Raw genomic sequence first — 57,671 nt, forward strand, 5'->3', positions numbered from 1 at the left:
GTTGGGGTATCGCCAAGCGGTAAGGCACCGGATTCTGATTCCGGCATTCCGAGGTTCGAATCCTCGTACCCCAGCCACATTAAAAAAGCTCGCTTCGGCGAGCTTTTTGCTTTTCTGCGTATATTCAATGTCGAATGCGATGTTGACACGTCTTATTCTTCAAAGTCGGATGCGACGCTGATGCGTCTTATCCGACCTACAGTTGGCATGCATCCGGCAATGTTGTAAGGCTACAACCCTAACGCATATTTCAGCGCCTGCCGTTTCAATACGCCAGCACGCTCCGCCGCCATTAACCCGAGATTACGCACAAAACGCAGTGGCGGCAGATTATTGCTGAATCCAGCATAAAACAGGTCCATACCGCTTTGCATAATGAAGTTATCCGCCATGCGCCGCATCTGGTAACGCTTGAGGATCGGATAACTGGCCCACGCTTCGCCATAGCTGCGAGCGTTGACCAGAACGTCAATCAGGGCATCGACATCACGATAACCAAGATTCACCCCCTGCCCCGCCAGCGGATGAATGGTGTGCGCCGCATCGCCCACCAGCGCAAGCCCTGGCTGCACATACTGCAACGCATGGCGGCGCGTAAGCGGAAACGCACCAGCAGCAAGCGGCGTTACATAACCCAGACGTGACGGGAAATGCTTCGCGATTTCCGCCTGGAGCTGCGCCATATTCATATTCTGCAACTGGCGAATACGCGCCGGAGAGTCATACCACACCAGCGATGCCCAGTTATCAAACAGCGGCAGAAACGCACGAGGTCCATCCGGGGTAAATTGCTGCCAGGTGCTGTCGCCGGGATCGTTCTCACACTGTACGCTAATCAACATACACGACTGTGCATACTGCCAGGCATGAACGCCAATTCCCGCCATCTGCCGCACCTGCGAATTTGCACCGTCAGCGCCAATCACCAGCTTCGCCTGGATCACTTCGCCCCCCTTCAGTTCCAGTTCCTGAAGATCATTATGGCGATGCAGAGCAATCAGTGAGGTTGGCACACGTAACGTTACTTTCGGATGCGCTTCCAGCGCCTGCCACAGCGCCTGTTGCAGGATAGTGTTTTCCACCATATAGCCAAGCAACGGCAGCTTCAATTCGGCTGCATCAAACACCACATGCGCCGTTTCCCACTCCCACGTTTCCAGTCTGCGATAAGGATGGCAACGCATGGCCTGTACCGCGTCCCAGACGCCTAAACCTTTAAGCAATGATACCGAAGCCGCACTAATCGCCGAGATCCGCACGTCAGGCTGGCTGTCAGCGACAAACGGTGCAGGTTGGGCATGTTCGATAACCGTTACCGAAAATCCGTGCTGAGCCAGTCCCAGCGCCAGTGCACCGCCGACCATTCCTCCGCCGACAATGGCAATTTCCGTTGGTTGATTTGTCATGGTCAATCATCCTGTTAGCAATATGCTTTAAGTTTACAGGATTTTTACCCCCAAGGGCTGATAACGCTCATACTGGTCACAACGGCAGCAAAGCATTACACTATGCGCCCTGCATTCCTGGCTACTATTTCGCAAGAGCAAGTCGATGACCAAAAAACTCCATATTAAAACCTGGGGCTGTCAGATGAACGAGTACGATTCATCGAAGATGGCCGATCTGCTGGATGCCACCCACGGCTATCAACTGACCGACGTGGCGGAAGAAGCGGATGTGCTGCTGCTGAACACCTGCTCAATCCGCGAGAAGGCTCAGGAAAAAGTCTTCCATCAGTTGGGTCGCTGGAAACTGTTAAAAGAGAAGAATCCAGACCTGATTATCGGCGTCGGCGGCTGCGTGGCATCGCAAGAAGGCGAGCACATTCGCCAGCGCGCCCACTATGTTGATATTATTTTTGGGCCGCAAACGCTGCACCGTCTGCCGGAGATGATCAACTCCGTACGCGGCGACCGCAGCCCGGTTGTAGATATCAGCTTCCCGGAAATCGAGAAGTTTGACCGTCTGCCGGAACCGCGTGCCGAAGGACCAACCGCGTTTGTCTCCATCATGGAAGGCTGCAATAAATATTGCACCTACTGTGTGGTGCCTTACACCCGTGGTGAAGAGGTAAGCCGTCCTTCCGACGATATTCTGTTTGAGATTGCCCAGCTTGCGGCTCAGGGCGTGCGTGAAGTCAACCTGCTCGGTCAGAACGTGAACGCCTGGCGTGGTGAGAACTACGACGGCACCACCGGATCGTTTGCCGATCTGCTGCGTCTGGTTGCGGCGATCGACGGGATCGATCGTATTCGCTTTACCACCAGCCATCCGATCGAATTCACCGACGATATCATCGAAGTGTACCGCGACACGCCGGAGCTGGTGAGCTTCCTGCATCTGCCGGTTCAGAGCGGTTCCGATCGCATTCTAAACCTGATGGGACGTACCCACACGGCGCTGGAGTACAAAGCGATCATCCGTAAATTGCGTACGGCGCGTCCTGATATTCAGATCAGTTCTGACTTCATCGTTGGCTTCCCGGGCGAAACCACCGAAGACTTCGAAAAAACGATGAAGCTGATTGCCGACGTCAATTTCGACATGAGCTACAGCTTTATCTTCTCCGCTCGTCCAGGAACGCCTGCCGCCGATATGGTTGATGATGTTCCGGAAGAAGAGAAGAAGCAGCGTCTGTATATTCTGCAAGAGCGCATTAATCAGCAAGCGATGGCATGGAGCCGCCGTATGCTCGGCACCACCCAGCGTATTCTGGTAGAAGGTACATCGCGTAAGAGCATCATGGAGCTTTCCGGTCGTACTGAAAATAACCGCGTGGTTAACTTCGAAGGCACGCCGGATATGATCGGTAAATTCGTCGATGTAGAAATTACCGACGTCTACCCGAACTCTCTGCGCGGTAAAGTGGTGCGTACTGAAGATGAAATGGGTCTGCGCGTGGCAGAAACACCGGAATCGGTGATTGCCCGTACCCGCAAAGAAAATGACCTTGGCGTGGGTTATTATCAGCCGTAATTCTCAGGCCCGCCGTTCCGGTGGGCCTTGTTTTTTCTCTCTTTATCCCCATCTTTATCGCAATGCTTGCGCCTTTTTCCTGTGGCGTGAATAATTTCCTTATAGGCCGGTGAATGTTCAGCTTCCGGCGGCATACAGATAAGAGGAACGGTTTGAACATAGACACTCGCGAAATCACTCTGGAGCCAGCAGACAACGCACGTCTGTTGAGCCTGTGCGGCCCGTTTGATGACAACATCAAACAACTCGAACGCCGTCTCGGCATCGAAATCAATCGCCGCGATAATCATTTTAAACTGACCGGCCGTCCGATTTGCGTCACCGCTGCGGCAGACATTCTGCGTAGCCTGTATGTCGATACTGCCCCGATGCGCGGTCAGATTCAGGATATCGAGCCGGAACAGATCCACCTTGCGATTAAAGAAGCGCGCGTGCTGGAACAAAGTGCGGAGAGCGTGCCGGAGTATGGCAAAGCGGTCAATATCAAGACCAAACGCGGTGTAATTAAACCGCGCACGCCAAACCAGGCGCAGTACATCGCCAATATTCTCGACCATGACATTACCTTCGGCGTTGGCCCGGCGGGTACGGGTAAAACCTACCTGGCAGTGGCTGCGGCAGTTGATGCCCTGGAGCGTCAGGAAATTCGCCGTATTCTGCTGACTCGTCCGGCGGTAGAAGCCGGTGAGAAACTGGGCTTCCTGCCTGGCGATTTAAGCCAGAAAGTGGACCCGTATCTGCGCCCGCTGTATGACGCGCTGTTTGAAATGTTGGGCTTTGAGAAAGTCGAGAAGCTGATTGAGCGCAACGTTATTGAAGTCGCGCCACTGGCCTATATGCGTGGCCGTACGCTGAACGACGCGTTTATCATTCTTGATGAGAGCCAGAACACCACCATCGAACAGATGAAGATGTTCCTGACTCGTATCGGTTTTAACTCAAAAGCGGTTATTACCGGCGATGTCACGCAGATCGACTTACCGCGTAATACTAAATCAGGTTTACGTCACGCTATCGAAGTGTTAGCCGATGTCGAAGAGATCAGCTTTAACTTCTTCCACAGCGAAGACGTGGTTCGTCACCCGGTGGTAGCGCGTATCGTTAACGCTTATGAAGCCTGGGAAGAAGCCGAACAAAAACGAAAAGCGGCGCTGGCAGCAGAACGCAAGCGCGAAGAACAGGAACAAAAATGAGTCAGGTGATCCTCGATTTACAACTGGCATGTGAAGATAATTCCGGGTTACCGGAAGAGAGCCAGTTTCAGACATGGCTGAATGCGGTGATCCCGCAGTTTCAGGAAGAATCGGAAGTGACTATTCGCGTGGTCGATACCGCCGAAAGCCACAGTCTCAATCTGACCTATCGCGGTAAGGATAAGCCGACCAACGTGCTCTCCTTCCCGTTTGAAGTACCGCCTGGCATGGAGATGTCGCTGCTGGGCGATCTGGTTATCTGCCGTCAGGTGGTTGAGAAAGAAGCACAGGAGCAAGGCAAACCACTGGAAGCGCACTGGGCGCATATGGTGGTGCACGGCAGTCTGCATTTGTTAGGTTACGATCACATCGAAGACGACGAAGCAGAAGAAATGGAAGCCCTCGAAACAGAGATTATGCTTGCTCTGGGCTATGAGGATCCGTACATTGCCGAGAAAGAATAATTTGCCAGGCATTTGACTGGCAGACGTCCCCGCCGTTGGTGATTAACGACGGCGTTTTGATTAACTAACATGAGAACCCATACGACGCCATGAGCGACGACAATTCACACAGTAGTGACACGATAAGCAACAAGAAGGGATTTTTCTCCCTGTTACTCAGCCAACTTTTCCACGGTGAACCGAAAAACCGTGACGAACTGCTGGCGCTGATCCGTGATTCCGGGCAGAACGACCTTATCGACGAAGATACGCGCGATATGCTCGAAGGGGTGATGGACATCGCAGACCAACGCGTTCGCGACATCATGATCCCCCGCTCCCAGATGATTACCCTGAAACGCAACCAGACGCTGGACGAATGCCTTGATGTCATCATCGAGTCCGCCCACTCACGTTTCCCGGTGATTAGCGAAGACAAAGATCACATTGAAGGGATTCTGATGGCGAAAGACTTGCTGCCGTTTATGCGCAGCGATGCAGAAGCCTTCAGCATGGACAAAGTGTTACGTCAGGCGGTTGTCGTTCCTGAAAGTAAGCGCGTAGACCGGATGCTGAAAGAGTTTCGCTCTCAGCGTTACCACATGGCGATCGTCATTGACGAATTCGGTGGGGTTTCCGGTCTGGTGACCATTGAAGATATCCTGGAACTGATTGTTGGTGAGATTGAAGACGAGTATGACGAAGAAGATGATATCGACTTCCGTCAGCTGAGTCGTCATACCTGGACCGTGCGCGCACTGGCTTCCATCGAAGATTTCAACGAAGCCTTCGGCACCCACTTTAGCGATGAAGAGGTCGACACTATCGGTGGTCTGGTGATGCAAGCGTTTGGGCATCTTCCGGCACGTGGCGAAACCATCGACATCGACGGTTACCAGTTCAAAGTGGCGATGGCCGACAGTCGGCGTATTATTCAGGTTCATGTCAAAATCCCGGATGACTCACCCCAGCCAAAGCTGGATGAATAAAACCGAAACTGGATAGATAACTACATGGCTTTTGCCTCATTAATTGAACGCCAGCGCATTCGCCTGCTGCTGGCGTTATTATTCGGTGCCTGCGGAACGCTGGCCTTCTCTCCTTACGATGTCTGGCCTGCGGCGATTATTTCGCTGATGGGGCTTCAGGCGCTGACCTTTAACCGCCGTCCACTCCAGTCTGCCGCTATTGGCTTTTGCTGGGGATTTGGCCTGTTTGGCAGCGGTATTAACTGGGTCTATGTCAGCATCGCGACCTTTGGCGGAATGCCTGGCCCGGTTAACATCTTCCTGGTGGTGCTGCTGGCGGCGTATTTGTCGCTGTATACCGGACTGTTTGCTGGCGTACTGTCGCGTCTGTGGCCGAAAACCACCTGGCTGCGCGTGGCGATTGCCGCCCCTGCTCTCTGGCAAGTGACCGAGTTTCTGCGCGGTTGGGTGCTGACTGGCTTCCCGTGGTTGCAGTTCGGCTATAGCCAGATTGACGGTCCGTTAAAAGGACTGGCACCGATAATGGGCGTGGAAGCCATTAACTTCCTGCTGATGATGGTAAGCGGCCTGCTGGCACTGGCGTTGGTCAAACGCAACTGGCGTCCGCTGGTGGTGGCCGTCGTGCTGTTTGCCCTTCCCTTCCCGCTACGTTACATCCAGTGGTTTACCCCGCAACCGGAGAAAACCATTCAGGTTTCGATGGTTCAGGGCGACATTCCGCAATCGCTGAAGTGGGATGAAGGCCAGCTTCTCAATACGCTGAAGATTTACTACAACGCAACGGCACCGCTGATGGGCAAATCATCGCTGATTATCTGGCCGGAGTCGGCGATAACCGATCTGGAAATTAATCAGCAACCGTTCCTCAAAGCTCTGGACGGTGAGTTGCGCGATAAAGGTAGCTCGCTGGTAACCGGGATTGTCGACGCGCGTCTCAATAAGCAGAACCGCTACGATACCTACAACACCATCATCACGCTGGGTAAAGGTGCACCGTACAGCTATGAATCGACCGATCGCTATAACAAAAACCATTTGGTGCCGTTTGGCGAGTTTGTCCCGCTGGAGTCGATTCTGCGTCCGTTAGCACCGTTCTTTGATCTGCCGATGTCGTCGTTCAGCCGTGGACCATATATCCAACCACCGCTGTCGGTAAATGGTATTGAGCTTACTGCGGCTATTTGCTACGAGATCATTCTCGGCGAGCAAGTGCGCGATAACTTCCGCCCGGATACCGACTATCTGCTGACTATCTCCAACGATGCGTGGTTTGGTAAGTCTATTGGCCCATGGCAGCACTTTCAGATGGCGCGAATGCGTGCGCTGGAGCTGGCGCGCCCGCTGCTGCGTAGCACCAACAACGGCATTACGGCGGTGATTGGCCCGCAGGGTGAGATTCAGGCGATGATCCCGCAATTCACCCGCGAAGTGTTAACCACTAATGTGACGCCGACCACCGGACTCACACCGTACGCACGTACCGGCAACTGGCCGCTGTGGGTGCTGACGGCACTGTTTGGTTTTGCCGCTGTGTTGATGAGTCTGCGTCAACGACGTAAATAATCCCTTCTTATCGTGCCGGAATACATCCCGTATTTCGGCACGCTCGCCGGATGTGGTATCAGTGCGTTATCCGGATGACAAAATTCCCCTATCCAACTTTGGCACATCTATTGCTTTGTTATACAAGGCAAAGCTTGAACCCGCGTCAGTACAACCCGGTTGCACCACAGCAATCCACCGGTAGCACCAAAAGAGTGCATTTTAAGAATTTTGCTTCGGAATGGTGCGGCGCATCTCGCAAAAACAAACAATAAAACATCAATATCTTTACATTTAGCCAAACTAAATGTTACCTAACAAACACAACACTGCACAATAAAGTTGCAGATGATAACAACACAAACACTCACAACGGGTATCCATGCGTTCTTAACGCAGAAGATAAAGGAGTTGGATATGCAATTACGTAAACCTGCCACAGCAATCCTGGCCCTGGCGCTTTCCGCAGGACTGGCACAGGCAGATGACGCCGCCCCGGCAGCAGGCAGTACGCTGGACAAAATCGCCAAAAACGGTGTGATTGTCGTCGGTCACCGTGAATCTTCAGTACCTTTCTCTTATTACGACAATCAGCAAAAAGTGGTGGGTTACTCGCAGGATTACTCCAACGCCATTGTTGAAGCAGTGAAAAAGAAACTCAACAAACCGGACTTGCAGGTGAAACTGATTCCGATCACCTCACAAAACCGTATTCCTCTGCTGCAAAACGGCACTTTCGATTTTGAATGTGGTTCAACCACCAACAACGTCGAACGCCAGAAACAGGCGGCTTTCTCTGACACTATTTTCGTGGTCGGTACGCGCCTGCTGACCAAAAAGGGCGGCGATATCAAAGATTTTGCCGACCTGAAAGGCAAAGCCGTAGTCGTTACTTCCGGCACTACCTCTGAAGTTTTGCTCAACAAACTGAATGAAGAGCAAAAAATGAATATGCGCATCATCAGCGCCAAAGATCACGGTGACTCTTTCCGCACCCTGGAAAGCGGTCGTGCCGTTGCCTTTATGATGGATGACGCTCTGTTAGCCGGTGAGCGAGCGAAAGCGAAGAAACCAGACAACTGGGAAATCGTCGGCAAGCCGCAGTCTCAGGAAGCCTACGGTTGCATGTTGCGTAAAGACGATCCGCAGTTCAAAAAGCTGATGGATGACACTATCGCTCAGGTGCAGACCTCCGGTGAAGCGGAAAAATGGTTTGATAAGTGGTTCAAAAATCCAATTCCGCCGAAAAACCTGAACATGAATTTCGAACTGTCGGACGAAATGAAAGCACTGTTCAAAGAACCGAATGACAAGGCACTGAACTAATTACAAGAACCAGGGGCGGAAATTCCAGCCCTCTCGATTGTTACGTAGCACGGACAGACTATACGCCTGATGGTCGTTCCCCATCGGGCCTGAAAACCGCAATACGCTGGGTAACAATCTTCGAGGGTAGCAGTTAACGCTGCTACCCTCTTTTTTCTGGAGTAGATTTATGTCTATAGACTGGAACTGGGGTATTTTTTTACAACAAGCCCCGTTCGGCAACACCACCTATCTTGGTTGGATCTGGAGTGGTTTTCAGGTGACGATTGCTTTGTCGATCTGCGCCTGGATTATCGCTTTCCTCGTCGGTTCATTTTTCGGCATTTTACGTACCGTTCCAAACCGTTTTCTCTCCGGTCTGGGTACGTTGTATGTCGAACTGTTCCGCAACGTGCCGTTGATTGTGCAATTCTTTACCTGGTATCTGGTTATCCCTGAACTGTTGCCGGAAAAAATCGGCATGTGGTTTAAGGCAGAACTAGACCCCAATATTCAGTTTTTCCTCTCCTCCATGCTCTGTCTGGGACTGTTTACTGCAGCTCGTGTTTGCGAACAAGTACGCGCCGCGATTCAGTCGCTGCCGCGTGGGCAAAAAAATGCCGCGCTGGCGATGGGTCTGACGCTACCGCAGGCTTACCGCTACGTACTGTTGCCTAACGCTTATCGCGTTATCGTCCCGCCAATGACCTCTGAGATGATGAACCTGGTGAAAAACTCCGCCATCGCCTCGACCATCGGTCTGGTGGATATGGCGGCGCAGGCCGGTAAATTGCTCGATTACTCGGCCCACGCCTGGGAGTCATTTACCGCCATTACGTTGGCGTATGTGTTGATTAACGCTTTTATCATGCTGGTGATGACGCTGGTTGAACGTAAAGTTCGCCTGCCCGGCAACATGGGGGGCAAATAATGTACGAGTTTGACTGGAGTTCCATTGTTCCTTCCCTGCCATATCTGCTCGACGGGCTGGTGATCACCCTGAAAATCACCATCACGGCGGTGGTCATTGGTATTTTGTGGGGTACGATGCTGGCAGTGATGCGCTTGTCCAGCTTTGCGCCGATTGCCTGGTTTGCCAAAGCCTACGTTAACGTGTTCCGTTCGATCCCGTTAGTCATGGTTTTGCTATGGTTTTACCTGATTGTGCCGGGTTTTCTGCAAAACGTGCTGGGATTATCGCCAAAAAATGATATCCGTTTAATTTCGGCGATGGTGGCGTTTTCGATGTTTGAAGCGGCCTACTATTCAGAGATTATCCGTGCCGGTATTCAAAGTATTTCCCGTGGGCAGTCGAGCGCCGCGCTGGCGTTGGGGATGACTCACTGGCAGTCGATGAAACTGATTATTCTGCCGCAGGCGTTCCGCGCGATGGTGCCGCTGCTGCTCACTCAGGGCATCGTACTGTTCCAGGATACCTCGCTGGTGTATGTGTTATCTCTGGCCGATTTCTTCCGTACCGCCTCAACCATTGGTGAGCGTGATGGTACACAGGTCGAAATGATTCTGTTTGCCGGGTTTGTTTATTTCGTTATTAGCCTTAGCGCATCGTTGTTGGTCAGCTACTTGAAAAGAAGGACAGCATAATGATTACCCTGAAAAATGTTTCAAAATGGTATGGTCACTTTCAGGTGCTGACCGACTGCTCAACCGAAGTGAAAAAAGGTGAAGTAGTGGTGGTTTGTGGCCCGTCAGGCTCCGGCAAATCAACACTGATTAAAACCGTCAACGGCCTCGAACCGGTGCAGCAAGGTGAAATCACCGTCGATGGCATCGTGGTTAATGATAAGAAAACCGATCTGGCAAAGCTGCGTTCCCGCGTCGGGATGGTGTTCCAGCATTTCGAGCTGTTCCCTCATTTGTCGATTATTGAAAACCTGACCCTGGCGCAGGTAAAAGTGCTTAAACGCGATAAAGCGCCCGCTCGTGAAAAAGCCCTGAAATTACTGGAGCGCGTGGGACTTTCCGCACATGCCAATAAGTTTCCGGCGCAGCTTTCCGGCGGTCAGCAGCAGCGTGTGGCGATCGCTCGCGCATTGTGCATGGATCCTATCGCGATGCTGTTCGACGAACCGACATCGGCGCTGGATCCGGAGATGATTAACGAAGTGCTGGACGTGATGGTGGAACTGGCGAACGAAGGAATGACCATGATGGTGGTGACCCACGAAATGGGCTTTGCCCGTAAAGTGGCGAATCGGGTGATCTTTATGGACGAGGGTAAAATTGTCGAAGACTCGCCGAAAGACGCTTTCTTCGATGATCCGAAATCGGACCGCGCAAAAGACTTTCTCGCGAAAATCCTGCATTAATCACTCTGGCGCGCATACCCAAGTGCGCGCCATCTCACGCTTTATCGTTTCGCTCCTCGTATCTGTTACATCCTGGCGGTACCCTTGTCGCAAAGAAGCACACAACAAGGAGCAACAATGGCACTGCCAATTCTGTTAGATTGCGACCCAGGTCATGACGACGCTATCGCAATAGTTCTTGCCCTCGCCTCACCAGAGCTTGATGTCAAAGCAATTACGTCTTCCGCCGGAAACCAGACACCAGAAAAAACCTTACGCAATGTTCTGCGTATGCTGACCTTGCTTAATCGCACCGATATTCCGGTAGCAGGCGGCGCGGTAAAACCATTAATGCGTGATTTGATTATCGCGGACAATGTGCACGGCGAAAGCGGTCTCGACGGCCCGGCATTACCGGAACCAACGTTCGCACCGCAAAACTGCACGGCGGTGGAGCTGATGGCGAAAACGCTGCGTGAAAGTGCGGAACCTGTCACGATTGTTTCTACCGGGCCGCAAACTAACGTTGCCTTGCTGCTCAATAGCCATCCGGAACTGCATAGCAAAATCGCCCGTATCGTGATTATGGGCGGCGCAATGGGGCTTGGTAACTGGACGCCAGCCGCCGAGTTTAATATTTATGTTGACCCGGAAGCGGCAGAAATTGTTTTCCAGTCAGGGATCCCGGTGGTGATGGCCGGTCTGGATGTTACTCATAAAGCGCAAATCCACGTTGAAGACACCGAGCGTTTCCGCGCGATTGGCAACCCTGTTTCAACCATTGTTGCCGAACTGCTGGATTTCTTCCTCGAATATCATAAAGACGAAAAATGGGGCTTTGTCGGCGCACCGCTGCATGACCCATGCACCATCGCCTGGCTGTTGAAACCAGAGTTGTTTACCACTGTTGAGCGCTGGGTTGGCGTGGAAACACAGGGGAAATATACTCAGGGCATGACGGTTGTTGATTATTATTATCTGACAGGCAATAAACCGAATGCCACTGTAATGGTCGATATTGATCGTCATGGCTTTGTTGATTTACTGGCTGAGCGTCTGAAATTTTACGCTTAACACACCACATTGATTAAGATCACCACGCTTTCACAGGGTGGTCTTAATCTGTTTATCTCTTTTTCTTTCAAGATATAAATGCAATGGATAATGCAGAACTCGCCATTGGTATCGATCTCGGCACTACCAATAGTTTAATTGCCGTCTGGAAAGACGGTGCCGCGCAATTAATTCCAAATAAGTTCGGTGAATATTTAACACCATCCATCATTAGTATGGATGAAAATAATCATATTTTAGTCGGAAAACCGGCTGTATCACGGCGCACTTCGCATCCGGATAAAACCGCCGCATTATTTAAACGTTCAATGGGCAGTAATACCAACTGGCGGTTAGGCAGCGACACATTTAACGCACCAGAACTGTCCTCTTTGGTCTTACGTTCATTAAAAGAAGATGCCGAAGAATTTCTGCAACGTTCTATTAAAAATGTGGTGATCTCTGTTCCGGCTTATTTCAGTGATGAACAACGCAAGCATACCCGTTTAGCAGCGGAGCTAGCCGGGTTAAATGCGGTACGCTTAATTAATGAACCCACAGCAGCTGCGATGGCTTATGGCCTGCATACTCAACAAAATACCCGCTCGCTGGTTTTTGATCTCGGTGGCGGCACGTTTGACGTCACGGTGCTCGAATACGCCACGCCGGTGATTGAAGTTCACGCCTCCGCTGGCGACAACTTTCTTGGCGGCGAAGATTTTACTCATATGCTGGTGGATGAAGTTTTAAAACGCGCCGCAGTGGCTAAAAACATGCTCAACGAAAGTGAGCTGGCAGCCCTGTACACCAGCGTGGAAGCGGCAAAATGCAGCAATCAATTACCGCTGCAAATTAGCTGGCAGTATCAGGAAGAAACGCGTGAGTGCGAATTTTACGAGAACGAACTGGAAGATTTGTGGTTGCCGCTGCTCAATCGCTTGCGAGTGCCGATTGAACAGGCGTTGCGCGATGCACGTCTGAAGCCAAGTCAAATCGACAGTCTGGTGCTGGTTGGCGGCGCATCACAAATGCCGCTGGTGCAGCGAATCGCCGTGCGTCTGTTTGGCAAATTACCGTATCAAAGTTACGACCCGAGTACTATTGTCGCGCTGGGCGCAGCGATCCAGGCCGCCTGCCGCTTACGCAGCGAAGACATTGAAGAAGTGATCCTCACCGATATTTGCCCCTACTCCTTAGGTGTTGAAGTTAACCGCCAGGGCGTTTCCGGCATTTTCTCACCGATTATTGAACGAAACACCACTGTACCGGTGTCGCGTGTAGAAACTTACTCGACCATGCACCCGGAACAGGATTCAATTACGGTTAACGTCTATCAGGGAGAAAACCACAAAGTTAAAAATAACATTCTGGTGGAATCCTTCGATGTGCCGTTGAAGAAAACCGGGGGTTATCAGTCTATCGATATTCGCTTTAGTTATGATATCAACGGATTGCTTGAAGTTGACGTACTTCTGGAAGACGGCAGCGTTAAGTCCAGAGTCATTAACCACAGCCCGGTAACGTTAAGTACCCAGCAAATTGAAGAGAGTCGGGCAAGGTTATCCGCATTAAAAATTTATCCGCGCGATATGCTTATCAACCGTACCTTTAAGGCCAAACTGGAAGAGTTATGGGCGCGGGCGCTGGGTGACGAGCGAGAAGAGATTGGCCGGGTGATCACCGATTTTGATGCAGCGCTGCAGTCAAACGATATGGCCCGCGTCGATGAAGTTCGGCGACGAGCGAGCGATTATTTAGCCATTGAGATCCCATAAACACGGCTGCCGGATGCGGCGTAAACGCCTTATCCGGCCTACTAGTAGGTCGGATAAGATGCGTTAGCATCGCATCCGACGTTGAAGGATAAGATGCGTTAGCCTCATATCTAACTGAACAACATCGCGATTTTACCGAGCGCGTAACCTATCACCAGCACCGTTAAGCTGATTTTGATAATGCTGGCAATGCTCTGTGGTTTTTCACTCTCATTATTCTTCTCTTCGTGTTCTTCAGGTGCTGGCTCGTCGATATCTTCTTCCACCGGCTCGAGCTTCACTTTCGTCAACAGCATGTGAGTAATAATGGCTTCTAACGGATGTGCTTCTCCTCGTTCCAGTCGCGCATTCAGGCGGGCCAGCATCTCTTGTTTCGGAAACGCTTCCAGCACAACCTGTTCCGCTACCCGATACAAATCCAGTAACGGTGAATCTTGTTCTGTCTCGCTACCGACTCTCGATTTCCACCATGCCCATGCTTTGCGCTTGAAGAATAACGACTCAATAAACGATTGACCTAACGGCGATAATTTTCCGCTATGTAAAATTTCCGCCCATAACAGCCGCGTCCGGGCGCTCTCACCAGGAACATATTTCAACGGTTGACCTTGCGCATCTATCATGCTTCGCGCTTCGATAACCATCACTAATAACGCGAAATAATCCGGGCAATGACGCTTGCTCCACTGCAACAACAAATTATCGGCTTGTGTAGATGGATAACTTTCCCAGTAACCACAGAGATCGGCAAGCATGCTTTCCCCCTCGCCGCAGTACAACCGTTGCGCACACTGGTAATATCGGGCATCTTCACTTTCTGGTTCTTCCGTTTGCCACTGTAGGGCAACAGGAATAAGTTCCGCCATACCTGTTTTCACCGAGCTGTACCAGCGCAACAGTTTGCGATGTAACTTGACATCATCAGGAATGAACCACGGACCTTCCATTGCCATAAACGCAGTGACATAGTCAGGATGGTAACGGCAGCAGCGTTCCAGCGCGAAGTAATACTCAACAGTCTGGTTCTGCAACGCGACGGGATATTCCAGAAGGCTAAGGAAATCGAAACAATCACCAGCCTGAATGGCCTCAAGAAAAGCCTCCCTTTCTTCCTCATCCATTCCTTCGCTGTCATTAAACGAATGCCAGTTCAAACGCTCTGCCAGCAAAGAAGCACAATTTAATGAAAGATATCGCGCTTCTATAGCGACTGCACACAGCGGCCAGCGTAATTGATCGACATCCTCCATGTTCCAGGTATTTAATTGCTGAATAAATTTCTGCCAGGCGGAGGGCTGAAAACGATCACTTTCAGAATCCAGTAATGCCCTGAATGCACGTAGTATTTCATGTTCAGCGGCGGCATCTTTTTCTTCATCATCTGCTTCCTCGACAGGATTTACCGCCAGTCGCAGCGCCTCTTCATAGGCCTGGCGTAATGCTTTAAACCCCTGCGGATCGGTTTCGGGATGACACAACGGTAAGCGAGCAAGATAAGCCTGGCGGATAATGTCTATTTGCGTCGTGCTTTCAATTTCGAGGATTTGCCAACATGTTTTCATAGGTCGCTCACATCCTTAAGCGTTACCGGGCATTCAGGCTGGACAGTTAATGGCTGCCAGGGAAGCGTGGCATAGAAACGGTCGCTTCCCGCTGCCAGCTCTTCGAACATCCGACTCCCGGCGCTATCGTATTTGTACAGGGTTAGCGCCTCGCGTAGCGAAGCGTTGTCTTCGCACTGAGAAGATTGCCAGTAGAGACGCCCTAACGAATAGGCGGAAAAATAGTGCATCCAGCTGTGATAGTAATGGTGTGCTCGTATATAGACGCGCGATTGCAGCCATAAACTCTCGTCTTCCGTCAGCCACTTGTTGAGCACACCAACCCGTGATAAAAAACCCATCCGCACATAATCCCAGGCTTTGATTCCCCCTTCCCCACAACACTTAGCGGTTTGGGCAACGAATTGGGTATAAATCAACCCTCTCTCCGAGCCGCCAGCAATTAATGCTTTCCACTCTTCAGGGGAAGAGCGATGCCATGTCAGATATAAGCCAGCTAAATCATTGGCATGACCATCATCGGTCATCTGATAAATAGTCTGAATTAAATCATCACGATTATTTATTCCCCAGGATGATGAGAGATCGAATTCTTTTATCCCGGTATACATTTTTGGCGAGTCATGCGCGGGCTTGCAACCCTGATTAAGTATTTCCATGGGCGTAGAAAGCGCAAAAAGAAGATATTGTTCTTCCTTATTCATTTGTTAATAATCCCTTAAGTGCATTAACTGACTACTTTTTTATTATTGATGAGTATAAACTTGATGCTTTCAAAATAAAAAGAAAATCGAAGCATTCACACATGAATAAAAAATTAATGTATATATTCGCAATATTTATAGTTGCAGCAATAACCTGTATTAGCCAACCCAAGAAAACGACGTTGCGTGATAAAGCCATGGCGAATTATGCCTTTGATTATTTAAGCTCACCGGGCAGTCTTCCATTCACCACGGCAGCCACGGAGCTTTCCGCGATTCATGGTCACTCAACGTCGCAATATCGCCTTGGAGAATTTTATCTTCATGGTAGCGACGGTAAACCACTGGATTATACACAGGCGAGATACTGGTATGAGCAATCAGCGGAACAGAAAAATCCACGCGCGCAAAGTAAACTGGGGTGGATCTACCTCAAAGGTCTGGGGGTCAAACCCGATACCCGTAAAGCAATTCTCTGGTATAAGGAAGCAGCTGAACAAGGGCATGTTCATGCACAATACACGTTGGGTTTGATCTACAGAAACGGCACGGGCATTAGCACCAACAATTATGAAGCTCGCAAATGGTTAGAACTGGCGGCAGAGCAACATTATAAAAATGCGGAAAGATTACTTGCAGAGCTTCCCGCACATTAACGTCGACTTTCACCCGAACAGATGAAGTATTTTCCCTATCAAACCGGCAAAGATAAAAATATAGAAAATAATTTTAATGATGCCCAGACAGCCCGGCCCACCATCGTCAACGGGCATTGGCTGCGGTTGCGGCTCCGGCTCGACGGTTTGCTTCTCGGTAAAATTTGCCGCCTGAATTAATAATCGACGAATCATTAATGCTTCCAGTGGACAACGATCTTCTGCATCAAGGCGGCTGACGATCGGCATTAATGATTCTTCTGTCGGTTGGCTAGCCTGAACTAATTGTTTAGCAACTAAATATAATGGCCATAAGGGATGTTCTGTATCACGCGTGAGTGAGATTCGCGGCTTACGCCCTTTGTGCAAAACCATCTCAACCAGAGAACGCCCCAGCGCAGAGAGTTTCTCATCGCTGAGTATTTCGTATAATTGAAAGCGCGTACGCGCACTGTCGCCAGGAACATAAAGTAACGGTTTCCCCTGATCGTTAACCAGTTCACGTGCTTCAATCATCATCACGACTAACGGGTAATAATCGACCCGATGCTGACGGCACCATTGCAACATTAAAGCATCCGCCTGGGTGGAGGGATACTCGCGCCAGTAGTCACAAAGTTCTGCCAGCAGGCTTTCGCCTTCTCCACAATAGACGCGTTGCGCGTATTCATAATAACGCGCATCTTCATTATCAGGTTCAGCTTCCCGCCACGACCGGGCGTAATCCAGAAGTTCGGGGATATCCAGACGGCTTGTGCTATACCAGCGGAGTAAATTTATGTGCAAATTTGCATCATCGGGGATAATTACCGCGCGATGTTGCGCTAAATACAATGTCAGCCATTCTGGATGCGATGACCAAATCCGAGCGAACATTTGGTAAAAATCAATGGTGTCATTTTGTACGGCAACGGGCAGATGCAGAATGGTCTGGAAGTTAAAAACATTCCCCTTCGCAATGGCATATAAAAAGGATTCCAGTTCTTCTTCGTCTATTTCCCCGACGTTTTCCTCCTGCAACCACCGCAATCTTTCTGCTAATAACACCACGCACTCGAAGGATAAATGGGCAGTGTTCATGGCTATTGTGCACAGCGACCAGCGTAATTCATCAATATCTTCCATCGAGCAATAATTTAATTGCTGAATGAATCGCTGCCAGGCAGAGGGCAGAAAACGTTCGCTATCAGAGGCGAGTAACGCACGAAAGGCGAGCAGAATTTCATGTTCTGCAACTTCATGTTCTTCTGGTTGCCAAACAGATTTAGCAGGCGACTGCGCAATCCGTAGCGCGTCCTCATACGCCTGACGAAGTTGTTTAAAACCCTGCGGATCGGTTTCTGGATGAAAGGACGGTAACAGCGCCAGATAAGCGCAGCGGATAATATCGACGTCAGTCGTTTCCTCTATTTCGAGAATCTTCCAGCAATTTTTCATAGATCGCTCATATCCTTAAGCGTTTCCGGGCATGCAGAATAGTAAGCCAATGGTTGCCAGGACAAGGTAGGGTAATACGCATCATCACTGGCAAATAATTGATAAAACATATCATTGCCGGAATCGTCGTATTCTTTACGCGCTAAAAATTCACGTAATAACTGAAGATTATCATCTTCGGGAGACTGCCAATATTGCCGACCAAAGGTATAACCGGCAAAATACTGCTGCCAGTTACTATAATAACGTAGCGCCCGTAGATGAATGCGCGACTGGATCCATAGACTTTCTTCTTCGCTCAACCAGTTATTAAGTACGCCCATTCGGCTTAAAAAACCCATCCGGACATAATCCCAGGCTTTAATTCCTCCCTCACCACAGCATTCGGCGGTGCTGGCGACAAATTGCGCATAAGCCTGACCTTGCTCATTTAGTTCAGCAAGATAGTCACGCCATTCACATGGAGAATAACGAAACCAGCGGTGATAAAAACCAGCCAACCGCGCAGCATGACCGTTATCGATCATTCGGTGAATTGTACGCAGCAGGTCATCACGGTCATCAATTCCCCATGAGGAAGAAAGGTCAAAAAAGCATGTACCTAAATACATTTTGGGGGATGAATGCGAAGGTAAACAGCATTCATTGCGTATTTCCATCGGAGTGGAAAGTGCAAACAATATTTTTTGCGACTCCATGTCCATATAATTTATCCTTAAACATTCATTTAATGAATGTAAACTACATTGCGAGACTCAGTTATTTATACTTTTCTGACGCAACATAATACGCATAAAATAAGGCTTACGCAAAAATGGAATACATAAAAATATAATATGTTTTATCTACAACCATAAGGAAATGATAATGATTTTTACGTCAAGTTGCTGCGATAATTTATCAATAGATGAGATTATCGAACGTGCTGAAAAAGGCGATTGCGAGGCTCAATATATTGTTGGGTTTTATTATAATCGCGATAGCGCAATTGACTCTCCGGACGACGAAAAGGCCTTTTACTGGCTGAAGCTGGCCGCTGAGCAAGGTCATTGTGAAGCACAATATTCCTTAGGGCAAAAGTATACCGAGGATAAAAGCCGTCATAAAGATAATGGGCAAGCCATCTTTTGGCTGAAAAAAGCTGCCCTACAAGGCCATACTTTCGCTTCCAACTCCCTTGGCTGGATACTGGATCGTGGAGAAGACCCCAACTATAAAGAAGCGGTTGTCTGGTATCAGATAGCCGCGGAGAGCGGAATGTCTTATGCGCAAAATAATCTTGGGTGGATGTACAGAAATGGCAAAGGAGTCGCACAAGACTATGCGCTGGCATTTTTCTGGTACAAACAAGCTGCATTGCAAGGCCATAGTTACGCACAAGACAATCTGGCCGATCTTTATGAAGACGGTAAAGGTGTTGCCCAAAACAAAGCTCTTGCCGCATTCTGGTATTTGAAAAGCGCACAGCAAGGTAATCGGCACGCTCAATTTCAAATTGCGTGGGATTATAACTCTGGCGAAGGGGTTGACCAGGACTATAAGCAAGCAATGTACTGGTATCTGAAGGCTGCCGCTCAGGAAAGCGTCGGCGCTTACGTTAACATCGGCTATATGTATAAACACGGTCAAGGCGTTGAGAAGGATTATCAGGCCGCCTTTGAATGGTTTACGAAAGCCGCTGAATGCGATAATGCCACTGCCTGGTATAACCTTGCCATTATGTATCATTACGGAGAAGGAAGACCTGTCGATCTCCGACAGGCTCTCGATCTGTATCGTAAAGTTCAGTCATCCGGTACCAGGGATGTCAGTCAAAAAATCCGTGAGATTGAAGATTTACTGTAGAGATAAAAACAAGGGCCGGGGAATTTTATTCGGCCCATATTCTCTTTATTGCTGTTTGAAATCGGACCATTAAGGCTCGAACGGGCGTCTCTGGAACTGATCATGACCACATTTCGGGCATAGCGTCAGCACTTCCGGTGTGTAGATTGGGAGATGGAAGTGACATTTCTCGCAGACCAGATTCCCCAGACCTACGACTTCCCCGCTGTGATAAACCCCGTGATGATTGAGATCCTGGAAAACTTCGCGCCACTCAAGTTGCGTTTTATCGGTAATGTCCGCCAGTTCCTGCCAGAGGCTTTCTTTAATCACCCGCATAAAGACGCTGTCAGATTCTTCTTTCAGGCTCTCTTCATAGCTCATGGCGAACTCTTCCAGGTCACGTCTGATAGCTCGCGTCAGCTCATCAACCTCGGTTCGCGTTAACTCCCCTGTTTTTATTACGCGCTCGCGCGCCTGTTCCACCAGTGCGTCGATATCACGTTCGCCATTACGCAGGCGTTCGCTCAGTGACGCGACCAGTTCACGGTAATATTGAGCAACCTTGTTCATCGTTTCATCTCCCGGGTCGTTAACTGACTATAATAATAGACGTTCTTTGTTCCTTGCTTTGCTATTACGCCCACAAACTCTGTAAATTAATGTATGAATAATCCGGGCATCATTTCAACGTCGAGTGCGCGAAAGGCTGTTTTGACGCGGACGTTTGGGCTATGCTATGCGGATCTGAAAAACCACCTCTAACGCTACTTTTGTAGCCGTAATGAAAACAGGACCACTGGCTGCCATGCAAGAGCAATACCGCCCGGAAGAGATAGAATCCAAAGTACAGCTTCATTGGGATGAGAAGCGCACATTTGAAGTAACAGAAGACGAGAGCAAAGAGAAGTATTACTGCCTGTCTATGCTTCCCTATCCTTCTGGTCGACTACACATGGGCCACGTACGTAACTACACCATCGGTGACGTGATCGCCCGTTACCAGCGCATGCTGGGCAAAAACGTTCTGCAGCCGATCGGCTGGGACGCGTTTGGTCTGCCTGCGGAAGGCGCAGCGGTGAAAAATAACACCGCGCCAGCACCGTGGACGTACGACAACATCGCGTACATGAAAAACCAGCTCAAAATGCTGGGCTTTGGTTATGACTGGAGCCGCGAGCTGGCAACCTGTACACCGGAATACTACCGTTGGGAACAGAAATTCTTCACCGAGCTGTATAAAAAAGGCCTGGTATATAAGAAGACTTCTGCGGTCAACTGGTGCCCGAACGACCAGACCGTACTGGCGAACGAACAGGTTATCGACGGCTGCTGCTGGCGCTGCGATACCAAAGTTGAGCGTAAAGAGATCCCGCAGTGGTTTATCAAAATCACCGCTTACGCTGACGAGCTGCTCAACGATCTGGATAAACTGGATCACTGGCCAGACACCGTTAAAACCATGCAGCGTAACTGGATCGGTCGTTCTGAAGGCGTGGAAATCACCTTCAACGTTAACGACTATGACAACACGCTGACTGTTTACACTACCCGCCCGGACACCTTTATGGGTTGTACCTACCTGGCGGTAGCGGCAGGTCATCCGCTGGCACAGAAAGCGGCGGAAAATAATCCTGAACTGGCCGCCTTTATTGACGAATGCCGTAACACCAAAGTTGCCGAAGCTGAAATGGCGACGATGGAGAAAAAAGGCGTCGATACTGGCTTTAAAGCGGTTCACCCATTAACGGGCGAAGAAATTCCGGTTTGGGCAGCAAACTTCGTATTGATGGAATACGGCACCGGCGCAGTCATGGCGGTTCCGGGTCACGACCAGCGCGACTACGAGTTTGCCTCTAAATACGGCCTGAACATCAAACCGGTTATCCTGGCAGCTGACGGCTCTGAGCCAGATCTTTCGCAGCAAGCCCTGACCGAAAAAGGCGTGCTGTTCAACTCTGGCGAGTTCAACGGCCTTGATCATGAAGCAGCCTTCAACGCCATTGCCGATAAACTGACTGCGATGGGTGTTGGCGAGCGTAAAGTGAACTATCGCCTGCGCGACTGGGGTGTTTCCCGTCAACGTTACTGGGGCGCGCCGATTCCGATGGTAACACTGGAAGACGGTACTGTTATGCCGACCCCGGACGACCAGCTGCCGGTGATCCTGCCGGAAGATGTGGTGATGGACGGCATTACCAGCCCGATAAAAGCTGATCCTGAGTGGGCAAAAACCACCGTTAACGGTATGCCAGCGCTGCGTGAAACCGATACTTTCGACACCTTTATGGAGTCCTCCTGGTACTATGCGCGCTACACTTGCCCTGAGTACAAAGAAGGTATGCTGGATTCCGAAGCGGCCAACTACTGGCTGCCGGTGGATATCTACATTGGTGGTATCGAACACGCCATTATGCACCTGCTCTACTTCCGCTTCTTCCACAAACTGATGCGTGATGCAGGCATGGTGAACTCTGACGAACCAGCAAAACAGTTGCTGTGTCAGGGTATGGTGCTGGCGGATGCCTTCTACTATGTTGGCGAAAACGGCGAGCGTAACTGGGTTTCCCCAGTTGATGCTATCGTTGAACGTGACGAGAAAGGCCGTATCGTGAAAGCGAAAGACGCGGCAGGCCATGAACTGGTTTATACCGGCATGAGCAAAATGTCCAAGTCGAAGAACAACGGTATCGACCCACAGGTGATGGTTGAACGTTACGGCGCGGACACCGTTCGTCTGTTTATGATGTTTGCTTCTCCGGCGGATATGACTCTCGAATGGCAGGAGTCTGGCGTGGAAGGGGCTAACCGCTTCCTGAAACGTGTCTGGAAACTGGTTTACGAGCACACTGCAAAAGGTGATGTTGCAGCACTGAATGTCGACGCGTTGACTGAAGATCAGAAAGCACTGCGTCGCGATGTTCATAAAACTATCGCTAAAGTGACCGATGATATCGGCCGTCGTCAGACCTTCAACACCGCGATTGCGGCAATTATGGAGCTGATGAACAAACTGGCGAAAGCACCGACCGATGGCGAGCAGGATCGCGCCCTGATGCAGGAAGCGCTGCTGGCGGTAGTCCGTATGCTTAACCCGTTCACCCCGCACATCTGCTTCACGCTGTGGCAGGAACTGAAAGGCGAAGGCGATATCGACAACGCGCCGTGGCCGGTTGCTGACGAAAAAGCGATGGTGGAAGACTCCACGCTGGTGGTGGTGCAGGTTAACGGTAAAGTCCGTGCCAAAATCACTGTTCCGGTGGACGCAACGGAAGAACAGGTTCGCGAACGTGCTGGCCAGGAACATCTGGTAGCAAAATATCTTGATGGCGTTACCGTGCGTAAAGTGATTTATGTACCGGGTAAACTCCTCAATCTGGTCGTTGGCTAAGCGCGGGAGGAAGCGTGCGATATCTGGCAACATTGTTGTTATCTCTGGCGGTGTTGATCACCGCCGGGTGTGGCTGGCATCTGCGTGATACTACGCAGGTTCCTTCCACTATGAAGGTCATGATCCTGGACTCTGGCGACCCGAACGGGCCGTTAAGTCGTGCGGTACGTAACCAGTTACGTCTGAACGGTGTCGAGTTGCTTAATAAAGAAACCACTCGTAAGGACGTTCCATCCCTGCGTTTGGGTAAAGTGAGCATCGCGAAAGATACCGCATCGGTATTCCGTAACGGTCAAACAGCAGAGTATCAGATGATCATGACGGTCAATGCGACCGTGTTGATCCCCGGCCGTGACATCTACCCGATTAGCGCCAAGGTCTTCCGTTCGTTCTTTGATAACCCGCAAATGGCGTTAGCGAAAGATAACGAACAAGACATGATCGTAAAAGAGATGTACGACCGTGCTGCCGAACAGCTGATTCGTAAGCTGCCAAGCATCCGTGCTGCGGATATTCGTTCCGATGAAGAACAGACGTCGACCACAACGGATACCCCGGCAACACCTGCACGCGTCTCCACCACGCTGGGTAACTGATGATTCGGTTGTACCCAGAACAACTCCGCGCGCAGCTCAATGAAGGGCTGCGCGCGGCGTATCTTTTACTTGGTAACGATCCTCTGTTATTGCAGAAAAGCCAGGACGCTATTCGTCAGGTCGCTGCGGCACAAGGATTCGAAGAACACCACACTTTTTCCATTGATCCCAACACTGACTGGAATGCGGTCTTTTCGTTATGCCAGGCCATGAGTCTGTTTGCCAGTCGACAAACGCTATTGCTGTTGTTACCAGAAAACGGACCGAATGCGGCGATCAATGAACAACTTCTCACACTCACTGGACTTCTGCATGACGACCTGCTGTTGATCGTCCGCGGTAATAAATTAAGCAAAGCGCAAGAAAATGCTGCCTGGTTTACTGCTCTTGCGAATCGCAGCGTGCAGGTGACCTGTCAGACGCCGGAGCAGGCTCAGCTTCCCCGCTGGGTTGCTGCGCGTGCAAAACAGCTCAACTTAGAACTGGATGACGCCGCAAATCAGGTGCTCTGCTACTGTTATGAAGGTAACCTGCTGGCACTGGCCCAGGCACTGGAGCGTTTATCGCTGCTCTGGCCGGACGGCAAACTGACATTACCGCGCGTTGAACAGGCGGTGAATGATGCCGCGCATTTCACCCCTTTTCATTGGGTTGATGCTTTGTTGATGGGAAAAAGTAAGCGCGCATTGCATATTCTTCAGCAACTGCGTCTGGAAGGCAGCGAGCCGGTTATTTTGTTGCGCACATTACAACGAGAACTGTTGTTACTGGTTAACCTGAAACGCCAGTCTGCCCATACGCCACTGCGTGCGTTGTTTGATAAACATCGCGTTTGGCAGAACCGCCGGGGCATGATGGGCGAGGCGCTAAACCGCTTAAGCCAGCCGCAGTTACGTCAGGCCGTGCAACTCCTGACACGAACGGAACTCACCCTCAAACAAGATTACGGTCAGTCAGTATGGGCAGAGCTGGAAGGATTATCTCTTCTGTTGTGCCATAAACCGCTGGCGGACGTATTTATCGACGGTTGATATGAAATCTTTACAGGCTCTGTTTGGTGGCACCTTTGATCCGGTGCACTATGGTCATCTTAAACCCGTGGAAACGCTGGCGAATTTGATTGGTCTGACGCGGGTCACAATCATCCCTAATAATGTTCCTCCGCATCGTCCCCAGCCGGAAGCGAACAGCGTACAGCGTAAACACATGCTTGAACTGGCGATTGCCGACAAGCCATTATTTACTCTTGATGAACGCGAGCTAAAGCGCAATGCCCCCTCTTACACTGCGCAAACACTGAAAGAGTGGCGGCATGAACAAGGGCCGGACGTGCCGCTGGCGTTTATTATAGGTCAGGATTCACTGCTGACCTTTCCGACCTGGTACGAATACGAAACGATACTCGACAATGCACATTTGATCGTCTGTCGGCGTCCAGGTTACCCACTTGAAATGGCGCAACCGCAATACCAGCAATGGCTGGAAGATCATTTGACACATAACCCGGAAGATCTCCATCTTCAGCCTGCCGGTAAAATTTATCTGGCTGAAACGCCGTGGTTTAACATCTCGGCGACCATCATCCGCGAACGTTTGCAAAACGGTGAATCGTGTGAGGATTTATTGCCGGAACCGGTACTGACTTACATTAACCAACAAGGCTTGTATCGCTGATACCTGTCGTTACGGAGGGCATGATGCGACTGTGGTTAATTCGTCATGGCGAAACGCAAGCGAATATCGATGGTCTGTACAGCGGTCATGCTCCCACACCCCTGACTGCGCGCGGTATTGAGCAAGCGCAAAATCTGCATACGCTGCTACATGGTGTTTCCTTTGACCTGGTTTTATGCAGTGAACTGGAACGGGCACAGCATACCGCGCGACTGGTTCTCAGTGATCGCCAGCTCCCCGTGCAAATCATCCCTGAACTCAACGAAATGTTTTTTGGCGACTGGGAGATGCGACATCATCGCGACCTCATGCAAGAAGATGCCGAAAACTATAGCGCGTGGTGCAATGACTGGCAGCATGCTATCCCCACGAACGGTGAAGGATTTCAGGCATTTTCACAACGTGTGGAACGGTTTATCGCAAGGCTTAGTGAATTTCAGCACTATCAGAATATTTTAGTCGTCAGCCATCAGGGTGTACTGAGTCTGTTAATCGCTCGTTTAATTGGCATGCCTGCCGAGGCTATGTGGCATTTTCGCGTTGACCAGGGGTGTTGGAGCGCCATTGATATCAACCAAAAATTCGCGACGCTACGCGTCCTCAATAGCCGTGCCATCGGGGTCGAGAATACATGACTTTTCTGTTTTTTTACGGGTAAGCCGCAACGACCATTGACAGCCCCGGGCAGGCTGATATTCTCCGCAGCCAGACTTTTTTCGCCAGACACGACTTTGTAGAAATTGTTTTACAAAAATGGCGATGCAATCTGCGGCGCGGGGTGGGATGATAGCCCACTTTCGAAAGCCGATTCGGCGACAATTGTCCCGAAATCGCCTCTGGTTCAGGTATACTGACAGACCATTTTTATCTATTTGATTCACCCAGGGGGAAAACTTGCAGGGTAAAGCACTCCAGGATTTTGTTATCGACAAAATTGATGACCTCAAAGGTCAGGACATCATCGCCTTAGACGTTCAAGGCAAATCCAGCATCACCGACTGCATGATCATCTGTACGGGTACGTCCAGCCGTCATGTTATGTCCATTGCTGACCACGTTGTGCAGGAGTCTCGCGCAGCGGGCCTGTTGCCGCTCGGCGTAGAAGGTGAAAACAGTGCCGACTGGATTGTCGTGGATTTGGGCGATGTGATTGTCCATGTCATGCAGGAAGAGAGCCGTCGCCTGTATGAACTGGAAAAACTCTGGAGTTAATGCGTGAAGCTGCAACTTGTCGCCGTGGGAACGAAAATGCCGGACTGGGTACAAACCGGTTTTACCGAGTACCTGCGTCGTTTTCCGAAAGATATGCCCTTCGAGCTGATTGAAATTCCGGCCGGAAAACGCGGCAAGAATGCGGACATCAAGCGCATACTCGACAAAGAGGGTGAGCAGATGCTGGCAGCCGCAGGCAAAAACCGCATTGTCACCCTCGATATTCCAGGCAAGCCCTGGGATACGCCGCAGTTAGCCGCTGAGCTGGAACGCTGGAAACTGGATGGTCGCGACGTCAGTCTGCTGATTGGCGGGCCTGAAGGGTTGTCGCCTGCCTGCAAAGCGGCGGCGGAACAAAGCTGGTCGCTGTCGGCGCTTACCCTTCCCCATCCGCTGGTTCGCGTGCTGGTCGCAGAGAGTCTGTACCGGGCGTGGAGCATCACCACCAACCATCCTTATCACCGTGAGTGATAAGGGAGCTTTGAGTAGAAAACGCAGCGGATGAAACTACAGAACTCTTTTCGCGACTATACGGCAGAGTCCGCGCTGTTTGTGCGCCGGGCACTGGTCGCCTTTTTGGGGATTTTGCTGCTGACCGGCGTGCTTATCGCCAACCTGTATAATCTGCAAATTGTTCGCTTTACTGATTACCAGACCCGATCTAATGAAAACCGCATTAAGCTGGTGCCTATCGCGCCCAGCCGCGGCATTATCTACGACCGCAACGGTATCCCTCTGGCACTTAACCGCACTATCTACCAGATAGAGATGATGCCGGAGAAAGTCGATAACGTGCAGCAAACGCTGGACGCTTTGCGCAGCGTGGTTGATCTGACCGATGACGATATTGCTGCATTCCGAAAAGAGCGCGCACGTTCACACCGTTTCACCTCCATTCCGGTGAAAACTAACCTGACTGAAGTACAAGTGGCACGCTTTGCCGTCAATCAGTACCGTTTTCCGGGTGTCGAAGTTAAAGGCTATAAGCGTCGTTACTATCCTTACGGTTCGGCGTTGACCCACGTCATCGGCTATGTGTCGAAAATCAACGATAAAGACGTCGAACGCCTGAATAATGACGGCAAACTGGCCAACTATGCGGCAACGCATGATATCGGTAAGCTGGGCATTGAGCGTTACTATGAAGATGTGCTGCACGGTCAGACAGGTTATGAAGAGGTTGAAGTTAACAACCGTGGGCGTGTTATCCGCCAGTTAAAAGAAGTGCCACCGCAAGCCGGACACGATATTTACCTGACGCTGGATCTCAAACTCCAGCAATATATTGAAACGCTGCTGGCGGGTAGCCGCGCAGCGGTGGTAGTCACCGATCCGCGTACAGGTGGGGTGCTGGCGCTGGTTTCCACGCCTAGTTATGACCCAAACCTGTTTGTTGACGGTATCTCCAGCAAAGATTATTCCGCCTTGCTGAACGACCCAAATACACCGCTGGTGAACCGCGCCACACAGGGGGTTTATCCTCCCGCGTCTACAGTTAAACCCTATGTGGCGGTTTCGGCATTGAGCGCCGGAGTGATCACGCGCAATACGACGCTGTTTGACCCAGGCTGGTGGCAACTGCCAGGTTCAGAAAAACGTTATCGTGACTGGAAAAAATGGGGCCACGGGCGTCTGAATGTCACAAGATCGCTGGAAGAATCTGCGGATACCTTCTTCTATCAGGTGGCCTACGATATGGGGATCGATCGCCTCTCCGAATGGATGGGTAAATTCGGTTATGGTCATTACACCGGTATCGACCTGGCGGAAGAACGTTCCGGCAACATGCCTACCCGCGAATGGAAACAGAAACGCTTTAAAAAACCGTGGTATCAGGGTGACACCATTCCGGTTGGTATCGGTCAGGGTTACTGGACAGCGACCCCAATCCAGATGAGTAAGGCACTGATGATCCTGATTAATGACGGTATCGTGAAAGTTCCACATTTGCTGATGAGCACCGCTGAAGACGGCAAACAGGTGCCATGGGTACAACCGCATGAACCGCCCGTCGGCGATATTCATTCCGGTTACTGGGAGCTGGCAAAAGACGGTATGTACGGTGTTGCTAACCGCCCTAACGGTACGGCGCATAAATACTTTGCCAGCGCACCGTACAAAATTGCAGCAAAATCCGGTACGGCTCAGGTCTTCGGCCTGAAAGCGAACGAAACCTATAATGCGCACAAAATTGCCGAGCGTTTACGTGACCACAAACTGATGACCGCCTTTGCGCCATACAACAATCCGCAAGTGGCTGTCGCCATGATTCTGGAGAACGGTGGCGCGGGTCCGGCGGTTGGTACGCTGATGCGCCAGATCCTCGACCACATTATGCTGGGTGATAACAACACCGATCTGCCTGCGGAAAATCCAGCGGTTGCCGCAGCGGAGGACCATTAATCATGACGGATAATCCGAATAAAAAAACATTCTGGGATAAAGTCCATCTCGATCCCACAATGCTGCTGATCTTACTGGCATTGCTGGTTTACAGCGCCCTGGTTATCTGGAGCGCCAGCGGTCAGGATATCGGCATGATGGAGCGTAAAATTGGCCAAATCGCGATGGGTCTGGTCATCATGGTGGTGATGGCGCAAATCCCTCCACGCGTTTATGAAGGCTGGGCACCCTATCTCTACATCATCTGTATTATTTTGCTGGTGGCGGTAGATGCGTTCGGCGCAATCTCTAAAGGCGCTCAACGCTGGCTGGACCTCGGTATCGTTCGTTTTCAGCCGTCAGAAATTGCCAAAATAGCCGTACCACTAATGGTAGCGCGCTTTATCAACCGCGACGTTTGTCCACCGTCGTTGAAGAACACCGGCATCGCACTGGTGCTGATATTTATGCCCACGCTGCTGGTGGCTGCGCAGCCTGACCTGGGAACATCAATCCTCGTTGCGCTTTCCGGTCTGTTTGTACTGTTCCTCTCTGGCCTTAGCTGGCGTCTGATTGGCGTCGCAGTAGTGCTGGTGGCGGCGTTCATTCCTATTCTGTGGTTCTTCCTGATGCATGATTACCAGCGCCAGCGTGTAATGATGCTCCTGGACCCGGAATCAGACCCACTCGGCGCGGGCTATCACATTATTCAGTCTAAAATTGCTATTGGCTCCGGCGGATTACGCGGCAAAGGCTGGCTGCACGGTACTCAGTCACAGCTTGAATTTCTCCCCGAACGCCATACTGACTTTATTTTCGCGGTACTGGCGGAAGAGCTGGGGTTAGTGGGCATTTTGATTCTGCTCGCTCTCTACATTCTGCTGATCATGCGCGGGCTGTGGATAGCCGCCAGAGCGCAAACCACCTTTGGTCGCGTCATGGCTGGCGGCTTAATGCTGATATTATTCGTTTATGTCTTCGTAAATATTGGTATGGTAAGCGGTATTCTGCCGGTTGTAGGGGTTCCGCTCCCACTGGTCAGTTATGGAGGATCAGCGCTAATTGTGCTGATGGCTGGGTTTGGGATTGTTATGTCAATCCACACCCACAGGAAAATGTTGTCGAAAAGCGTGTAAGAGGTGCGCAATGCGTAAGCAGTGGCTCGGGATCTGCATCGCGGCAGGAATGCTCGCGGCATGTACAAGCGATGATGGTCAGCAACAGACGGTAAGTGTACCGCAGCCTGCGGTATGTAACGGCCCCATAGTTGAAATTAGCGGGGCGGACCCGCGTTTCGAACCACTGAACGCGACGGCAAATCAGGATTACCAGCGCGATGGTAAAAGCTACAAAATCGTGCAGGATCCATCTCGATTTAGCCAGGCGGGACTGGCCGCAATCTATGACGCCGAACCAGGCAGTAACCTGACGGCCTCTGGCGAAGCATTCGATCCGACACAGCTGACAGCGGCCCATCCAACGCTTCCGATCCCCAGCTACGCCAGAATCACTAACCTGGCTAACGGGCGAATGATCGTGGTGCGCATTAATGATCGCGGTCCTTACGGCAACGACCGCGTTATTTCGCTTTCTCGCGCGGCAGCTGACCGTCTTAACACGTCAAACAACACCAAAGTTCGTATCGATCCGATTATTGTCGCCCAGGATGGTTCGCTTTCTGGTCCTGGTATGGCCTGTACCACAGTTGCCAAACAGACTTACGCCCTGCCTGCACCTCCCGATTTAAGCGGTGGCGCGGGAACAAGTTCAGTGTCTGGCCCGCAGGGTGACATTCTTCCGGTCAGTAATTCGACGCTAAAAAGCGAAGATCCGACCGGCGCGCCGGTAACCAGCAGCGGTTTCCTCGGTGCACCAACGACGTTAGCGCCTGGTGTGCTGGAAGGCAGCGAACCAACACCTGCGCCACAGCCCGTTGTTACAGCTCCCTCGACAACGCCTGCAACCTCGCCTGCAATGGTGACACCGCAAGCCGCCTCGCAAAGCGCTAGCGGCAACTTTATGGTGCAAGTTGGGGCCGTAAGCGATCAGGCGCGTGCGCAACAGTACCAACAGCAACTGGGACAGAAGTTCGGCGTCCCCGGTCGCGTAACTCAAAATGGCGCGGTCTGGCGGATCCAGCTTGGCCCATTCGCCAGCAAAGCCGAAGCCAGTACCTTGCAGCAACGTTTGCAAACCGAAGCCCAATTGCAGTCATTTATTACCACCGCGCAGTAGCGTAAAGCAGGCATCTGATGTGTCAATTTCTGTAAATGACGTTAACAAAGTCACGCGGAAAGTCAGATGCCTGCCGGTAGTGCATTTGCTATAGTAGGGCACTTTTTTTAATTCCATCACGGATGTCGTAGTTCAGACCATGAATACCATTTTTTCCGCTCGTATCATGAAGCGCCTGGCGCTCACCACGGCTCTTTGCACAGCCTTTATCTCTGCTGCACATGCCGATGACCTGAATATCAAAACTATGATCCCGGGTGTACCGCAGATCGATGCGGAGTCCTACATCCTGATTGACTATAACTCGGGCAAAGTGCTCGCCGAACAGAACGCAGATGTCCGCCGCGATCCTGCCAGTCTGACCAAAATGATGACCAGTTACGTTATCGGCCAGGCAATGAAAGCCGGTAAATTTAAAGAAACTGATTTAGTCACCATCGGCAACGACGCATGGGCCACCGGTAACCCGGTATTTAAAGGTTCTTCGCTGATGTTCCTCAAACCGGGCATGCAGGTTCCGGTTTCTCAGCTGATCCGCGGTATTAACCTGCAATCGGGTAACGATGCTTGCGTCGCCATGGCCGATTTTGCCGCTGGTAGCCAGGACGCTTTTGTTGGCTTGATGAACAGCTACGTTAACGCACTGGGCCTGAAAAACACTCACTTCCAGACCGTGCACGGTCTCGACGCTGACGGTCAGTACAGCTCCGCGCGAGATATGGCGCTGATCGGCCAGGCGTTGATCCGTGACGTACCGAATGAATACTCGATCTATAAAGAAAAAGAATTTACGTTTAACGGTATTCGCCAGCTGAACCGTAACGGCCTGTTATGGGATAACAGCCTGAATGTCGACGGCATCAAAACCGGACACACTGACAAAGCAGGTTACAACCTTGTTGCTTCTGCGACTGAAGGCCAGATGCGCTTGATCTCTGCGGTGATGGGCGGACGTACTTTTAAAGGCCGTGAAGCCGAAAGTAAAAAACTGCTAACCTGGGGCTTCCGTTTCTTCGAAACCGTTAACCCACTGAAAGTAGGTAAAGAGTTCGCCTCTGAACCGGTTTGGTTTGGTGATTCTGATCGCGCTTCGTTAGGTGTTGATAAAGACGTGTACCTGACCATTCCGCGTGGCCGCATGAAAGATCTGAAAGCCAGCTATGTGCTGAACAGCAGTGAATTGCATGCGCCGCTGCAAAAGAATCAGGTCGTCGGTACTATCAACTTCCAGCTTGATGGCAAAACGATCGAACAACGCCCGCTGGTTGTGCTGCAAGAAATCCCGGAAGGCAACTTCTTCGGCAAAATCATTGATTACATTAAGTTAATGTTCCATCACTGGTTTGGTTAAAAATCGAACACTTGAAAGTGTGATTTCCGCCCCCATATACTAAGCATCAGTAAAAAACTCCCGCCTTCTGGCGGGAGTTGCTATTTAATTACGTTACGCCGGAGCTGACATGAAAACCAAACTTAACGAACTGCTTGAATTCCCTACTCCTTTTACTTACAAAGTTATGGGGCAGGCGTTACCTGAGCTGGTTGATCAGGTGGTTGAAGTGGTACAGCGCCATGCGCCAGGTGACTACACCCCAACGGTAAAACCAAGCAGCAAAGGCAACTACCACTCGGTATCTATCACTATCAACGCCACTCATATTGAGCAGGTTGAAACACTGTATGAAGAACTGGGCAAAATCGATATTGTCCGCATGGTTCTGTAACTCGCGTATTCTTTACCCGGCCCCTGGTCGGGTAACTCCCCTCTCCTCGCTGTGATATACTTTTCCCCCACTTTTACTCATTCTCCACGGAGATGCCGTTTTGTATCAGGATAAAATTCTTGTCCGCCAGCTCGGTCTTCAGCCTTACGAGCCAATCTCCCAGGCTATGCATGAATTCACCGATACCCGCGATGAAAGTACCCTTGATGAAATCTGGCTGGTCGAGCACTATCCGGTATTCACCCAAGGGCAGGCAGGAAAAGCGGAGCACATTTTAATGCCGGGCGATATTCCGGTGATCCAAAGCGATCGCGGTGGGCAGGTGACTTATCACGGGCCGGGGCAACAGGTGATGTATGTGTTGCTTAACCTGAAACGCCGTAAACTCGGTGTGCGTGAACTGGTGACCTTGCTCGAGCAAACAGTGGTGAATACCCTGGCTGAACTGGGTATAGAAGCACATCCTCGGGCTGACGCGCCTGGTGTCTATGTCGGGGAAAAGAAAATTTGCTCACTTGGCTTACGTATTCGGCGCGGTTGTTCATTCCACGGTCTGGCATTAAACGTCAATATGGATCTTTCGCCATTTTTACGTATTAATCCTTGTGGGTATGCCGGAATGGAAATGGCTAAAATATCACAATGGAAACCCGAAGCGACAACTAATAATATTGCACCGCGTTTGCTAGAAAATATTTTAGTGCTACTAAACAATCCCGACTTCGAATATATTACCGCTTAATTACATACATCAATGGCCCAATTTACACTGGGTCATTACTCATAATACCTGCTAATGCTTTACTTCTCCTTCGCGTTTGTATATTTTCTTTATCACTTGCAGAAATGCGATGCAATGCTTCGCTCCGTAACTCACCCCATTGATTAACTTATTGAAATAGTTGACTATGGTGAGCAAAAGCGTTCCATTCAAATTAGATATAAGATTATTGTAATTTTTTTAAATATTATTTTTCCATGAATAAAATTGGAGTAAGTGCGTGGATAGTAATAATCAAATTGAACCCTGTTTAAGCAGAAAGTCGTCAGAAGGTAAACCACAAATATTTACAACCTTACGAAATATTGATCTTAACCTTCTGACTATTTTTGAAGCTGTATATGTACATAAAGGGATCGTTAATGCAGCGAAAGTGCTTAATCTGACCCCCTCGGCAATCAGTCAGTCTATTCAGAAACTGCGCGTTATATTCCCTGACCCATTGTTTATTCGCAAAGGCCAGGGTGTCACACCTACCGCATTTGCGATGCATCTACATGAGTATATCAGTCAGGGCCTTGAGTCCATTCTTGGCGCGCTGGATATCGAAGGAACCTATGATAAGCAACGAACGATAACTATTGCGACCACCCCCTCGGTCGGAGCCCTGGTCCTTCCAGTCATCTATCGCGCGATTAAAACTCATTATCCGCAGCTTTTACTGCGCAACCCCCCTATCAGCGACGCGGAAAGCCAACTCAGTCAGTTTCAAACCGATCTCATCATTGATAACATGTTCTGCACCAATCGTACGGTACAACATCATGTTCTGTTCACCGACAATATGGTGTTAATTTGCCGCGAGGGAAATTCGCTACTCTCCTTAGAAGATGACAGAGAGACTATCGAAAACGCTGCACATGTACTCCTGTTACCGGAAGGGCAAAATTTCAGCGGTCTGCGGCAGAGAGTTCAAGAGATGTTTCCGGACCGGCAAATCAGTTTCACCAGCTACAACATTTTGACAATCGCTGCACTGGTTGCCAACAGTGACATGTTAGCGATTATTCCCAGCCGTTTTTATAACCTGTTTAGCCGTTGTTGGCCGCTGGAAAAACTGCCTTTTCCGTCCTTAAATGAGGAGCAAATAGATTTCTCTATCCACTACAACAAATTCAGCCTGCGTGATCCCATCCTGCACGGGGTAATAGATGTTATCCGTAATGCATTTTGAAAAAGTATTGTTACAGCCAGATCACAGCGAAGAACGAAAAAATGGCACAATCCAACAACAATTTTACATTTTCGCGACCGCTTTGGCTGCTTTCAGGTCCGTTTCAATGATATACTGCCAGTCGTTAATTCAAAAATAGTTGATAATTACAACAATCTATTGAATTGAAACGCTTTCCTTCGTAATTCGCAACTGGAACACGCACGCTATGAGTAAACCCATTGTGATGGAACGCGGTGTTAAATACCGCGATGCCGATAAGATGGCCCTTATCCCGGTTAAAAACGTGGCAACAGAGCGCGAAGCCCTGCTGCGCAAGCCGGAATGGATGAAAATCAAGCTTCCAGCGGACTCTACACGTATCCAGGGCATCAAAGCCGCAATGCGCAAAAATGGCCTGCATTCTGTCTGCGAGGAAGCCTCCTGCCCTAACCTGGCGGAATGCTTCAACCACGGCACAGCAACGTTTATGATCCTCGGCGCTATTTGTACCCGCCGTTGTCCGTTCTGTGACGTTGCCCACGGTCGCCCGGTAGCTCCGGATGCCAATGAACCAGTGAAACTGGCGCAGACCATTGCCGATATGGCGCTGCGTTATGTGGTTATCACCTCCGTTGACCGTGATGACCTGCGCGATGGCGGTGCCCAGCACTTTGCGGATTGCATTACTGCCATTCGGGAAAAAAGCCCGCAAATCAAAATTGAAACTCTGGTGCCGGATTTCCGCGGTCGTATGGATCGTGCTCTGGATATTCTGACCGCCACACCACCAGATGTGTTCAACCATAACCTGGAAAACGTACCGCGTATTTACCGTCAGGTACGGCCTGGTGCAGATTACAACTGGTCGCTGAAGCTGCTGGAACGCTTTAAAGAAGCGCATCCGGAAATCCCGACCAAGTCTGGTCTGATGGTGGGTCTGGGTGAAACCAATGAAGAAATTATTGAGGTAATGCGCGATCTGCGTCGTCACGGTGTGACGATGTTAACACTGGGACAATATTTGCAACCAAGCCGCCATCACCTGCCGGTTCAACGTTACGTTAGCCCGGATGAGTTCGACGAAATGAAAGCCGAAGCGCTGGCGATGGGCTTTACCCATGCTGCATGCGGTCCGTTTGTCCGCTCGTCTTACCACGCCGATTTGCAGGCGAAAGGGATGGAAGTTAAGTAATCCTGTAATAATTACTTACATCTGTCTGATAAAAAACCCGCTTTTTGAAGCGGGTTTTTTGTATCGAACAAGATATTGAGGGAGCGTCCTGCTCGCCACGTCACTCTTTATGAGAGAGCTTTTCAGCCTGAAGATCAACGTCTGCGCCTTTTTTCGCCGCAGCATCGTCATCATTCATCGCCTTCTTGAACCCTTTAATGGCCGCTCCAAGGTCTCCGCCCAGCGTACGTAACTTCTTAGTCCCAAACAGCAGAACGACCAGCGCCGCAACTACCAGCAGTTTGGTAATACTAATCTCACCCATAGATACCTTCTTGACATATAACCGGCAACAGAACGCGCCTTAAAAACCAGAGAATATTAACGGTCATTCGACGCGCGCACACAATAGCAATCTGTAACAAGGTGAATCAAGCGCCGAGTAAAAAAACATCATAATAATTGCGGCGGCGCAAAGCGACGGTTGTTTAAGACGGGCAGTTGCGCGCGGACCTGACGCACACGTTCGGGCGTCACTTCCGCCATAATGAGTGCAGGCATTTCTGACGCTGCCGCAATGGTGACGCCAAAGGGATCTATAATCCGGCTTTGCCCGATATTTTTGTTCCCGCACTCCCCCGCCGCCACCATATAACAGGTGGTATCCAGCGCACGAGCGGCAAGCAACGTTGACCAGTGATGCTCTTTGAGCGGCCCGCGAACCCAGGCGGCAGGAAGTACCAGGATTTCAGCTCCCTGTAATGCCTGTGCCAGCGCCAGCTCTGGAAAGCGTAAGTCATAACAGGTCATCAGACCGACCTTCATCCCTTCCACCTCCAGTAACGGAGCTATTTCATTACCAGCATCAACATGGCGTGATTCCTGAATGGCAAATGCATCATAGAGATGCAGTTTGGCATAACGGGCGACGATGTTTCCTGCCTGTAACGCCACCAGCATATTCCATGCGCGCCCCGGCGTTGAAGGAACATGAATCGTCAGAATTGTCGTCATCATGTTACGTTTACTTTCTCGCCGTAAACGTCCGAGGAATTCGCCTTCCAGCAGCTGTGCTGATTTAACCGATAGATCTGCATCATGATCATCACGCGCCAACAATGCTTCCGGCAGGACAAACAGCGAAACGTCGTTTTCCGCCGCCTGCGCCATCAACGAGGCACAAATCTCAGCGTTCTTTTCCCACACAGATGTAACAGCAAACTGTCCTGCGGCAACCAGCATTGCCACCTCCTCCTGTCAGAGTCGTAAAATTCGCCAACGGCGATTATTCGGCGTTACACTTATCACTCATACAAATCAAATAGCAGGATTTTGCAGTGTTACAACTTCTTTTAGCAGTTTTTATTGGCGGTGGTACGGGAAGCGTGGCGAGATGGCTGTTAAGTATGCGATTTAACCCGCTGCATCAGGCGATTCCGTTGGGGACGCTGGCTGCAAACCTGATTGGGGCATTCATCATAGGAATGGGATTCGCCTGGTTTAGCAGGATGACGAACATTGATCCAGTGTGGAAAGTATTAATCACCACCGGATTTTGTGGCGGTCTAACAACCTTCTCAACATTTTCGGCAGAAGTGGTGTTTTTGTTACAAGAGGGCCGCTTTGGCTGGGCATTACTGAACGTTTTCGTCAACCTTCTGGGGTCTTTTGCCATGACCGCACTGGCTTTCTGGCTGTTTTCGGCCTCAACCGCACACTAAAGACCAAAAAAAACCCGCTGATTAAGCGGGTTTTGAATTCTTGCTGACGTATCTTACAGAGCGATTACGTTTGCAGCAGAAGGGCCTTTGGCACCGTTAGTGATTTCGAACTCTACGCGCTGACCTTCAGCAAGAGTTTTAAAACCATTAGTCTGGATTGCAGAGAAGTGTACGAACACGTCTTTGCTGCCGTCTTCCGGAGTAATGAAACCGAATCCTTTGGACTCATTAAACCACTTAACGTTACCTTTAATCTTAGACATCAAAATTACCTTTACATGAAAAATAGACACAAATGCTGTGTCGGTTACCAGTACACCAATTGTGGTACGCTTTGTCCAGTGCAACTTTACTAAAAAGTGATAAAAGTCGCGTTATTTTTGATGTTAATTATTTTACTCATTGATTTTAAAGAAGTTACTAAAATTTCATTTGTCTCAAAACTGAAAGCGCATCCAGGCAAAGTACACATTGCCATTATTATAGGTACCCGGAATGTAGGTCATCTGAAAAGTCACTGGACCATACCCCACAGAGGCCAATGGCAGTAGAACCGGGAGAGGGATGTAATTCCAGTTATCGCGTGCCGTTACGCCAGCGGTGAATCCCAGTCCTAAATGAAAATTTTCATCCGCCAGCGGTCGCCAGGTACTTTCCCATCCGTATCCGGCAATCGGTTCCCATTTGTTCCACGAGTCCTTAAATGCCATGGCATACAGGCCATGCCAGTTTCCTTTTTCATCCCAACGCGACTGACCAAAACCGCCACCCCACGGTCGCTCGTTATAGCGATCGGTTTTTTCTTTGTCGTAAGCGAAACGTGCATGCCAGGTGATGGCAGGAATATATAAATCATAATGTTCAGGCTGTTGCCAGGTTTGTGTAATATTTTCTCCAAACGTTGTCATCCACTCATCTACGTTAGCAAAAACTTTACCAACGCTGATTAACTGAATAAAAACAAAGGAAAATATAGAGATATATTTACTCACGTTCATTTGTGACCATAAAACATTTATCAAAAATCTACTACTAGCATAGCAAAACTACAATTAACATAACCTTAATAGACCCAACATGAAGAATAATCTGAATAGCTGCTCTATTTATTTCCGCTTGTTCAAGATAAATATTTCCGCGCATCGATTTAAGATGATACTTCGTTTTCTGCGATGGGAATAGTCATAAAAGAAAAAGCAAGTTGTTTCTGATAACAAAATGCAACCAAGAAAAAATTAACTTATTTTTTAATAAGATACAAAAAACATCTTAATGAAGAATATATTATATATTGTCAACCCACGCCCATTGCAGATTGTTTTTTGAGCACACAACCGCAGCTAACACCATTGCAATTAACAAATTTGCATCAATCCACCATCAATTTACACACATTATTATGTGATAATTGCCAACCGCTAAATATGCGTTTTGTTATCTATGTATAAAAACAGCAACTTCAATGTCTTAATGGCAGTTTTTCTTGATTTTAATCAGCATTCACCGCCAATTTATTGGGCATATTTTTTCCTTAAGCTTTAGGAATTTTTTATTATTTACCTTGGGGCCTGGAGACAGGAAAAATTATGCTGACATTCATTGAACTCCTTATTGGGGTTGTGGTTATTGTGGGTGTAGCTCGCTACATCATTAAAGGGTATTCCGCCACCGGCGTGTTATTTGTCGGTGGCCTGTTATTGCTGATTATCAGTGCCATTATGGGGCACAAAGTGTTACCGTCCAGCCAGGCTTCAACAGGCTACAGCGCCACGGATATCGTTGAATACGTAAAAATATTACTCATGAGCCGCGGCGGCGACCTCGGCATGATGATTATGATGCTGTGTGGCTTTGCCGCTTACATGACCCATATCGGCGCAAATGATATGGTGGTCAAGCTGGCGTCAAAACCATTGCAGTATATTAACTCCCCTTACCTGCTGATGATTGCCGCCTATTTTGTCGCCTGTCTGATGTCGTTAGCCGTCTCTTCCGCAACCGGTCTGGGTGTTTTGCTGATGGCAACCCTGTTCCCGGTGATGGTAAACGTTGGTATCAGTCGTGGCGCAGCAGCTGCAATTTGTGCCTCTCCAGCGGCGATTATTCTTGCACCGACTTCAGGGGATGTGGTGCTGGCGGCGCAGGCTTCCGAAATGTCGCTGATTGACTTCGCCTTCAAAACGACGCTGCCTATCTCAATTGCTGCAATTATCGGCATGGCGATCGCCCACTTCTTCTGGCAACGTTATCTGGATAAAAAAGAGCACATCTCTCATGAAATGTTAGATGTCAGTGAAATCACCACCACTGCTCCTGCGTTTTATGCCATTTTGCCGTTCACGCCGATCATCGGAGTGCTGATTTTTGACGGCAAATGGGGGCCGCAATTACACATCATCACTATTCTGGTGATTTGTATGCTGATTGCCTCCATTCTGGAGTTCATCCGCAGCTTTAATACTCAGAAAGTGTTCTCGGGCCTGGAAGTGGCTTATCGCGGGATGGCAGATGCGTTTGCTAACGTGGTGATGCTGCTGGTTGCCGCTGGGGTATTCGCTCAGGGGCTTAGCACCATCGGCTTTATTCAAAGTCTGATTTCTATCGCCACTTCGTTTGGTTCGGCGAGTATCATCCTGATGCTGGTATTGGTGATCCTGACAATGCTGGCGGCAGTCACGACCGGTTCAGGCAATGCGCCGTTTTATGCCTTTGTTGAGATGATCCCGAAACTGGCGCACTCTTCCGGCATTAACCCGGCGTATTTGACTATCCCAATGCTGCAGGCGTCAAACCTCGGTCGTACCCTGTCACCCGTTTCTGGCGTAGTCGTTGCGGTTGCCGGGATGGCGAAAATCTCACCATTTGAAGTCGTAAAACGCACCTCGGTGCCGGTGCTTGTTGGGCTGGTGATTGTTATCGTTGCTACAGAGCTGATGGTGCCAGGAACGGCAGCCGCGGTCACAGGCAAGTAAATAGTCATGCCGGAGGCAAGCTTCCTCCGGCTTTATCATGTCACCCACTGTGGTATATGCGTTGCGGTCTGCCAACTTTGCCGTGAACAATTTCAGCAATAATCAGATGGCGGCTGGCGCAATATTCAAGATAACGTCTGGCAGTGGTGCGGCTGATAGTCAGTGCCTGCGCCACCGTTTCTGCCGTATGTTGCACACCAGGCTCTTTAAACAGTTTTCGCACCGCGTTTAGTGTCAAGGGGTCAATGCCGGTCGGCAGTTCGTCTTTGGGTTCACCGCGAGCATAGGCATTAAACATCTCATCGATTTGCTTCTGGCTGGCGCTATCAATACTTTCCAGCATATGTTTACGCTGGCGGAAACGGGTTAGCGTTTGCCCCAGCCGTTCATAGGCAATTGGCTTAATGAGATAATCAAATACACCACAACGTACGGCTTCAGACACCGTTTCCATATCACTGGCTGCAGTGGTAAACACCACGTCGCCGGGATAATGCGCCTGCACCAGTTCATGCAGTAAATTAATCCCTCTACCGTCAGGAAGATAGTTATCGAGCAAGATTAGCCCCGGCTTAAAACGCTCGATCATCATTCGGGCCTGCGCCAGGTTTCCCGCCAGTAATATCTGACTGAATCCGGGAATGTGACGAATATATTCCGCATGCATCTCTGCCAGCGGCGTTTCGTCCTCAACGATCAATAGGGTTAATGGAGCTGTCATTAGGTTTCACTTTCGGAATATAGATTGAAAATAAGGTACCGCAGGGATCATTATCTTCGAGAGTGATAACACCACCGCAGCGCGTTACGTAGCTGGCAATCAAGTACAACCCAATGCCATGTTCGCCGGGCTCGTCAGCACGCGTACTGACACCCTGCTCAAATATTTTGTCTCGTAGAGACTCTGGAACGCCGCAGCCCTGATCGGCGACTTCAATCACCACATCATCGCCTTCATCGCTGAGGAATAATTCAACGATCTTGTTTCCTTCATCGCTACGCAGGCTGGCTTCGAAGGCGTTATCAAGTAAATTGCCAACAATGGCTGCAAACTCGGTGCTGTCCAGTCCTGGCGGCAGTTGCGAAAGCTGACTTCCGGGGACGATGACCATTTTGAGCCCCAGTTCGCGGGCGCGCTGCACTTTACCAAAAAGCAGCCCCGCCACCTGGCGATCGGCAAACGCCTCGCGCAGGCTATCAATAAGCTGTTGCTGGGCCTGAGACTCCCCCTGCACCATCGCCAACACGCGATCATACTCTTTCATCTGCAACAGACCATTGAGCGTCGACATCCAATTGAGATGCTCGTGTCGCAATGTGCGCAGGCTCTCGACGTATTGTTTAATTTGCGTCAGTTGTGCATTGAGGGTGGATATTTCGTCTTTACTACGAAAGCTGATAATGGCCCCCAGCAAATCATCACCAGAACGAATAGCTTCCCGGTTGGCAATAACGCTCAGACCGTTAAAGTTCGCCACCACATCCTGACGTTTTTCATCAATCTGTTCGGTAAAGAAATCGGCGGGCCTGACCACTTCAGCAATGGGTTTACCCAACCATTGCCGTCCGGGGGAACTCAGCCCCAGCATCTTTCTTGCGTTACGATTGATGGCGGTAATGTAACCGTGCGGATCCACCGCAATCAGCCCTTCATAAACCGAACTAAACAGCGCCTCTTGCTGACGGACCACGCGTGCGATTTGCTTTGGCTCCATGCCCATCATTTGCCGACGGATATGCGCGGCCAGGAACCACGACAGCAACATCAGAATCCCTAACAGCACGACAAACACGCCAGCCATCGGTAATAAAAACTCAGCCCGCCAGCTATCGATTTTACTCACCAGGTAGCCAATCGACACCACGCCGATGACTTTTCCATCGTCATCAAAGATTGGCGTTTTGGCACGCATCGCCATGCCAATTGACCCTTTCCCGGTGATAAAGTAGCTCTCCCCTTTCTCCAGCGCGCCCGGTTTGGTGAATTGCATAGGATAACCAATTTTCTCCGGATTAGGATGGTAAAGGCGGATCGAGTGCCGGTCACCAATCACCACATAATCGAAATCAGTATCTCTTTGTAATTTGTTAGCGATGGTCGCCAGTCGCTTGTAGTCACGCGTTTTCACTGCGCTGATGATACTGTCATTAGAAGCAATAATTTTTGCCTGATTCATTGCCATGTCGCGCACATGAAGCGTTAAATAGTCCTCAAAACTGGCCGTAAAATATTGCGCCAGGGCTGCAATGACAAATATTGAGAACACCAGAATCAGCAAAAAGATACGCAGCGGAAATGCCAGTCTTTGGAAAAATGCAAACTGTTTATTCTCGTTAAGCTGCAACATTGTTTTCCTTGCGGGTTGTCCCGAGCCTCTTTGACGGATGTAATTAAAATGTTGAATCAAAATACATAGATATTAAATATAATCGTGGCAAATTTTATTCATTAAATCAATTAAATCACTTAAACCTGCGGGTCATTTCGTAATTACATTAATTAAAAAACTTAAAACCATTAAATAAATAAAAAACCACTAACTCTATGTGAAATAAATCAAAATTTCACGCTGCAATACTCCTTAGGATGTATAGCGAAAGGAGAAAAAGATATACCTCGATCGCCCCCTTTCTCCCAAGTGAAAATAAAAGGTTATCAGTTTGCAACATCGAACAACATTCGTTGCAAATCGATAACAACATGCACCTTCAGGATACTATTTATTATGTTCGGCAATGATATTTTCACCCGTGTAAAACGTTCAGAAAATAAAAAAATGGCGGAAATCGCCCAATTCCTGCATGAAAATGATTTGAGCGTTGACACCACAGTCGAAGTATTTATTACCGTAACCCGCGATGAAAAGCTTATCGCGTGCGGTGGAATTGCCGGAAATATTATTAAATGCGTTGCTATCAGTGAATCCGTTCGCGGTGAAGGACTGGCGCTGACATTAGCCACTGAATTGATAAACCTCGCCTATGAGCGGCACAGCACGCATCTGTTTATTTATACCAAAACCGAATACGAGGCGCTGTTCCGCCAGTGCGGTTTTTCCACGCTGACCAGTGTACCCGGCGTGATGGTGCTGATGGAAAACAGCGCCACGCGACTGAAACGCTATGCCGAATCGCTGAAAAAATTTCGTCATCCAGGGAACAAGATTGGCTGCATTGTGATGAACGCCAATCCCTTTACGAATGGTCACCGTTATCTGATTCAACAGGCTGCAGCACAGTGCGACTGGTTGCATCTGTTTTTAGTTAAAGAAGATTCTTCACGCTTTCCCTATGAAGACCGGCTGGATCTGGTGTTAAAAGGCACCGCCGATATTCCACGCCTGACTGTGCATCGCGGCTCCGAATACATCATCTCCCGCGCTACGTTCCCTTGCTACTTCATTAAAGAACAGAGCGTCATTAACCATTGTTACACCGAAATTGATCTGAAGATTTTCCGTCAGTACCTCGCTCCCGCGCTGGGTGTAACTCACCGCTTTGTCGGTACTGAACCCTTTTGTCGCGTTACCGCCCAGTACAACCAGGATATGCGCTACTGGCTGGAAACGCCGACTATCTCCGCACCGCCCATCGAACTGGTTGAAATTGAGCGGCTGCGTTACCAGGAGATGCCGATATCCGCTTCCCGGGTACGTCAACTGCTGGCGAAAAACGATCTCACGGCTATCGCGCCGCTGGTCCCTGCAGTCACGCTGCATTATTTGCAGAACCTGCTTGAGCACTCCCGCCAGGACGCGGCAGCTCGTCAAAAGACCCCCGCATGAGAAACAGGTGAAAAATGAAAATAAACCAGCCCGCCGTTGCAGGCACCCTTGAGTCTGGGGATGTGATGATACGCATCGCCCCACTCGATACGCAGGATATCGACCTGCAAATCAACAGCAGCGTTGAAAAACAGTTTGGTGATGCCATTCGCACCACCATTCTGGACGTTCTCGCCCGCTACAACGTGCGCGGCGTACAGCTGAATGTCGATGACAAAGGCGCACTGGACTGCATTTTACGTGCACGACTGGAAGCCCTGCTGGCACGCGCCAGCGGTATCCCGGCTCTGCCATGGGAGGATTGCCAATGATTTCCGCTTCGCTGCAACAACGTAAAACTCGCACCCGCCGCAGCATGTTGTTTGTGCCTGGTGCCAATGCCGCGATGGTCAGCAACTCATTCATCTACCCGGCTGATGCCCTGATGTTTGACCTCGAAGACTCCGTAGCATTGCGTGAAAAAGACACCGCCCGCCGCATGGTTTACCACGCGCTGCAACATCCGCTGTATCGCGATATTGAAACCATTGTGCGTGTAAACGCGCTGGATTCCGAATGGGGTGTCAACGACCTGGAAGCCGTCGTTCGCGGTGGTGCGGACGTTGTGCGTCTGCCGAAAACCGATACCGCTCAGGATGTTCTGGATATCGAAAAAGAGATCCTGCGTATCGAAAAAGCCTGTGGTCGTGAACCCGGCAGTACCGGCTTGCTGGCGGCGATTGAATCTCCGCTGGGCATTACCCGCGCAGTGGAAATCGCTCACGCTTCCGAGCGTTTGATCGGTATCGCCCTCGGTGCAGAAGACTATGTGCGCAACCTGCGTACAGAACGCTCCCCGGAAGGAACTGAACTGCTGTTCGCTCGCTGCTCCATTTTGCAGGCCGCGCGATCTGCGGGTATTCAGGCGTTCGATACCGTCTATTCTGACGCAAACAACGAAGCCGGATTCCTGCAAGAAGCCGCCCACATCAAACAGCTGGGCTTTGACGGCAAATCGCTGATCAACCCGCGTCAGATTGATCTGCTGCACAACCTCTACGCACCGACCCAGAAAGAAGTGGATCACGCCCGCCGCGTCGTAGAAGCCGCTGAAGCCGCCGCTCGCGAAGGCCTCGGCGTGGTTTCCCTGAACGGCAAGATGGTGGACGGTCCGGTTATCGATCGCGCCCGTCTGGTGCTCTCCCGTGCAGAACTTTCCGGCATCCGCGAAGAATAAGGCAATCAAAATGACGCAGAAAATTGAACAATCTCAACGACAAGAACGGGTAGCGGCCTGGAATCGTCGCGCTGAATGCGATCTTGCCGCTTTCCAGAACTCGCCAAAGCAAACCTACCAGGCTGAAAAAGCGCGCGATCGCAAACTGTGCGCCAACCTGGAAGAAGCGATTCGTCGCTCTGGTTTACAGGACGGCATGACGGTTTCCTTCCATCACGCTTTCCGTGGCGGTGACCTGACCGTCAATATGGTGATGGACGTCATCGCGAAGATGGGCTTTAAAAACCTGACTCTGGCCTCCAGCTCCCTGAGTGATTGCCATGCGCCGCTGGTAGAACACATTCGCCAGGGCGTGGTTACCCGCATTTATACCTCTGGCCTGCGCGGTCCACTGGCGGAAGAAATCTCCCGTGGTCTGCTGGCGGAACCGGTGCAAATCCACTCTCACGGCGGACGTGTGCATCTGGTACAGAGCGGCGAACTGAATATCGACGTGGCTTTCCTCGGCGTCCCGTCCTGTGATGAATTCGGTAATGCCAACGGCTACACCGGTAAAGCCTGCTGCGGCTCCCTCGGCTATGCAATGGTTGATGCCGACAACGCAAAACAGGTCGTGATGCTTACCGAAGAACTGCTGCCTTATCCGCATAATCCGGCAAGCATTGAGCAAGATCAGGTTGATCTGATCGTCAAAGTTGATCGCGTTGGCGATGCTGCAAAAATCGGCGCTGGTGCTACCCGTATGACCACTAACCCGCGCGAACTGCTTATTGCCCGTAGCGCTGCGGATGTGATTGTTAACTCTGGCTACTTCAAAGAAGGTTTCTCCATGCAGACCGGCACCGGCGGCGCATCGCTGGCGGTAACCCGTTTCCTGGAAGACAAAATGCGTAGCCGCGATATTCGCGCTGACTTCGCCCTCGGTGGTATTACCGCAACGATGGTTGATCTGCACGAAAAAGGTCTGATCCGCAAACTGCTGGATGTGCAGAGCTTTGACAGCCACGCTGCACAATCGCTGGCCCGTAACCCCAATCACATCGAAATCAGCGCCAACCAGTACGCTAACTGGGGTTCAAAAGGTGCATCGGTTGATCGTCTCGACGTGGTGGTACTGAGCGCGCTGGAAATTGACACCCAGTTCAACGTTAACGTGCTGACCGGCTCTGACGGCGTACTGCGTGGCGCTTCCGGTGGTCACTGCGATACCGCGATTGCCTCTGCGCTTTCCATCATCGTCGCGCCGCTGGTACGCGGTCGTATTCCGACGCTGGTGGATAACGTGCTGACCTGCATCACCCCGGGCTCCAGTGTCGATATTCTGGTCACAGACCACGGTATCGCAGTTAACCCGGCACGTCCGGAACTGGCAGAACGTCTGCAGGAAGCGGGGATCAAAGTGGTTTCTATTGAGTGGCTGCGTGAACGTGCGCGTCTGCTGACCGGTGAACCACAGCCGATTGAATTCACCGACCGCGTCGTTGCCGTTGTGCGTTACCGCGATGGCTCGGTGATCGATGTTGTGCATCAGGTGAAGGAATAAGCCATGCACCTGCTTCCTGAACTCGCCAGCCACCATGCGGTGTCAATTCCCGAGCTGCTCGTCAGCCGGGATGAAAGGCAAGCACGGCAACACGTCTGGCTCAAGCGCCATCCTGTTCCACTGGTCTCCTTTACCGTGGTTGCGCCTGGGCCGATTAAAGACAGCGAGGTCACACGCCGAATTTTTAATCATGGCGTGACAGCCTTGCGTGCCTTAGCCGCAAAACAGGGCTGGCAAATTCAGGAGCAGGCTGCACTGGTTTCCGCCAGCGGGCCGGAGGGCATGTTGAGCATTGCCGCCCCGGCTCGCGACCTCAAGCTCGCCACCATTGAGCTTGAACATAGTCATCCTCTCGGGCGGTTATGGGATATCGATGTCCTGACACCCGAAGGCGAAATTCTCTCCCGCCGCGACTATTCACTGCCGCCTCGCCGCTGCCTGTTGTGCGAGCAAAGCGCAGCTGTTTGCGCGCGTGGAAAAACCCATCAACTGACCGATTTACTCAACCGCATGGAGGCGCTGCTGAACGATGTCGATGCCTGCAACGTCAACTAAAACCACAAAGCTTGCGACGTCATTAATCGATGAGTACGCCCTGCTGGGCTGGCGCGCCATGCTGACTGAAGTCAATCTGTCACCGAAACCAGGCCTCGTGGATCGCATTAACTGCGGTGCGCACAAAGATATGGCACTGGAAGATTTCCACCGCAGCGCGCTGGCGATTCAGGGCTGGTTACCCCGTTTCATTGAATTTGGTGCCTGTAGTGCTGAAATGGCACCAGAAGCGGTACTCCACGGATTACGCCCAATTGGTATGGCTTGCGAAGGTGATATGTTCCGCGCCACTGCGGGCGTAAACACGCATAAAGGCAGCATTTTTTCTTTAGGGCTACTGTGTGCGGCAATTGGCCGTTTGCTTCAACTCAACCAGTCGGTAACGCCAATAACCATTTGTGCGACGGCGGCAAGTTTCTGCCGTGGCCTGACCGATCGCGAACTGCGTACCAATAATTCACAACTGACGGCAGGTCAACGGTTGTACCAGCAGCTAGGCCTTACCGGCGCACGCGGTGAAGCCGAAGCGGGTTATCCACTGGTGATCAACCACGCCCTGCCGCATTACCTCACTCTGCTGGATCAGGGGTTAGATCCTGAACTGGCATTGCTCGATACCTTACTCCTACTGATGGCGATCAACGGCGATACCAACGTTGCATCGCGCGGTGGCGAGGGGGGCCTGCGCTGGCTACAGCGCAAGGCGCAAACATTATTGCAAAAAGGGGGCATCCGAACCCCCGCCGATCTCGATTATCTCCGGCAGTTCGACAGGGAGTGTATCGAACGAAATCTCAGTCCAGGCGGCAGTGCCGACCTGCTGATCCTTACCTGGTTTTTAGCACAGATTTAATTATTTAAGCACTTGATAAATTTGGAAATATTAATTTTCGGAGAACCCGTATGTCTTTAGCAAAAGATAATATATGGAAACTATTGGCCCCACTGGTGGTGATGGGCGTCATGTTTCTTATCCCTGTCCCCGACGGTATGCCACCGCAGGCATGGCATTACTTCGCTGTGTTTGTGGCAATGATTGTCGGCATGATCCTCGAGCCAATTCCGGCAACAGCGATCAGTTTTATTGCGGTTACTATTTGCGTTATTGGCAGTAATTACCTTCTCTTTGATGCCAAAGAATTAGCTGACCCAGCGTTTAATGCGCAAAAACAGGCGCTGAAATGGGGTCTGGCTGGTTTTTCCAGCACCACGGTATGGCTGGTATTTGGCGCATTTATTTTTGCATTAGGGTATGAAGTTTCCGGGTTAGGTCGTCGCATTGCCCTTTTCCTGGTGAAATTCATGGGCAAACGCACGCTGACGTTAGGTTATGCGATAGTCATTATCGACATTCTGCTGGCACCGTTTACACCGTCCAACACCGCGCGTACCGGGGGTACGGTTTTTCCGGTCATTAAAAACCTGCCGCCGCTGTTTAAATCATTCCCGAACGATCCGTCCGCGCGTCGTATTGGCGGCTATTTGATGTGGATGATGGTCATTAGTACCAGTCTGAGTTCGTCCATGTTTGTCACCGGTGCGGCACCAAACGTGCTGGGTCTGGAGTTCGTCAGCAAAATTGCCGGCATCCAGATTAGCTGGTTGCAGTGGTTCCTCTGCTTCCTGCCGGTTGGCGTTATCTTACTTATCATTGCGCCGTGGCTTTCCTACGTGCTTTACAAACCGGAAATCACACACAGTGAAGAAGTAGCAACCTGGGCGGGTGATGAACTAAAAACCATGGGTGCGCTGACACGCAGAGAGTGGACGCTGATTGGCCTTGTATTGCTCAGCTTAGGTTTGTGGGTATTTGGCAGTGAAGTCATTAATGCTACTGCGGTAGGTCTGCTGGCAGTTTCGCTAATGCTGGCCCTGCACGTTGTGCCGTGGAAAGACATTACCCGCTATAACAGCGCATGGAACACGCTGGTCAACCTGGCAACTTTGGTTGTGATGGCTAATGGCCTGACTCGTTCTGGCTTTATTGACTGGTTCGCCGGTACCATGAGTACGCACCTGGAAGGATTCTCACCAAACGCAACGGTGATTGTACTGGTTCTGGTGTTCTACTTTGCGCACTACCTGTTTGCCAGCCTGTCTGCGCACACCGCAACCATGCTGCCGGTTATTCTGGCCGTCGGTAAAGGTATTCCGGGCGTACCAATGGAACAACTGTGTATCCTGCTGGTGCTGTCTATCGGTATCATGGGCTGTCTGACGCCGTATGCAACCGGTCCTGGGGTGATTATTTACGGCTGCGGCTATGTGAAATCAAAAGATTACTGGCGACTTGGTGCAATCTTCGGGGTGATTTACATCTCTATGTTGCTGTTGGTTGGCTGGCCGATTCTCGCCATGTGGAACTAATACGTTCGCCAAACGCTGAATAAATCATCACGCCCGCCAGGTAAGCCCACCTGGCGGGCTTTTTTATGATTTAATAGATAGTATTCAGTGTATGTATGAGTTCCACACCCATTATGAAAGCATTCTGGCGTAACGCCGCGTTGCTCGCGGTTTCTCTGCTTCCCTTCTCTTCTGCCAACGCCGTGGCGTTGCAGGCAAAACAGTATGGCGATTTTGATCGCTATGTCCTGGCCCTCTCCTGGCAAACCGGATTTTGCCAGAGTCAACACGATCGAAATCGTAACGAACGAGATGAATGTCGCCTGCAAACCGAAACGACCAACAAAGCTGATTTTCTGACCGTACATGGTCTATGGCCAGGATTGCCTAAATCGGTTGCTGCCCGTGGTGTTGATGAACGCCGCTGGATGCGCTTCGGTTGCGCTACTCGCCCAATCCCGAATCTGCCAGAAGCACGCGCCAGCCGGATGTGTTCATCGCCGGAAACCGGGTTATCGCTGGAAACGGCAGCTAAACTAAATGAAGTCATGCCGGGAGCTGGCGGTCGTTCCTGCCTGGAACGTTACGAATATGCCAAACACGGCGTCTGCTTTGGTTTTGATCCGGACGCTTACTTCGGCACGATGGTACGTCTGAATCAAGAAATTAAAGAGAGCGAAACCGGAAAATTTCTTGCGGATAACTACGGTAAAACAGTGAGCCGCCGTGATTTTGATGCCGCCTTTGCCAAAAGCTGGGGAAAAGAGAACGTGAAAGCCGTTAAGCTAACGTGCCAGGGTAACCCTGCGTATTTGACTGAAATTCAGATTTCAATCAAAGCTGACGCCATCAACGCTCCGCTTTCTGCAAACTCATTCTTGCCACAACCACACCCAGGCAACTGTGGCAAAACCTTTGTGATTGATAAAGCGGGTTATTAATCCTCTGATGTACAAAACACGCTAATTCGTCTTCCATAAACCATGACGATTAAGATTTATACATAATGCGCTGCATTGAGGAATTCCCTGAATGTGATGCAAATCACTTCAAAGAGTGAGCAACAGTCAGTATCATCATGTGAGTTAAACCCTCGCCGCCTGACGGTGAGGGTTTTCTTTTGGGTATGTTTATCTGCGACACTCGCAGTACCGACGACATGGAGTAAAAATGTCCAGACCAACTATCATCATTAACGACCTGGATGCCGAACGCATCGATATTCTGCTGGAGCAACCTGCCTATGCTGGTTTGCCAATCGCCGACGCGTTAAACGCAGAGTTGGATCGCGCCCAAATGTGTTCGCCAGAAGAGATGCCACACGACGTGGTGACAATGAACAGCCGGGTTAAATTCCGCAATCTTAGCGATGGCGAAGTGCGTGTGCGCACGCTGGTGTATCCGGCTAAAATGACTGACAGCAATACTCAGCTTTCTGTTATGGCTCCGGTAGGTGCCGCACTGCTGGGGCTGCGCGTTGGCGATTCCATTCACTGGGAACTTCCGGGCGGCGTTGCAACCCACCTTGAAGTGCTGGAACTCGAATACCAGCCAGAAGCTGCTGGCGACTACCTGCTTTAATCCCATCTGCACAAGCGACAACTCGCTTTGCCCAGAGGATGCACTCGCATCCTCTTTCCGCTCAAATATCAACCAGATTTATCATTTTGCTCTTAAGCACAGCATTCTAATCTGAACTGGTTATTCATCTGCGGAACCCCATATGAGCGAAGCTCTCAGTATCACTGCGTTTTATATATTCATAGCAGCTATTATTGTTGCTGCAGTGCTATACCTTGAACAACGCTGGTAGTACCTGGTTTTATTTATTTTCCAGATCAATCGCAAATTCAGATCGAATCAGCCTCGCAAATCATAGATTCATAATCAATAATGTGCTGTTATGTATACATGCAAAAACAAGGAGAGAATGCTTATGTACAAAACAATCATTATGCCAGTGGATGTTTTCGAAATGGAATTGAGCGACAAAGCTGTTCGCCACGCTGAATTCCTCGCCCAGGATGACGGAGTTATTCATCTACTTCACGTGCTACCAGGCTCAGCCAGCCTGAGCCTGCACCGTTTTGCCGCTGATGTACGTCGTTTTGAAGAGCATCTGCAACATGAAGCAGAAGAACGTTTGCAAACGATGGTCAGCCACTTCACCATCGATCCTTCCCGCATTAAACAACATGTCCGTTTTGGTAGCGTGCGGGATGAAGTCAATGAGTTGGCAGAAGAACTGGGGGCTGATGTTGTCGTTATCGGTTCGCGCAACCCATCGATTTCGACCCATCTGTTAGGTTCTAACGCCTCAAGCGTTATCCGCCACGCCAATCTGCCGGTGCTGGTCGTTCGCTAATAGATAAAAGTATTTATGTCGCCCTGCCCGGAGCCATCCCGGCGGGGCTTTTTATTGCAATAAAAAAGCCGCCAGGTTTGACCCCGGCGGCTAAGCAATTGCAGGTGAATCTTACTTCTTCTTATGCTGTTTTGGTGCGAATCAGGTAGTCAAAAGCACTCAGAGAGGCTTTGGCACCTTCGCCAGTGGCGATGATGATCTGCTTGTACGGAACCGTTGTACAGTCACCCGCAGCGAACACGCCTTTGACGTTGGTTTCGCATTTCGCATCAATGATAATCTCGCCCATGCGGTTACGTTCGACTGCGCCTTCGAGCCAGTTGGTGTTCGGCAGCAGACCAATCTGGACGAAAATACCGGCCAGTTCGATGTTGTGAATATCGCCGCTGACACGATCGCGATATTCCAGACCAACAACTTTGCTGCTGTCGCCTTTCACTTCCGTGGTTTGCGCATTCAGAATAATGTCGACGTTTTTCAGGCTGCGCAGTTTGTCCTGCAGAACCTGGTCGGCTTTCATTTCTGGCGCAAATTCCAGCAGAGTTACGTGCTCAACGATACCCGCCAGGTCGATTGCCGCTTCCACGCCGGAGTTACCGCCGCCGATGACCGCTACGCGTTTGCCTTTAAACAGCGGGCCGTCGCAGTGCGGGCAGTAGGTCACGCCTTTGGTGCGATATTGATCTTCGCCCGGAACGTTCATGTTACGCCATTTTGCACCGGTCGCCACGATAATACTGCGTGCTTTCAGTACCGCGCCAGAAGCTGTTTCAATCTGATGCAGGCCGCCTTCAACCGCTGCCGGGATCAGTTTGCTCGCGCTCTGGCTGTCGATCACATCAACGTCGTATTCATCAACGTGAACTTTCAGCGCACCTGCCAGCTTCTGCCCTTCGGTCTTCGGTACAGAAATGTAGTTTTCGATATCAACGGTATCGAGGATCTGACCACCAAAACGTTCGCCCATCAGACCGGTACGGATGCCTTTACGTGCGGAGTAAATTGCTGCCGCTGCACCCGCCGGGCCGGAACCGACGATTAATACGTCATAAGCATCACGCTTGTTCAGCTCTTCTGCCGCACGTTTTTCCGCGCCAGTATCAATTTTGGCGACGATTTCGGAAATAGTCATGCGGCCCTGACCAAACTCTTTCCCATTTACGAACACTGCCGGAACGCCCATCACGTTGCGATCGGTGATTTCGTTCTGGAAGGTGCCGCCGTCAATTGCCGTATGCTTGATGCGCGGGTTCAGTACGCTCATCAGGTTCAGCGCCTGCACCACGTCCGGGCAGTTGTGGCAAGAGAGCGAGTAATAGGTTTCGAATTCAAAATCACCGTCAATATGGCGAATCTGCTCCAGCAGAGACTGCGCTTCTTTCGACGGATGACCACCGGTCCACAACAACGCCAGTACCAGCGAGGTGAACTCGTGGCCCAGCGGGGAACCTGCAAAACGTGGCCCCTGGTTGGAACCTGGGTTAGTGATCAGGAAAGACGGCTTACGCACCGGCAAGCTGTTATCTTCTTTAAAGGTGACTTTGTCTGACAGTTCTGCGATTTCAGCCAACAGTTCCTTGATTTCTGCCGATTTAGCGCTGTCATCCAGCGTGGCAATTAACTCAACAGGCTTGGTCAATTTCTCAAGGTAAGCCTTGAGTTGAGTTTTCATATTTGTGTCGAGCATGTTTATCTCCTGGGCTTTAAACATCATCATGCAAGCGGCCTCTGCGGCTACCTGGATGCAGCTTGCATCATGGTGCGGGGAAGAAAATCGGGTGCCGCAGCACCCGAAGAATTAGGTGAATTTCCGAACTATTTCGCGCCGGAGTTGGTAGCGCGAAAGACGAAGGAAATTTAGATTTTACCAACCAGATCCAGAGACGGAGCCAGAGTTGCTTCACCTTCTTTCCATTTAGCCGGGCAAACTTCACCTGGGTGAGAAGCCACGTACTGTGCTGCTTTGATTTTACGCAGCAGGTCAGACGCGTCACGGCCAATGCCTTCAGCGGTAACTTCGATTGCCTGGATGATACCCTGCGGGTCAACAACGAAGGTCGCACGGTCAGCCAGACCTTCATCTTCACGCATGTTGTCGAAGTTACGGGTTAGGGCGCCAGTCGGGTCGCCGATCATCGCATATTTGATTTTAGCGATGGTTTCAGAGCTGCTGTGCCATGCTTTGTGGGTGAAGTGAGTATCGGTAGATACTGCGTATACGTCTACGCCCAGTTTCTGCAGTTCTTCGTAGTGGTCAGCAACGTCACCCAGTTCGGTCGGGCATACGAAAGTAAAGTCAGCCGGGTAGAAGAAGAAGACGCTCCAGCGGCCTTCGGTATCTTTTTCGGTGATTTCGATGAATTCGCCGTTTTTGAATGCCTGGTTTTTAAAAGGTTTAATTTTGGTGTTAATCAAGGACATCTATACTTCCTCCGTGTTTTCGATGAGATGTAAGGTAACCAATTTTTGCCGATTCGGCTAATGCGTTTCCATTATCAAATCGATAAGTTTTACCTTACAACCTTCGTAAGACAACTTTGTGAACTTTGCACCGCCAGCGGCGATAAAAAGTAAAATGGCCCCCTTTCCAGGTGACCGTGTAATCTGAACTACCCTTTGGTATCTTCAGCGCCTGCCTGCAGGCTGAGGTGTTGCCCTTACAAATGCAACAACGTCATGGATTACAACACCCTCATAAACAAAGGGCAATCACCTGATCTAAGCTCTTACCTATGACAGTGATAGGTTATGCCTTTTACCCGACTTTTGCACTGACTGAAAAGGACAAATTAATGTTAAAAAAGATACTTTTACTGGCTCTGCTTCCTGCAATCGCCTTTGCAGAGGAACTTCCTGCTCCGGTAAAAGCGATTGAAAAACAGGGCATTAAGATCATCAAAACGTTCGATGCCCCCGGCGGAATGAAAGGTTATCTCGGAAAGTATCAGGATATGGGCGTCACCATCTACCTGACTCCAGATGGTAAGCACGCTATCTCTGGTTACATGTACAACGAGAAAGGTGAAAACCTGAGTAACATGCTTATCGAAAAAGAAATTTATGCGCCAGCCGGACGCGAAATGTGGCAACGGATGGAACAATCGCACTGGCTCCTCGACGGTAAAAAAGACGCGCCAGTCATAGTCTACGTTTTCGCCGATCCGTTCTGCCCATATTGTAAACAGTTCTGGCAGCAGGCGCGCCCGTGGGTTGATTCTGGCAAAGTACAGTTGAGAACATTGTTGGTTGGGGTTATCAAACCAGAAAGTCCGGCGACAGCCGCGGCAATTCTGGCCTCTAAAGATCCCGCAAAAACCTGGCAAGAATATGAAGCCTCTGGCGGAAAACTTAAGCTAAATGTGCCTACAAACGTAAGTACAGAGCAAATGAAAGTGTTAAGCGACAACGAGAAACTCATGGACGATCTGGGGGCAAATGTCACACCGGCTATCTATTACATGAGTAAGGAAAATACGCTGCAACAGGCCGTGGGGTTGCCCGATCAGAAAACGCTTAATATCATTATGGAAAATAAATAGAAGATAATTCATGGGTGGTTGAAATACATCCTTGCTTTTCAACCATTCTAAAAACGCATGAATTGCTTCTTCCCCTCCAGACAACTGTGTTACTTTAGAAAAACTTAATCCAGAGTTAAGTAATAAAACATAACAAATATAAATAAAACAGTAGAATCATTGATTACAAGAATGATTCATGGACAAGATAATATAACGGAGTATGTTATGGCTAATCTTTATGATTTAAAAAAATTCGACCTCAATTTACTGGTCATATTTGAGTGCATTTATCAACACCTCAGCATTAGCAAAGCAGCAGAATCATTATATATAACGCCATCTGCCGTTAGTCAGTCGTTACAACGTTTACGCGCGCAATTTAATGACCCGTTATTCATCCGCTCAGGGAAAGGTATCGCGCCGACTACAACAGGGTTAAATCTGCATCACCATCTTGAGAAAAATCTCCGAGGCCTTGAACAAACGATCAATATCGTTAATAAGTCTGAGCTGAAGAAAAATTTTATTATCTACGGTCCTCAGCTTATTTCTTGTAGTAATAACAACATGCTAATCCGCTGTCTAAGACAAGATACTTCAATCGATATAGAATGCCACGACATACTGCTTTCAGCTGAAAACGCTGAAGAATTGTTAGTTCAACGCAAAGCTGACCTGGCAATCACGCTACAGCCGGTGATTAGCCGCTCCGTCATCTGTATGCCATTACACACCATTCGCAATTCTCTTATTTGTAGCAATAAACATCCTCGTATTACTGATACCAGTACCCATGAACAAATTATGGCCGAAGAATTCACCCTGCTAATATCTAAATCAGCAGGAATTGATGAAATTCAAGTAGACATAGACGAACGATTTATGAACCGTAAAATTTCGTTTCGCAGCTCCTCTTTACTCACCATAATTAATAGCATTTCTGTTACTGACTTATTGGGAATTGTCCCTACCGAGCTGTACGATTTACATCGCAATTTTCTGAAACTAAAAGAAATAAAGTTGAAACATCCGCTTCCTGCGGTCAAGCTTTATATTTCCTATAACAAATACTCGTTAAACAATCTGGTCTTCTCCCGTTTCATAGACCGCTTAAATGATAGCTTCTAATTAATCATCAATGGAGAATGTTATATTTTTCATCAATGAATTTATTGTATAAATATAAAATAATGTGCTCTATCTTGCTTCGTTTACCCTATAATTAGCGGATTCATCTCACAAGTCACCCAGTAACGTTCAGAGAGCGTTTTCAGATGTCTATTTATAAAATCCCTCTTCCGCTGAATATTTTAGAAGCTGCACAGGAACGTATTACCTGGACACTTAACACCTTGCCCCGTGTTTGCGTTTCTTTTTCGGGGGGTAAAGATTCCGGATTAATGCTGCATCTTACCGCCGAACTTGCCAGAAAATTGGGAAAAAAAATCTGCGTTTTGTTTATCGACTGGGAAGCACAGTTCTCTTGTACCATCGACTATGTACAGTCGTTACGCGAGTTGTATGCCGACGTTATTGAAGAGTTTTACTGGGTAGCAC

General features: G+C 50.0%; 58 protein-coding genes and 1 tRNA gene (1 of these 59 running past the window's edge). 45 read left to right on the plus strand and 14 right to left on the minus strand.

All coding sequences use genetic code 11. The features are described 5' to 3' along the window. Positions 1-2 precede the first annotated feature (2 nt). A tRNA-Gln gene (locus FQ015_RS21100) sits at positions 3-77 on the plus strand. A 153-nt stretch (positions 78-230) separates the two neighbouring features. Here FQ015_RS21100 and ubiF read toward each other — a convergent pair. Further along, positions 231-1,406, minus strand: coding sequence for a 3-demethoxyubiquinol 3-hydroxylase (gene ubiF / locus FQ015_RS21105; protein WP_160524469.1), 1,176 nt, complete (start codon positions 1,404-1,406; stop codon positions 231-233). Positions 1,407-1,551: 145 nt separating this feature from the next. On the opposite strand from ubiF, the gene miaB reads away from it, so the two are divergent. The 11 genes from miaB to hscC all read left to right on the plus strand — a co-directional run bounded on the left by miaB (position 1,552) and on the right by hscC (position 13,585). Beyond that, the gene (gene miaB / locus FQ015_RS21110; protein WP_032183627.1) at positions 1,552-2,976 is read left to right on the plus strand and encodes a tRNA (N6-isopentenyl adenosine(37)-C2)-methylthiotransferase MiaB; all 1,425 of its coding nucleotides are present in this window, start codon (positions 1,552-1,554) and stop codon (positions 2,974-2,976) included. A 152-nt stretch (positions 2,977-3,128) separates the two neighbouring features. Beyond that, on the plus strand, positions 3,129-4,169 hold the full coding sequence (locus tag FQ015_RS21115; protein WP_001018040.1) for a PhoH family protein: 1,041 nt from the start codon (positions 3,129-3,131) through the stop codon (positions 4,167-4,169). Then, positions 4,166-4,633, plus strand: coding sequence for an rRNA maturation RNase YbeY (gene ybeY / locus FQ015_RS21120; protein WP_000084469.1), 468 nt, complete (start codon positions 4,166-4,168; stop codon positions 4,631-4,633). Before FQ015_RS21115 ends, ybeY begins: the two co-directional genes overlap by 4 nt. Before the next feature lie 89 nt (positions 4,634-4,722). Beyond that, on the plus strand, positions 4,723-5,601 hold the full coding sequence (corC, locus tag FQ015_RS21125) for a CNNM family magnesium/cobalt transport protein CorC (protein WP_001278605.1): 879 nt from the start codon (positions 4,723-4,725) through the stop codon (positions 5,599-5,601). 24 nt (positions 5,602-5,625) lie between these two features. Then, on the plus strand, positions 5,626-7,164 hold the full coding sequence (gene lnt / locus FQ015_RS21130; protein ID WP_032183626.1) for an apolipoprotein N-acyltransferase: 1,539 nt from the start codon (positions 5,626-5,628) through the stop codon (positions 7,162-7,164). Positions 7,165-7,560: 396 nt separating this feature from the next. Then, entirely contained in the window at positions 7,561-8,469 is a 909-nt protein-coding gene (gene gltI / locus FQ015_RS21135; protein ID WP_001177085.1) for a glutamate/aspartate ABC transporter substrate-binding protein GltI, read from the plus strand. 169 nt (positions 8,470-8,638) lie between these two features. Next, entirely contained in the window at positions 8,639-9,379 is a 741-nt protein-coding gene (gltJ, locus tag FQ015_RS21140) for a glutamate/aspartate ABC transporter permease GltJ (protein WP_000020941.1), read from the plus strand. Beyond that, on the plus strand, positions 9,379-10,053 hold the full coding sequence (gltK, locus tag FQ015_RS21145; protein WP_000272807.1) for a glutamate/aspartate ABC transporter permease GltK: 675 nt from the start codon (positions 9,379-9,381) through the stop codon (positions 10,051-10,053). The genes gltJ and gltK overlap by 1 nt, the downstream gene beginning before the upstream one ends. After that, complete coding sequence (gltL, locus tag FQ015_RS21150; protein WP_000631384.1) at positions 10,053-10,778, plus strand: glutamate/aspartate ABC transporter ATP-binding protein GltL; 726 nt, start codon at positions 10,053-10,055, stop codon at positions 10,776-10,778. Before gltK ends, gltL begins: the two co-directional genes overlap by 1 nt. Before the next feature lie 117 nt (positions 10,779-10,895). Next, positions 10,896-11,831 carry a pyrimidine-specific ribonucleoside hydrolase RihA gene (gene rihA, locus FQ015_RS21155; RefSeq protein WP_039021085.1) on the plus strand — a complete coding sequence of 312 codons (936 nt, stop codon included), beginning with the start codon at positions 10,896-10,898 and terminating at the stop codon, positions 11,829-11,831. 83 nt (positions 11,832-11,914) lie between these two features. After that, complete coding sequence (gene hscC / locus FQ015_RS21160; protein ID WP_039021084.1) at positions 11,915-13,585, plus strand: molecular chaperone HscC; 1,671 nt, start codon at positions 11,915-11,917, stop codon at positions 13,583-13,585. Positions 13,586-13,695: 110 nt separating this feature from the next. Here hscC and djlC read toward each other — a convergent pair whose 3' ends face one another. Further along, the gene (gene djlC / locus FQ015_RS21165) at positions 13,696-15,147 is read right to left on the minus strand and encodes a co-chaperone DjlC (protein WP_039021083.1); all 1,452 of its coding nucleotides are present in this window, start codon (positions 15,145-15,147) and stop codon (positions 13,696-13,698) included. Next, the gene (locus FQ015_RS21170) at positions 15,144-15,851 is read right to left on the minus strand and encodes a DUF1266 domain-containing protein (RefSeq protein WP_039021082.1); all 708 of its coding nucleotides are present in this window, start codon (positions 15,849-15,851) and stop codon (positions 15,144-15,146) included. Before FQ015_RS21170 ends, djlC begins: the two co-directional genes overlap by 4 nt. A 101-nt stretch (positions 15,852-15,952) precedes the next feature. On the opposite strand from FQ015_RS21170, the gene FQ015_RS21175 reads away from it, so the two are divergent. Continuing rightward, the gene (locus FQ015_RS21175; protein WP_039021081.1) at positions 15,953-16,507 is read left to right on the plus strand and encodes a tetratricopeptide repeat protein; all 555 of its coding nucleotides are present in this window, start codon (positions 15,953-15,955) and stop codon (positions 16,505-16,507) included. A 9-nt stretch (positions 16,508-16,516) separates the two neighbouring features. On the opposite strand, the gene FQ015_RS21180 is transcribed toward FQ015_RS21175, so the two are convergent. Both FQ015_RS21180 and FQ015_RS21185 read right to left on the minus strand, forming a co-directional pair. Then, on the minus strand, positions 16,517-17,944 hold the full coding sequence (locus tag FQ015_RS21180; RefSeq protein WP_039021080.1) for a J domain-containing protein: 1,428 nt from the start codon (positions 17,942-17,944) through the stop codon (positions 16,517-16,519). Further along, positions 17,941-18,648 (minus strand): DUF1266 domain-containing protein, encoded by a 708-nt coding sequence (locus FQ015_RS21185; RefSeq protein ID WP_032302673.1) that lies wholly within the window; start codon positions 18,646-18,648, stop codon positions 17,941-17,943. The genes FQ015_RS21180 and FQ015_RS21185 overlap by 4 nt, the downstream gene beginning before the upstream one ends. 163 nt (positions 18,649-18,811) lie before the next feature. Here FQ015_RS21185 and ybeQ point away from each other — a divergent pair, with 163 nt between their 5' ends. Continuing rightward, a complete protein-coding gene (gene ybeQ, locus FQ015_RS21190) occupies positions 18,812-19,789 on the plus strand; it encodes a Sel1 family TPR-like repeat protein YbeQ (RefSeq protein ID WP_039021079.1) in 978 nt (325 codons plus the stop codon). A gap of 69 nt (positions 19,790-19,858) precedes the next feature. On the opposite strand, the gene FQ015_RS21195 is transcribed toward ybeQ, so the two are convergent. Beyond that, on the minus strand, positions 19,859-20,341 hold the full coding sequence (locus FQ015_RS21195; RefSeq protein ID WP_001044873.1) for a zinc ribbon-containing protein: 483 nt from the start codon (positions 20,339-20,341) through the stop codon (positions 19,859-19,861). Between the two features lie 235 nt (positions 20,342-20,576). On the opposite strand from FQ015_RS21195, the gene leuS reads away from it, so the two are divergent. From leuS to lipA, 15 genes are all read left to right on the plus strand, one after another. Beyond that, the gene (leuS, locus tag FQ015_RS21200; protein ID WP_001157890.1) at positions 20,577-23,159 is read left to right on the plus strand and encodes a leucine--tRNA ligase; all 2,583 of its coding nucleotides are present in this window, start codon (positions 20,577-20,579) and stop codon (positions 23,157-23,159) included. Between the two features lie 14 nt (positions 23,160-23,173). Next, positions 23,174-23,755 carry an LPS assembly lipoprotein LptE gene (gene lptE / locus FQ015_RS21205; RefSeq protein WP_001269681.1) on the plus strand — a complete coding sequence of 194 codons (582 nt, stop codon included), beginning with the start codon at positions 23,174-23,176 and terminating at the stop codon, positions 23,753-23,755. Then, a complete protein-coding gene (holA, locus tag FQ015_RS21210) occupies positions 23,755-24,786 on the plus strand; it encodes a DNA polymerase III subunit delta (protein WP_160524470.1) in 1,032 nt (343 codons plus the stop codon). Before lptE ends, holA begins: the two co-directional genes overlap by 1 nt. Before the next feature lies 1 nt (position 24,787). Continuing rightward, complete coding sequence (gene nadD, locus FQ015_RS21215; protein WP_000838883.1) at positions 24,788-25,429, plus strand: nicotinate-nucleotide adenylyltransferase; 642 nt, start codon at positions 24,788-24,790, stop codon at positions 25,427-25,429. A gap of 23 nt (positions 25,430-25,452) precedes the next feature. Then, positions 25,453-26,064, plus strand: coding sequence for an adenosylcobalamin/alpha-ribazole phosphatase (locus tag FQ015_RS21220; protein ID WP_039021078.1), 612 nt, complete (start codon positions 25,453-25,455; stop codon positions 26,062-26,064). A 259-nt stretch (positions 26,065-26,323) separates the two neighbouring features. Then, positions 26,324-26,641: a ribosome silencing factor gene (rsfS, locus tag FQ015_RS21225; protein ID WP_001161664.1), complete on the plus strand. Its 318-nt coding sequence runs from the start codon at positions 26,324-26,326 to the stop codon at positions 26,639-26,641. Positions 26,642-26,644: 3 nt separating this feature from the next. Further along, positions 26,645-27,112: a 23S rRNA (pseudouridine(1915)-N(3))-methyltransferase RlmH gene (gene rlmH, locus FQ015_RS21230; protein WP_000776104.1), complete on the plus strand. Its 468-nt coding sequence runs from the start codon at positions 26,645-26,647 to the stop codon at positions 27,110-27,112. A gap of 30 nt (positions 27,113-27,142) precedes the next feature. Continuing rightward, positions 27,143-29,044 (plus strand): peptidoglycan DD-transpeptidase MrdA, encoded by a 1,902-nt coding sequence (mrdA, locus tag FQ015_RS21235; RefSeq protein ID WP_000776191.1) that lies wholly within the window; start codon positions 27,143-27,145, stop codon positions 29,042-29,044. A 2-nt stretch (positions 29,045-29,046) separates the two neighbouring features. Continuing rightward, positions 29,047-30,159 carry a peptidoglycan glycosyltransferase MrdB gene (gene mrdB / locus FQ015_RS21240; protein ID WP_000131719.1) on the plus strand — a complete coding sequence of 371 codons (1,113 nt, stop codon included), beginning with the start codon at positions 29,047-29,049 and terminating at the stop codon, positions 30,157-30,159. Positions 30,160-30,169: 10 nt separating this feature from the next. Beyond that, the gene (rlpA, locus tag FQ015_RS21245) at positions 30,170-31,258 is read left to right on the plus strand and encodes an endolytic peptidoglycan transglycosylase RlpA (RefSeq protein ID WP_001231428.1); all 1,089 of its coding nucleotides are present in this window, start codon (positions 30,170-30,172) and stop codon (positions 31,256-31,258) included. Between the two features lie 139 nt (positions 31,259-31,397). Continuing rightward, positions 31,398-32,609 (plus strand): D-alanyl-D-alanine carboxypeptidase DacA, encoded by a 1,212-nt coding sequence (gene dacA, locus FQ015_RS21250; RefSeq protein ID WP_001092082.1) that lies wholly within the window; start codon positions 31,398-31,400, stop codon positions 32,607-32,609. 109 nt (positions 32,610-32,718) lie between these two features. Then, the gene (gene ybeD, locus FQ015_RS21255; protein ID WP_000850550.1) at positions 32,719-32,982 is read left to right on the plus strand and encodes a DUF493 family protein YbeD; all 264 of its coding nucleotides are present in this window, start codon (positions 32,719-32,721) and stop codon (positions 32,980-32,982) included. A gap of 100 nt (positions 32,983-33,082) precedes the next feature. After that, positions 33,083-33,724, plus strand: coding sequence for a lipoyl(octanoyl) transferase LipB (gene lipB / locus FQ015_RS21260; protein ID WP_000284041.1), 642 nt, complete (start codon positions 33,083-33,085; stop codon positions 33,722-33,724). A gap of 259 nt (positions 33,725-33,983) precedes the next feature. Further along, positions 33,984-34,937 (plus strand): YbeF family transcriptional regulator, encoded by a 954-nt coding sequence (locus FQ015_RS21265; RefSeq protein WP_039021076.1) that lies wholly within the window; start codon positions 33,984-33,986, stop codon positions 34,935-34,937. A 208-nt stretch (positions 34,938-35,145) separates the two neighbouring features. Next, positions 35,146-36,111, plus strand: a complete 966-nt coding sequence (gene lipA / locus FQ015_RS21270; protein ID WP_000042632.1) for a lipoyl synthase — start codon at positions 35,146-35,148, stop codon at positions 36,109-36,111. 100 nt (positions 36,112-36,211) lie between these two features. Here lipA and tatE read toward each other — a convergent pair whose 3' ends face one another. Together tatE and FQ015_RS21280 are read right to left on the minus strand one after the other, a co-directional pair. Then, the gene (gene tatE, locus FQ015_RS21275) at positions 36,212-36,415 is read right to left on the minus strand and encodes a twin-arginine translocase subunit TatE (RefSeq protein WP_000503931.1); all 204 of its coding nucleotides are present in this window, start codon (positions 36,413-36,415) and stop codon (positions 36,212-36,214) included. Between the two features lie 128 nt (positions 36,416-36,543). Further along, on the minus strand, positions 36,544-37,332 hold the full coding sequence (locus FQ015_RS21280; RefSeq protein WP_001305561.1) for a deaminated glutathione amidase: 789 nt from the start codon (positions 37,330-37,332) through the stop codon (positions 36,544-36,546). Between the two features lie 95 nt (positions 37,333-37,427). Between FQ015_RS21280 and crcB the strand changes: the two genes are divergently transcribed. Next, positions 37,428-37,811 (plus strand): fluoride efflux transporter CrcB, encoded by a 384-nt coding sequence (gene crcB, locus FQ015_RS21285; protein ID WP_000939738.1) that lies wholly within the window; start codon positions 37,428-37,430, stop codon positions 37,809-37,811. A gap of 53 nt (positions 37,812-37,864) precedes the next feature. Here crcB and cspE read toward each other — a convergent pair whose 3' ends face one another. Both cspE and pagP read right to left on the minus strand, forming a co-directional pair. After that, on the minus strand, positions 37,865-38,074 hold the full coding sequence (cspE, locus tag FQ015_RS21290; RefSeq protein ID WP_000034825.1) for a transcription antiterminator/RNA stability regulator CspE: 210 nt from the start codon (positions 38,072-38,074) through the stop codon (positions 37,865-37,867). Between the two features lie 174 nt (positions 38,075-38,248). Next, on the minus strand, positions 38,249-38,809 hold the full coding sequence (pagP, locus tag FQ015_RS21295; protein ID WP_160524471.1) for a lipid IV(A) palmitoyltransferase PagP: 561 nt from the start codon (positions 38,807-38,809) through the stop codon (positions 38,249-38,251). Between the two features lie 588 nt (positions 38,810-39,397). Between pagP and dcuC the strand changes: the two genes are divergently transcribed. Next, positions 39,398-40,783, plus strand: a complete 1,386-nt coding sequence (dcuC, locus tag FQ015_RS21300) for an anaerobic C4-dicarboxylate transporter DcuC (protein WP_000955057.1) — start codon at positions 39,398-39,400, stop codon at positions 40,781-40,783. Positions 40,784-40,823: 40 nt separating this feature from the next. Here the strand turns inward: dcuC and dpiA are convergent, their stop codons facing one another. Next, the gene (gene dpiA, locus FQ015_RS21305; protein ID WP_000126500.1) at positions 40,824-41,504 is read right to left on the minus strand and encodes a two-component response regulator DpiA; all 681 of its coding nucleotides are present in this window, start codon (positions 41,502-41,504) and stop codon (positions 40,824-40,826) included. Further along, complete coding sequence (dpiB, locus tag FQ015_RS21310) at positions 41,473-43,131, minus strand: sensor histidine kinase DpiB (RefSeq protein WP_001353363.1); 1,659 nt, start codon at positions 43,129-43,131, stop codon at positions 41,473-41,475. The genes dpiA and dpiB overlap by 32 nt, the downstream gene beginning before the upstream one ends. A gap of 378 nt (positions 43,132-43,509) precedes the next feature. Here dpiB and citC point away from each other — a divergent pair, with 378 nt between their 5' ends. From citC to uspG, 11 genes are all read left to right on the plus strand, one after another. After that, a complete protein-coding gene (citC, locus tag FQ015_RS21315) occupies positions 43,510-44,568 on the plus strand; it encodes a [citrate (pro-3S)-lyase] ligase (protein WP_000467705.1) in 1,059 nt (352 codons plus the stop codon). A gap of 14 nt (positions 44,569-44,582) precedes the next feature. After that, positions 44,583-44,879, plus strand: a complete 297-nt coding sequence (gene citD, locus FQ015_RS21320; RefSeq protein ID WP_000700703.1) for a citrate lyase acyl carrier protein — start codon at positions 44,583-44,585, stop codon at positions 44,877-44,879. Continuing rightward, the gene (gene citE / locus FQ015_RS21325; protein WP_000622357.1) at positions 44,876-45,784 is read left to right on the plus strand and encodes a citrate (pro-3S)-lyase subunit beta; all 909 of its coding nucleotides are present in this window, start codon (positions 44,876-44,878) and stop codon (positions 45,782-45,784) included. The genes citD and citE overlap by 4 nt, the downstream gene beginning before the upstream one ends. A gap of 10 nt (positions 45,785-45,794) precedes the next feature. Continuing rightward, positions 45,795-47,327: a citrate lyase subunit alpha gene (gene citF, locus FQ015_RS21330; RefSeq protein ID WP_000192245.1), complete on the plus strand. Its 1,533-nt coding sequence runs from the start codon at positions 45,795-45,797 to the stop codon at positions 47,325-47,327. A 3-nt stretch (positions 47,328-47,330) separates the two neighbouring features. Continuing rightward, on the plus strand, positions 47,331-47,882 hold the full coding sequence (gene citX, locus FQ015_RS21335; RefSeq protein WP_000550422.1) for a citrate lyase holo-[acyl-carrier protein] synthase: 552 nt from the start codon (positions 47,331-47,333) through the stop codon (positions 47,880-47,882). Next, complete coding sequence (citG, locus tag FQ015_RS21340) at positions 47,857-48,735, plus strand: triphosphoribosyl-dephospho-CoA synthase CitG (protein ID WP_000062467.1); 879 nt, start codon at positions 47,857-47,859, stop codon at positions 48,733-48,735. Before citX ends, citG begins: the two co-directional genes overlap by 26 nt. A gap of 50 nt (positions 48,736-48,785) precedes the next feature. Next, positions 48,786-50,249 carry a citrate/succinate antiporter CitT gene (citT, locus tag FQ015_RS21345; RefSeq protein ID WP_000050323.1) on the plus strand — a complete coding sequence of 488 codons (1,464 nt, stop codon included), beginning with the start codon at positions 48,786-48,788 and terminating at the stop codon, positions 50,247-50,249. 113 nt (positions 50,250-50,362) lie between these two features. Next, positions 50,363-51,169, plus strand: a complete 807-nt coding sequence (gene rna, locus FQ015_RS21350) for a ribonuclease I (RefSeq protein WP_105278178.1) — start codon at positions 50,363-50,365, stop codon at positions 51,167-51,169. 229 nt (positions 51,170-51,398) lie between these two features. Beyond that, positions 51,399-51,809, plus strand: a complete 411-nt coding sequence (gene rnk, locus FQ015_RS21355; protein WP_000089731.1) for a nucleoside diphosphate kinase regulator — start codon at positions 51,399-51,401, stop codon at positions 51,807-51,809. Positions 51,810-51,951: 142 nt separating this feature from the next. Continuing rightward, positions 51,952-52,041, plus strand: coding sequence for a small membrane protein YldA (gene yldA / locus FQ015_RS24785; RefSeq protein WP_349813939.1), 90 nt, complete (start codon positions 51,952-51,954; stop codon positions 52,039-52,041). Between the two features lie 123 nt (positions 52,042-52,164). Beyond that, a complete protein-coding gene (uspG, locus tag FQ015_RS21360) occupies positions 52,165-52,593 on the plus strand; it encodes a universal stress protein UspG (RefSeq protein WP_000278505.1) in 429 nt (142 codons plus the stop codon). A gap of 121 nt (positions 52,594-52,714) precedes the next feature. Here the strand turns inward: uspG and ahpF are convergent, their stop codons facing one another. Further along, on the minus strand, positions 52,715-54,280 hold the full coding sequence (ahpF, locus tag FQ015_RS21365; protein WP_160524472.1) for an alkyl hydroperoxide reductase subunit F: 1,566 nt from the start codon (positions 54,278-54,280) through the stop codon (positions 52,715-52,717). Between the two features lie 170 nt (positions 54,281-54,450). After that, the gene (ahpC, locus tag FQ015_RS21370; protein WP_000052796.1) at positions 54,451-55,014 is read right to left on the minus strand and encodes an alkyl hydroperoxide reductase subunit C; all 564 of its coding nucleotides are present in this window, start codon (positions 55,012-55,014) and stop codon (positions 54,451-54,453) included. 371 nt (positions 55,015-55,385) lie between these two features. Here ahpC and dsbG point away from each other — a divergent pair, with 371 nt between their 5' ends. The 3 genes from dsbG to FQ015_RS21385 all read left to right on the plus strand — a co-directional run. After that, positions 55,386-56,132, plus strand: coding sequence for a thiol:disulfide interchange protein DsbG (gene dsbG / locus FQ015_RS21375; protein ID WP_039021070.1), 747 nt, complete (start codon positions 55,386-55,388; stop codon positions 56,130-56,132). A 207-nt stretch (positions 56,133-56,339) separates the two neighbouring features. Continuing rightward, entirely contained in the window at positions 56,340-57,242 is a 903-nt protein-coding gene (gene citR / locus FQ015_RS21380) for a DNA-binding transcriptional repressor CitR (RefSeq protein ID WP_001353365.1), read from the plus strand. A gap of 146 nt (positions 57,243-57,388) precedes the next feature. Beyond that, positions 57,389-57,671, plus strand: the 5' portion of a protein-coding gene (locus FQ015_RS21385) for a phosphoadenosine phosphosulfate reductase (RefSeq protein WP_160524473.1). 938 nt of this gene lie beyond the right edge of the window; 283 of the gene's 1,221 nt are visible here — the first part of the coding sequence; its start codon is at positions 57,389-57,391; its stop codon lies off the right edge, out of view.

The organism is Escherichia sp. HH26CH, assembly GCF_009820205.1.
GTDB lineage: Bacteria > Pseudomonadota > Gammaproteobacteria > Enterobacterales > Enterobacteriaceae > Escherichia > Escherichia coli_F.

Coding starts and splice junctions, on each gene's coding strand:
- lipA (WP_000042632.1), top strand. CDS start 35,146: ATGAGTAAACCCATTGTGATGGAACGCGGTGTTAAATACCGCGATGCC.
- citE (WP_000622357.1), top strand. CDS start 44,876: ATGATTTCCGCTTCGCTGCAACAACGTAAAACTCGCACCCGCCGCAGC.
- hscC (WP_039021084.1), top strand. CDS start 11,915: ATGGATAATGCAGAACTCGCCATTGGTATCGATCTCGGCACTACCAAT.
- rihA (WP_039021085.1), top strand. CDS start 10,896: ATGGCACTGCCAATTCTGTTAGATTGCGACCCAGGTCATGACGACGCT.
- citD (WP_000700703.1), top strand. CDS start 44,583: ATGAAAATAAACCAGCCCGCCGTTGCAGGCACCCTTGAGTCTGGGGAT.
- FQ015_RS21280 (WP_001305561.1), bottom strand. CDS start 37,332: ATGCTGGTTGCCGCAGGACAGTTTGCTGTTACATCTGTGTGGGAAAAG.
- dsbG (WP_039021070.1), top strand. CDS start 55,386: ATGTTAAAAAAGATACTTTTACTGGCTCTGCTTCCTGCAATCGCCTTT.
- gltK (WP_000272807.1), top strand. CDS start 9,379: ATGTACGAGTTTGACTGGAGTTCCATTGTTCCTTCCCTGCCATATCTG.
- gltI (WP_001177085.1), top strand. CDS start 7,561: ATGCAATTACGTAAACCTGCCACAGCAATCCTGGCCCTGGCGCTTTCC.
- ahpF (WP_160524472.1), bottom strand. CDS start 54,280: ATGCTCGACACAAATATGAAAACTCAACTCAAGGCTTACCTTGAGAAA.
- citR (WP_001353365.1), top strand. CDS start 56,340: ATGGCTAATCTTTATGATTTAAAAAAATTCGACCTCAATTTACTGGTC.
- citC (WP_000467705.1), top strand. CDS start 43,510: ATGTTCGGCAATGATATTTTCACCCGTGTAAAACGTTCAGAAAATAAA.
- cspE (WP_000034825.1), bottom strand. CDS start 38,074: ATGTCTAAGATTAAAGGTAACGTTAAGTGGTTTAATGAGTCCAAAGGA.
- tatE (WP_000503931.1), bottom strand. CDS start 36,415: ATGGGTGAGATTAGTATTACCAAACTGCTGGTAGTTGCGGCGCTGGTC.
- FQ015_RS21185 (WP_032302673.1), bottom strand. CDS start 18,648: ATGGACATGGAGTCGCAAAAAATATTGTTTGCACTTTCCACTCCGATG.
- gltJ (WP_000020941.1), top strand. CDS start 8,639: ATGTCTATAGACTGGAACTGGGGTATTTTTTTACAACAAGCCCCGTTC.
- citT (WP_000050323.1), top strand. CDS start 48,786: ATGTCTTTAGCAAAAGATAATATATGGAAACTATTGGCCCCACTGGTG.
- dcuC (WP_000955057.1), top strand. CDS start 39,398: ATGCTGACATTCATTGAACTCCTTATTGGGGTTGTGGTTATTGTGGGT.
- nadD (WP_000838883.1), top strand. CDS start 24,788: ATGAAATCTTTACAGGCTCTGTTTGGTGGCACCTTTGATCCGGTGCAC.
- rna (WP_105278178.1), top strand. CDS start 50,363: ATGAAAGCATTCTGGCGTAACGCCGCGTTGCTCGCGGTTTCTCTGCTT.
- uspG (WP_000278505.1), top strand. CDS start 52,165: ATGTACAAAACAATCATTATGCCAGTGGATGTTTTCGAAATGGAATTG.
- rnk (WP_000089731.1), top strand. CDS start 51,399: ATGTCCAGACCAACTATCATCATTAACGACCTGGATGCCGAACGCATC.
- ubiF (WP_160524469.1), bottom strand. CDS start 1,406: ATGACAAATCAACCAACGGAAATTGCCATTGTCGGCGGAGGAATGGTC.
- miaB (WP_032183627.1), top strand. CDS start 1,552: ATGACCAAAAAACTCCATATTAAAACCTGGGGCTGTCAGATGAACGAG.
- gltL (WP_000631384.1), top strand. CDS start 10,053: ATGATTACCCTGAAAAATGTTTCAAAATGGTATGGTCACTTTCAGGTG.
- mrdA (WP_000776191.1), top strand. CDS start 27,143: ATGAAACTACAGAACTCTTTTCGCGACTATACGGCAGAGTCCGCGCTG.
- corC (WP_001278605.1), top strand. CDS start 4,723: ATGAGCGACGACAATTCACACAGTAGTGACACGATAAGCAACAAGAAG.
- citG (WP_000062467.1), top strand. CDS start 47,857: ATGTCGATGCCTGCAACGTCAACTAAAACCACAAAGCTTGCGACGTCA.
- dpiB (WP_001353363.1), bottom strand. CDS start 43,131: ATGTTGCAGCTTAACGAGAATAAACAGTTTGCATTTTTCCAAAGACTG.
- holA (WP_160524470.1), top strand. CDS start 23,755: ATGATTCGGTTGTACCCAGAACAACTCCGCGCGCAGCTCAATGAAGGG.
- FQ015_RS21170 (WP_039021082.1), bottom strand. CDS start 15,851: ATGAATAAGGAAGAACAATATCTTCTTTTTGCGCTTTCTACGCCCATG.
- mrdB (WP_000131719.1), top strand. CDS start 29,047: ATGACGGATAATCCGAATAAAAAAACATTCTGGGATAAAGTCCATCTC.
- citF (WP_000192245.1), top strand. CDS start 45,795: ATGACGCAGAAAATTGAACAATCTCAACGACAAGAACGGGTAGCGGCC.
- ybeY (WP_000084469.1), top strand. CDS start 4,166: ATGAGTCAGGTGATCCTCGATTTACAACTGGCATGTGAAGATAATTCC.
- djlC (WP_039021083.1), bottom strand. CDS start 15,147: ATGAAAACATGTTGGCAAATCCTCGAAATTGAAAGCACGACGCAAATA.
- ybeQ (WP_039021079.1), top strand. CDS start 18,812: ATGATTTTTACGTCAAGTTGCTGCGATAATTTATCAATAGATGAGATT.
- citX (WP_000550422.1), top strand. CDS start 47,331: ATGCACCTGCTTCCTGAACTCGCCAGCCACCATGCGGTGTCAATTCCC.
- dacA (WP_001092082.1), top strand. CDS start 31,398: ATGAATACCATTTTTTCCGCTCGTATCATGAAGCGCCTGGCGCTCACC.
- ybeD (WP_000850550.1), top strand. CDS start 32,719: ATGAAAACCAAACTTAACGAACTGCTTGAATTCCCTACTCCTTTTACT.
- yldA (WP_349813939.1), top strand. CDS start 51,952: ATGAGCGAAGCTCTCAGTATCACTGCGTTTTATATATTCATAGCAGCT.
- dpiA (WP_000126500.1), bottom strand. CDS start 41,504: ATGACAGCTCCATTAACCCTATTGATCGTTGAGGACGAAACGCCGCTG.
- FQ015_RS21220 (WP_039021078.1), top strand. CDS start 25,453: ATGCGACTGTGGTTAATTCGTCATGGCGAAACGCAAGCGAATATCGAT.
- FQ015_RS21195 (WP_001044873.1), bottom strand. CDS start 20,341: ATGAACAAGGTTGCTCAATATTACCGTGAACTGGTCGCGTCACTGAGC.
- leuS (WP_001157890.1), top strand. CDS start 20,577: ATGCAAGAGCAATACCGCCCGGAAGAGATAGAATCCAAAGTACAGCTT.
- FQ015_RS21180 (WP_039021080.1), bottom strand. CDS start 17,944: ATGAAAAATTGCTGGAAGATTCTCGAAATAGAGGAAACGACTGACGTC.
- FQ015_RS21175 (WP_039021081.1), top strand. CDS start 15,953: ATGAATAAAAAATTAATGTATATATTCGCAATATTTATAGTTGCAGCA.
- rlpA (WP_001231428.1), top strand. CDS start 30,170: ATGCGTAAGCAGTGGCTCGGGATCTGCATCGCGGCAGGAATGCTCGCG.
- ahpC (WP_000052796.1), bottom strand. CDS start 55,014: ATGTCCTTGATTAACACCAAAATTAAACCTTTTAAAAACCAGGCATTC.
- lnt (WP_032183626.1), top strand. CDS start 5,626: ATGGCTTTTGCCTCATTAATTGAACGCCAGCGCATTCGCCTGCTGCTG.
- pagP (WP_160524471.1), bottom strand. CDS start 38,809: ATGAACGTGAGTAAATATATCTCTATATTTTCCTTTGTTTTTATTCAG.